The sequence below is a fragment of the Synechococcus sp. CCAP 1479/9 genome (genome assembly GCF_019038535.1).
Lineage (GTDB): Bacteria > Cyanobacteriota > Cyanobacteriia > PCC-6307 > Cyanobiaceae > Cyanobium.
The window spans coordinates 1-55,533 of record NZ_JAFKRK010000021.1 but is presented as its reverse complement, the minus strand read 5'-3'; the positions used below and the strand labels follow the sequence as shown (position 1 = coordinate 55,533).

The 55,533-nt window shown below is 68.2% G+C and carries 55 protein-coding genes; 23 read left to right on the top strand and 32 right to left on the bottom strand.

Annotated features, from left to right (window positions below):
- Window positions 1-36: 36 nt before the first annotated feature.
- Both KUG38_RS07745 and hisB read right to left on the bottom strand, forming a co-directional pair.
- Window positions 37-195, bottom strand: coding sequence for a hypothetical protein (locus KUG38_RS07745; protein WP_216920416.1), 159 nt, complete (start codon window positions 193-195; stop codon window positions 37-39).
- A 42-nt stretch (window positions 196-237) separates the two neighbouring features.
- Window positions 238-897 (bottom strand): imidazoleglycerol-phosphate dehydratase HisB, encoded by a 660-nt coding sequence (gene hisB, locus KUG38_RS07740; protein WP_216920414.1) that lies wholly within the window; start codon window positions 895-897, stop codon window positions 238-240.
- A gap of 111 nt (window positions 898-1,008) precedes the next feature.
- Between hisB and KUG38_RS07735 the strand changes: the two genes are divergently transcribed.
- On the top strand, window positions 1,009-1,611 hold the full coding sequence (locus KUG38_RS07735; RefSeq protein ID WP_216920412.1) for a carbonic anhydrase: 603 nt from the start codon (window positions 1,009-1,011) through the stop codon (window positions 1,609-1,611).
- Here KUG38_RS07735 and KUG38_RS07730 read toward each other — a convergent pair.
- The 3 genes from KUG38_RS07730 to fabI are packed head-to-tail and all read right to left on the bottom strand — an operon-like array spanning window position 1,602 to window position 4,553.
- A complete protein-coding gene (locus KUG38_RS07730; RefSeq protein WP_216920410.1) occupies window positions 1,602-2,759 on the bottom strand; it encodes a glycosyltransferase in 1,158 nt (385 codons plus the stop codon). The two genes, KUG38_RS07735 and KUG38_RS07730, sit on opposite strands and share 10 nt — an antisense overlap.
- A complete protein-coding gene (locus tag KUG38_RS07725; protein WP_216920408.1) occupies window positions 2,756-3,721 on the bottom strand; it encodes an O-fucosyltransferase family protein in 966 nt (321 codons plus the stop codon). Before KUG38_RS07725 ends, KUG38_RS07730 begins: the two co-directional genes overlap by 4 nt.
- Before the next feature lie 49 nt (window positions 3,722-3,770).
- On the bottom strand, window positions 3,771-4,553 hold the full coding sequence (gene fabI / locus KUG38_RS07720; protein ID WP_216920405.1) for an enoyl-ACP reductase FabI: 783 nt from the start codon (window positions 4,551-4,553) through the stop codon (window positions 3,771-3,773).
- Window positions 4,554-4,680: 127 nt separating this feature from the next.
- Here fabI and KUG38_RS07715 point away from each other — a divergent pair, with 127 nt between their 5' ends.
- The gene (locus KUG38_RS07715) at window positions 4,681-5,331 is read left to right on the top strand and encodes a 4'-phosphopantetheinyl transferase family protein (protein ID WP_216920404.1); all 651 of its coding nucleotides are present in this window, start codon (window positions 4,681-4,683) and stop codon (window positions 5,329-5,331) included.
- Between the two features lie 19 nt (window positions 5,332-5,350).
- On the opposite strand, the gene KUG38_RS07710 is transcribed toward KUG38_RS07715, so the two are convergent.
- Window positions 5,351-5,917, bottom strand: coding sequence for a hypothetical protein (locus tag KUG38_RS07710; RefSeq protein WP_216920402.1), 567 nt, complete (start codon window positions 5,915-5,917; stop codon window positions 5,351-5,353).
- Window positions 5,918-5,996: 79 nt separating this feature from the next.
- Here KUG38_RS07710 and KUG38_RS07705 point away from each other — a divergent pair, with 79 nt between their 5' ends.
- Window positions 5,997-6,581, top strand: a complete 585-nt coding sequence (locus KUG38_RS07705; protein ID WP_216920400.1) for a thioredoxin family protein — start codon at window positions 5,997-5,999, stop codon at window positions 6,579-6,581.
- A gap of 54 nt (window positions 6,582-6,635) precedes the next feature.
- A complete protein-coding gene (locus tag KUG38_RS07700; RefSeq protein ID WP_216920398.1) occupies window positions 6,636-7,838 on the top strand; it encodes a DegT/DnrJ/EryC1/StrS family aminotransferase in 1,203 nt (400 codons plus the stop codon).
- 41 nt (window positions 7,839-7,879) lie between these two features.
- On the opposite strand, the gene KUG38_RS07695 is transcribed toward KUG38_RS07700, so the two are convergent.
- Genes KUG38_RS07695 through KUG38_RS07680 form a run of 4 tightly spaced genes read right to left on the bottom strand, consistent with a single transcriptional unit; the run spans window position 7,880 to window position 10,965 of the window.
- Entirely contained in the window at window positions 7,880-9,382 is a 1,503-nt protein-coding gene (locus KUG38_RS07695) for an FAD-binding domain-containing protein (RefSeq protein WP_216920396.1), read from the bottom strand.
- Window positions 9,382-9,942: an NUDIX hydrolase gene (locus KUG38_RS07690; protein ID WP_094584374.1), complete on the bottom strand. Its 561-nt coding sequence runs from the start codon at window positions 9,940-9,942 to the stop codon at window positions 9,382-9,384. Before KUG38_RS07690 ends, KUG38_RS07695 begins: the two co-directional genes overlap by 1 nt.
- A gap of 53 nt (window positions 9,943-9,995) precedes the next feature.
- A complete protein-coding gene (gene folK, locus KUG38_RS07685; protein ID WP_216920394.1) occupies window positions 9,996-10,613 on the bottom strand; it encodes a 2-amino-4-hydroxy-6-hydroxymethyldihydropteridine diphosphokinase in 618 nt (205 codons plus the stop codon).
- Between the two features lie 4 nt (window positions 10,614-10,617).
- Window positions 10,618-10,965 carry a DOPA 4,5-dioxygenase family protein gene (locus KUG38_RS07680; protein ID WP_216920391.1) on the bottom strand — a complete coding sequence of 116 codons (348 nt, stop codon included), beginning with the start codon at window positions 10,963-10,965 and terminating at the stop codon, window positions 10,618-10,620.
- Between the two features lie 106 nt (window positions 10,966-11,071).
- Between KUG38_RS07680 and bchD the strand changes: the two genes are divergently transcribed.
- Window positions 11,072-13,183: a magnesium chelatase ATPase subunit D gene (gene bchD / locus KUG38_RS07675; protein WP_216920389.1), complete on the top strand. Its 2,112-nt coding sequence runs from the start codon at window positions 11,072-11,074 to the stop codon at window positions 13,181-13,183.
- Here bchD and KUG38_RS07670 read toward each other — a convergent pair.
- Both KUG38_RS07670 and KUG38_RS07665 read right to left on the bottom strand, forming a co-directional pair.
- Window positions 13,170-14,192: an MlaD family protein gene (locus tag KUG38_RS07670; protein ID WP_216920387.1), complete on the bottom strand. Its 1,023-nt coding sequence runs from the start codon at window positions 14,190-14,192 to the stop codon at window positions 13,170-13,172. The genes bchD and KUG38_RS07670 overlap by 14 nt on opposite strands.
- 4 nt (window positions 14,193-14,196) lie before the next feature.
- Complete coding sequence (locus KUG38_RS07665; protein WP_216920384.1) at window positions 14,197-14,955, bottom strand: ABC transporter ATP-binding protein; 759 nt, start codon at window positions 14,953-14,955, stop codon at window positions 14,197-14,199.
- Between the two features lie 272 nt (window positions 14,956-15,227).
- Between KUG38_RS07665 and KUG38_RS07660 the strand changes: the two genes are divergently transcribed.
- The 3 genes from KUG38_RS07660 to KUG38_RS07650 all read left to right on the top strand — a co-directional run bounded on the left by KUG38_RS07660 (window position 15,228) and on the right by KUG38_RS07650 (window position 19,002).
- Window positions 15,228-16,544 (top strand): gluconeogenesis factor YvcK family protein, encoded by a 1,317-nt coding sequence (locus KUG38_RS07660; RefSeq protein WP_094584469.1) that lies wholly within the window; start codon window positions 15,228-15,230, stop codon window positions 16,542-16,544.
- A 416-nt stretch (window positions 16,545-16,960) separates the two neighbouring features.
- Window positions 16,961-17,644: an FkbM family methyltransferase gene (locus KUG38_RS07655; RefSeq protein WP_216920382.1), complete on the top strand. Its 684-nt coding sequence runs from the start codon at window positions 16,961-16,963 to the stop codon at window positions 17,642-17,644.
- A gap of 494 nt (window positions 17,645-18,138) precedes the next feature.
- Entirely contained in the window at window positions 18,139-19,002 is an 864-nt protein-coding gene (locus KUG38_RS07650; protein ID WP_216920380.1) for an FkbM family methyltransferase, read from the top strand.
- Between the two features lie 282 nt (window positions 19,003-19,284).
- On the opposite strand, the gene KUG38_RS07645 is transcribed toward KUG38_RS07650, so the two are convergent.
- Window positions 19,285-20,106, bottom strand: coding sequence for a glycosyltransferase (locus KUG38_RS07645; RefSeq protein ID WP_216920378.1), 822 nt, complete (start codon window positions 20,104-20,106; stop codon window positions 19,285-19,287).
- A gap of 190 nt (window positions 20,107-20,296) precedes the next feature.
- On the opposite strand from KUG38_RS07645, the gene KUG38_RS07640 reads away from it, so the two are divergent.
- Complete coding sequence (locus tag KUG38_RS07640; protein ID WP_216920377.1) at window positions 20,297-21,433, top strand: glycosyltransferase WbsX family protein; 1,137 nt, start codon at window positions 20,297-20,299, stop codon at window positions 21,431-21,433.
- Between the two features lie 18 nt (window positions 21,434-21,451).
- On the opposite strand, the gene KUG38_RS07635 is transcribed toward KUG38_RS07640, so the two are convergent.
- From KUG38_RS07635 to ndhC, 3 genes are read right to left on the bottom strand one after another with little or no spacing between them, the layout of a single operon-like run.
- A complete protein-coding gene (locus tag KUG38_RS07635) occupies window positions 21,452-22,057 on the bottom strand; it encodes an NAD(P)H-quinone oxidoreductase subunit J (RefSeq protein ID WP_216920375.1) in 606 nt (201 codons plus the stop codon).
- Window positions 22,050-22,805, bottom strand: coding sequence for an NADH-quinone oxidoreductase subunit NuoB (nuoB, locus tag KUG38_RS07630; protein WP_190611187.1), 756 nt, complete (start codon window positions 22,803-22,805; stop codon window positions 22,050-22,052). Before nuoB ends, KUG38_RS07635 begins: the two co-directional genes overlap by 8 nt.
- Before the next feature lie 13 nt (window positions 22,806-22,818).
- Window positions 22,819-23,181 carry a photosynthetic/respiratory NAD(P)H-quinone oxidoreductase subunit C gene (gene ndhC / locus KUG38_RS07625; protein WP_015109697.1) on the bottom strand — a complete coding sequence of 121 codons (363 nt, stop codon included), beginning with the start codon at window positions 23,179-23,181 and terminating at the stop codon, window positions 22,819-22,821.
- A gap of 143 nt (window positions 23,182-23,324) precedes the next feature.
- Here ndhC and KUG38_RS07620 point away from each other — a divergent pair, with 143 nt between their 5' ends.
- From KUG38_RS07620 to KUG38_RS07590, 7 genes are all read left to right on the top strand, one after another.
- Window positions 23,325-23,735 carry a rubredoxin gene (locus KUG38_RS07620; RefSeq protein ID WP_094584363.1) on the top strand — a complete coding sequence of 137 codons (411 nt, stop codon included), beginning with the start codon at window positions 23,325-23,327 and terminating at the stop codon, window positions 23,733-23,735.
- Entirely contained in the window at window positions 23,735-24,775 is a 1,041-nt protein-coding gene (locus KUG38_RS07615) for a photosynthesis system II assembly factor Ycf48 (protein WP_216920373.1), read from the top strand. The genes KUG38_RS07620 and KUG38_RS07615 overlap by 1 nt, the downstream gene beginning before the upstream one ends.
- 113 nt (window positions 24,776-24,888) lie before the next feature.
- A complete protein-coding gene (psbE, locus tag KUG38_RS07610; protein WP_015109700.1) occupies window positions 24,889-25,143 on the top strand; it encodes a cytochrome b559 subunit alpha in 255 nt (84 codons plus the stop codon).
- Entirely contained in the window at window positions 25,140-25,277 is a 138-nt protein-coding gene (gene psbF / locus KUG38_RS07605; RefSeq protein WP_015109701.1) for a cytochrome b559 subunit beta, read from the top strand. Before psbE ends, psbF begins: the two co-directional genes overlap by 4 nt.
- Before the next feature lie 7 nt (window positions 25,278-25,284).
- Window positions 25,285-25,404 carry a photosystem II reaction center protein PsbL gene (gene psbL / locus KUG38_RS07600; protein ID WP_015109702.1) on the top strand — a complete coding sequence of 40 codons (120 nt, stop codon included), beginning with the start codon at window positions 25,285-25,287 and terminating at the stop codon, window positions 25,402-25,404.
- 18 nt (window positions 25,405-25,422) lie between these two features.
- On the top strand, window positions 25,423-25,623 hold the full coding sequence (locus KUG38_RS07595) for a photosystem II reaction center protein J (protein ID WP_015109703.1): 201 nt from the start codon (window positions 25,423-25,425) through the stop codon (window positions 25,621-25,623).
- Window positions 25,624-25,795: 172 nt separating this feature from the next.
- Window positions 25,796-26,722, top strand: a complete 927-nt coding sequence (locus KUG38_RS07590) for a DUF6473 family protein (protein WP_216920371.1) — start codon at window positions 25,796-25,798, stop codon at window positions 26,720-26,722.
- 17 nt (window positions 26,723-26,739) lie between these two features.
- Here KUG38_RS07590 and KUG38_RS07585 read toward each other — a convergent pair whose 3' ends face one another.
- From KUG38_RS07585 to KUG38_RS07565, 5 genes are all read right to left on the bottom strand, one after another.
- Entirely contained in the window at window positions 26,740-27,681 is a 942-nt protein-coding gene (locus tag KUG38_RS07585; RefSeq protein WP_216920369.1) for a hypothetical protein, read from the bottom strand.
- Window positions 27,682-27,751: 70 nt separating this feature from the next.
- A complete protein-coding gene (hisS, locus tag KUG38_RS07580) occupies window positions 27,752-29,053 on the bottom strand; it encodes a histidine--tRNA ligase (RefSeq protein WP_216920368.1) in 1,302 nt (433 codons plus the stop codon).
- A 45-nt stretch (window positions 29,054-29,098) separates the two neighbouring features.
- On the bottom strand, window positions 29,099-30,127 hold the full coding sequence (locus KUG38_RS07575; protein WP_216920366.1) for an NAD-dependent epimerase/dehydratase family protein: 1,029 nt from the start codon (window positions 30,125-30,127) through the stop codon (window positions 29,099-29,101).
- Window positions 30,124-31,065 (bottom strand): UDP-glucuronic acid decarboxylase family protein, encoded by a 942-nt coding sequence (locus KUG38_RS07570; RefSeq protein ID WP_094584359.1) that lies wholly within the window; start codon window positions 31,063-31,065, stop codon window positions 30,124-30,126. The genes KUG38_RS07575 and KUG38_RS07570 overlap by 4 nt, the downstream gene beginning before the upstream one ends.
- Window positions 31,066-32,478: a nucleotide sugar dehydrogenase gene (locus tag KUG38_RS07565; RefSeq protein WP_216920364.1), complete on the bottom strand. Its 1,413-nt coding sequence runs from the start codon at window positions 32,476-32,478 to the stop codon at window positions 31,066-31,068.
- Between the two features lie 141 nt (window positions 32,479-32,619).
- Here KUG38_RS07565 and galE point away from each other — a divergent pair, with 141 nt between their 5' ends.
- Entirely contained in the window at window positions 32,620-33,762 is a 1,143-nt protein-coding gene (galE, locus tag KUG38_RS07560) for a UDP-glucose 4-epimerase GalE (RefSeq protein WP_216920362.1), read from the top strand.
- Here the strand turns inward: galE and KUG38_RS07555 are convergent.
- Window positions 33,737-35,701, bottom strand: coding sequence for a hypothetical protein (locus KUG38_RS07555; protein ID WP_094584356.1), 1,965 nt, complete (start codon window positions 35,699-35,701; stop codon window positions 33,737-33,739). The genes galE and KUG38_RS07555 overlap by 26 nt on opposite strands.
- A 69-nt stretch (window positions 35,702-35,770) precedes the next feature.
- Entirely contained in the window at window positions 35,771-37,048 is a 1,278-nt protein-coding gene (locus KUG38_RS07550) for a tRNA nucleotidyltransferase/poly(A) polymerase family protein (RefSeq protein ID WP_216920360.1), read from the bottom strand.
- A 223-nt stretch (window positions 37,049-37,271) separates the two neighbouring features.
- Here KUG38_RS07550 and KUG38_RS07545 point away from each other — a divergent pair, with 223 nt between their 5' ends.
- Both KUG38_RS07545 and KUG38_RS07540 read left to right on the top strand, forming a co-directional pair.
- The gene (locus tag KUG38_RS07545; RefSeq protein WP_216920358.1) at window positions 37,272-38,534 is read left to right on the top strand and encodes a hypothetical protein; all 1,263 of its coding nucleotides are present in this window, start codon (window positions 37,272-37,274) and stop codon (window positions 38,532-38,534) included.
- Window positions 38,531-39,481 carry a glycosyltransferase gene (locus KUG38_RS07540; protein WP_216920356.1) on the top strand — a complete coding sequence of 317 codons (951 nt, stop codon included), beginning with the start codon at window positions 38,531-38,533 and terminating at the stop codon, window positions 39,479-39,481. Before KUG38_RS07545 ends, KUG38_RS07540 begins: the two co-directional genes overlap by 4 nt.
- On the opposite strand, the gene KUG38_RS07535 is transcribed toward KUG38_RS07540, so the two are convergent.
- The 6 genes from KUG38_RS07535 to KUG38_RS07510 all read right to left on the bottom strand — a co-directional run bounded on the left by KUG38_RS07535 (window position 39,465) and on the right by KUG38_RS07510 (window position 47,087).
- Window positions 39,465-40,328 (bottom strand): glycosyltransferase family 2 protein, encoded by an 864-nt coding sequence (locus tag KUG38_RS07535; protein ID WP_216920355.1) that lies wholly within the window; start codon window positions 40,326-40,328, stop codon window positions 39,465-39,467. The two genes, KUG38_RS07540 and KUG38_RS07535, sit on opposite strands and share 17 nt — an antisense overlap.
- Window positions 40,325-42,718 (bottom strand): UvrD-helicase domain-containing protein, encoded by a 2,394-nt coding sequence (locus KUG38_RS07530; protein WP_216920677.1) that lies wholly within the window; start codon window positions 42,716-42,718, stop codon window positions 40,325-40,327. The genes KUG38_RS07535 and KUG38_RS07530 overlap by 4 nt, the downstream gene beginning before the upstream one ends.
- Window positions 42,719-42,873: 155 nt before the next feature.
- Window positions 42,874-44,631 (bottom strand): ABC transporter ATP-binding protein, encoded by a 1,758-nt coding sequence (locus tag KUG38_RS07525; protein ID WP_353617747.1) that lies wholly within the window; start codon window positions 44,629-44,631, stop codon window positions 42,874-42,876.
- A gap of 141 nt (window positions 44,632-44,772) precedes the next feature.
- Complete coding sequence (locus KUG38_RS07520) at window positions 44,773-45,804, bottom strand: glycosyltransferase (RefSeq protein WP_216920351.1); 1,032 nt, start codon at window positions 45,802-45,804, stop codon at window positions 44,773-44,775.
- Window positions 45,805-45,844: 40 nt separating this feature from the next.
- Window positions 45,845-46,558 (bottom strand): biliverdin-producing heme oxygenase, encoded by a 714-nt coding sequence (locus KUG38_RS07515; protein ID WP_216920349.1) that lies wholly within the window; start codon window positions 46,556-46,558, stop codon window positions 45,845-45,847.
- 76 nt (window positions 46,559-46,634) lie between these two features.
- A complete protein-coding gene (locus tag KUG38_RS07510; RefSeq protein WP_216920347.1) occupies window positions 46,635-47,087 on the bottom strand; it encodes a Tery_1686 family protein in 453 nt (150 codons plus the stop codon).
- 70 nt (window positions 47,088-47,157) lie between these two features.
- On the opposite strand from KUG38_RS07510, the gene KUG38_RS07505 reads away from it, so the two are divergent.
- The 3 genes from KUG38_RS07505 (at window position 47,158) to KUG38_RS07495 (ending at window position 50,967) form a co-directional block, all read left to right on the top strand.
- Entirely contained in the window at window positions 47,158-48,588 is a 1,431-nt protein-coding gene (locus tag KUG38_RS07505; RefSeq protein WP_216920345.1) for an NADP-dependent isocitrate dehydrogenase, read from the top strand.
- A 62-nt stretch (window positions 48,589-48,650) separates the two neighbouring features.
- On the top strand, window positions 48,651-49,547 hold the full coding sequence (locus tag KUG38_RS07500) for an ATP-grasp fold amidoligase family protein (RefSeq protein WP_216920343.1): 897 nt from the start codon (window positions 48,651-48,653) through the stop codon (window positions 49,545-49,547).
- A 46-nt stretch (window positions 49,548-49,593) separates the two neighbouring features.
- Entirely contained in the window at window positions 49,594-50,967 is a 1,374-nt protein-coding gene (locus KUG38_RS07495; protein WP_216920341.1) for a (Fe-S)-binding protein, read from the top strand.
- On the opposite strand, the gene KUG38_RS07490 is transcribed toward KUG38_RS07495, so the two are convergent.
- Window positions 50,949-52,337, bottom strand: coding sequence for a four-carbon acid sugar kinase family protein (locus KUG38_RS07490; protein WP_216920339.1), 1,389 nt, complete (start codon window positions 52,335-52,337; stop codon window positions 50,949-50,951). The two genes, KUG38_RS07495 and KUG38_RS07490, sit on opposite strands and share 19 nt — an antisense overlap.
- A gap of 17 nt (window positions 52,338-52,354) precedes the next feature.
- On the opposite strand from KUG38_RS07490, the gene KUG38_RS07485 reads away from it, so the two are divergent.
- A complete protein-coding gene (locus tag KUG38_RS07485; RefSeq protein ID WP_216920337.1) occupies window positions 52,355-53,548 on the top strand; it encodes an FAD-binding oxidoreductase in 1,194 nt (397 codons plus the stop codon).
- Here KUG38_RS07485 and KUG38_RS07480 read toward each other — a convergent pair.
- Window positions 53,527-54,390, bottom strand: a complete 864-nt coding sequence (locus tag KUG38_RS07480) for an aldose epimerase family protein (protein WP_216920335.1) — start codon at window positions 54,388-54,390, stop codon at window positions 53,527-53,529. The two genes, KUG38_RS07485 and KUG38_RS07480, sit on opposite strands and share 22 nt — an antisense overlap.
- Window positions 54,387-55,533, bottom strand: a 1,147-nt coding sequence (locus KUG38_RS07475; protein WP_286195776.1) for an SGNH hydrolase domain-containing protein, incomplete at its 5' end; no start/stop codon positions are given. The genes KUG38_RS07475 and KUG38_RS07480, both read right to left, overlap by 4 nt.

Genomic DNA, 55,533 nt, shown 5'->3' with positions numbered 1-55,533 from the left:
TAACGGAGTGTGAAGGCGTGGGCGGCCGTCCCGGCCTCAGGCCTCGCAGGGGAGCTCCACCACCGGGCAGGGGGGCTGGGACACGGCACAGGGGGCCTCCTGGGCCTGGCTCGGCAGGCAGTCAGCGGCACGGGCCGGGGCAGCCACGGCAAGGGCGGCCGTGAAACCGGCAACCAGCAGAAGGAGGGGACGCATGGCGCGTACGCAGATCACCTGATGCTACTGGCGACGCACCGTTCAGGCAGCGACCTGACCGGCGCGCTCCAGCACCCCCTTGCTGCTGGGCACGGCTCCACCGCGGCGGGGATCGATCTCCACCGCCTGGTCCAGGGCGCGGGCGAACGCCTTGAAACCGGCCTCGACGATGTGGTGGGAGTTCACCCCCGCCAGCTGGCGGATGTGCAGGGTGAGGCCGGCGTTGTTGGCCACCGCCACGAAGAATTCCCGCACCAGTTCGGTGTCGTATGTGCCGATGCGCTGGGCGGGGATGGCCAGGTCATAGCTGAGGTGGGGCCGGCCGGAGCAGTCGAGGGCCACCTGCACCAGGGCCTCATCGAGGGGGGCCAGGAAGTGGCCGAAGCGGCGGATGCCCCGGCGATCGCCGAGGGCCTGGGCCAGGGCCTGGCCCAGGGCGATGCCCACGTCCTCGTTGGTGTGGTGGTCGTCGATGTGGGTGTCGCCCCTGGCGGTGATCTCCAGATCCAGCAGGCCGTGGCTGGCGAGCTGGTGGAGCATGTGGTCGAGGAACGGCACGCCGGTCGCCACCTGACAGCGGCCGGTGCCGTCGAGATCGAGGGCCACATGCACGTCGGTTTCACCGGTGACGCGATGGACTTCGCCGGTGCGCTGGGGGCTGGTGGACACGCGAGCGAAGGCAACGGGCCGGACCTGAATCATGCCAAAGCCCCCGGGCCCGCGCTCCGGCGGTCCGGTGCGCCCATGGCGATAAGGGGCCCATGGTGTGAAGCGCTACGGCGCCGGGCCGCCAGGGGTGGTGGGGTGAGTCCCATGCATGAACGTCCGGGTGCCGTCCTCGATCAGCTGCGCGCCGGGCACCAGCGCTTTCTCGACGGCCATGTGCTCCACCCCCACAGCGATCGCCTGCGGATGCTGGAGGTGGAAGCGGGCCAGACTCCCGTGGCGGCGGTCCTGGGCTGCGCCGACTCGCGGGTGCCGGTGGAGCTGCTGTTCGACACGGGCTTCGGCGATCTGTTCGTGGTGCGCAATGCCGGCACGATGAGCACCGTGGCCGCCATCGCCTCGCTCGAGTACGCCGTGAGCCACCTGGAGGTGCCGGTGATCGTGGTGCTTGGCCACGCCGCCTGCGGGGCGGTGGCGGCCGCCTTCGACCGGGAGCTCAACCTGACGCCGAGCCTGTCCCAGGTGGTGGGCCAGCTGCGCATGGAGCTGTTCAGCCTCGGCGGCGAACACAACCTGGAGGAGGCCTGCCGGCGTCACACCCTCAACGCCGCCCGCAACCTCGTCGATTCCAGCGTGATGCTCACCGACAGGCTCCGATCGGGCCGTCTGCAGGTGGAGGCGGCGTACTACAACCTGCACACCACCAGCATCGAGTGGATGGGGACCCTGATGCCGATGCCTCAGGGCTGAGCCGGCAGGGCCGCCAGGATCCGTTCCACCCGACTTTCCCAGGTCTGGGCCCAGGCGAAGGCCACCCGCGCACGGAACTTCTCCGGACTGTCGGAGGCCAGTTCCTCATCGATGGCCTTCAGGAAGCCGGCGGGATCCTTTTCGATCCGGATCAGATCCTCGGCCAGCTCCAGCCCTTCCACGGCGGAGGAGACCACCGGCTTGCCACTGGCGATGTACTGAAACAGTTTCAGCGGACTCATCGACCGCGAGAAGGGCGTATCGAGATGGGGAATCAGGCAGAGATTCATCCGCTTCAGCTGCATCGGCACCTGATCATTGGGAAGGCTCCCGAGCCACTCCACATTGCCGAGGCGGAGCAGGCCGGAGTCCGACAGGCGCCGGTTGAGTTCGGGCCCCACCAGCAGAAGCCGGCAGTGGGGCCGCTCCAGGGCGATCCTGCGCAGCAGATCGATGTCCGTGCGATCCCAGAACGTGCCGACATAGCCCAGAACTGGCTGGGGGCCGGCGGGCCTGAAATCGGAGGCCTCCGCCAGAAAGGCCGAACTCACGGCCTGATCGATCCGGACACAGGGAGCCTGGGGCGAAAACTTATCCTCATTCGCCTTCGAGGTGACGGCGATGAGGTCGGCCATGGCTCCGATTCGCGGATACTGATCCACCGCAAAGGGGTAGTACCAGTCGGTCTTGTCGACCAGGGTGAAATCATCCACGATCTGGATGATCCGGGCCGCAGCAGGCACCTGGCGCACCAGCTCATCGAGGACGGGATGGGGCGGAAACAACCACAGCAGGGTGTTTGCTTTTCGGAACCCGAGGGATCGGATGCGTCGCCTCAGGCCGATGCGCTCCCATTCGAGCTTCAGCCGTGAAGCGAGGCTTCGCAGCCGGAAGGGGCTGGCATCACCGGGCCTCCAGTAAAGGCGCGCGACAGCAAGCCTCTCGGAGATGACCTGAAAGGACGTGGCCAGCGTCTCCCCTTTGGATGAGGGCAGAACCACAAGCACCTGCTCGATATGGTCGCAGCGGCTCAGCGTCGTGGCGATCTGCTCATAGGTGCGGCCATAGATCCCCCAGTCGTCGCCGAACCAGAAGAGCAGAACATGGGACAGGTGCCGGGGACTGGAATGACCACCGGGGAGAATCATTCGAGAATCCACCCCCTGTGCCGTCCCCAACGGATCTTATAGCTAAGATAGCAACGAAACAGGAAACTGGCGACGGCGACATTGGCCCAGCAGAGCAGGTTCAATCGCTTGCCGGAAAGAGCAGATTCAAACCAGGAAACAATTCTGCCACGATAAATGAATTCGCTGAAAGTCGATCGCTGACAGGTACCCCAGAATTGACGTGCCGAACCGGCGATCATGAGGTCGACAATGGCTGAACGGTTGACGTCCTGCTTGGTCAATCCATGCTGGCCAAGCTGTGCCTCTCTGAGATGGTGGACCCCATGCCGGCTACCACGCTTGACCGCAGGGATGACGGACGGGCAGATGATTCCATAGGAAACGCACAAGTCGGCAACGTCCATGCTGTCCGTGATCACGACTTTCTTTCGGGCGCTTGAATAGTGAGCAATGGCCTTCAGAATGTCGAGAGGGCATCCACCCGAGGCATCCGTGTGACGAATATGCCAACAGTCATAGCTGCCCGGCGACAGGCCCAGGTCACCCATCCGATCGTCGACCGCCTTTCTGACATCTTGATGCAACCGAAGCAGGCGGAATAGCCGATTGGAGTAGCGAGCAAGATAGCGACATACAACCAGAGTGTCCCAGGGACCGTCCAGAGATGGCCCATGGTCAGTCAGAAACAACCCATCCTTCAGGGCATCACATTTCAAGGGGTCTTGCGTGATGCGGCTCGCATAGCGGGGTGGAATCACAAGACCAAAATCACCATCGGGCCGCCGAAAGGCCGGTTCCGAAGGGCATGCCAGCGAAAAATAGCTCTCGAAATGATCATTCCATGAGTTATGGGTCCAGTCAACACACAGAACAGCGTTGAATCGTCTGGAGAGATCACAGCAATGGCCCAGGACCTGAAGGCGATTGCCAAGCCCCGCAACTCCCTTGTCGACAATTGTTCGCTGCATGGGGTCGCTCAAGGACTCTCCAGTGCCGAGCACCCTTTGGCCGACGGAAGACAGGGCTGGCTCACATCCCCGTGATGCAATACCCGGCATCCACGTAGATCACCTGGCCGGTGATGCCGCTGGCCAGGGGGCTGGCCAGGAAGGCGGCGGTGGCGCCCACCTCGTCCTGGGTGACGGTGCGGCGCAGGGGAGCCTTCTCCTCGACGTTGTGGATCATGTCAAGGATGCCGCCGATGGCCGAGCTGGCCAGGGTGCGGATCGGGCCGGCGCTGATGGCGTTCACCCGCACCTGCTGCCCGGGGCCCAGCTCCGCCGCCAGGTAGCGGACCGAGGCCTCCAGGGCCGCCTTGGCCACCCCCATCACGTTGTAGTTGGGGATCGCCCGCTCGGCGCCCAGGTAGCTCAGGGTGATCACGCTGGCCCCCGGGCTGAACAGGGGCTTGGCATGCCGGCAGAGGGGCGCCAGGGAATAGGCGCTCACTTCCAGCGCCCGGGCGAAGCCCTCCGGGCTGATGGCGCTGAAGTCCCCCACCAGCTCGTCCTTGCCGGCGAAAGCCAGGCAGTGGATCAGCACATCCAGCGTTCCCCACTGCTCGGCGATGCGTTGGAACAGGGCCTCGATCTGGGCCGGGTTCTGCACATCGAGGGGCTCGAACAGGGTGGGATTCAGGGGGGCGGTGAGTTCGCGCACCTTGCCCTCGAAGCGCCCCCGGTCGTCCGGCAGGTAGGTGATGCCCAGTTCGCAGCCCGCCGCCGCCAGCTGCTGGGCGATGCCCCAGGCGATCGAGCGGTTGTTGGCGATGCCGGTGACGAGAGCCTTCTTGCCGCGCAGATCAAGGAGCATGGGAAACGGAGCGCCGGAGGGCGAAGGAATGCAGTCCGGCGATTCTCCCCCACCCGCGGGGGGCCCCTGGCTGCTCCGGCCTCAGCGCTGGCCGCCCCGGACGGACCCGGCCCTGGCTCCGCCACCCTTGCCCCCCGCCGGGTCCGACGGGCCTCCCCTGCTGCTGCTGCTGCTCGATCGCCGCGATCCGGACGTCCGGGCGCTGGTCACTCCCCTGGGGGATCTGCTGAATGAAGGCGAGCGCCAACGGCTGGAACGGCTGCGGGGCGAGGGGGATGGCGAGCGCTTCCTGCTGGGTCGCGGCGCCCTGCGGCTGATTCTGGGGAGCTGGCTGGGGTGCGACCCCGCCGGCCTCGTGCTGGGGGCGGGGCCCCATGGCAAGCCGGAACTGCTGCCGCTGTCTGGCCCGGGGACCCCGTGGCCGGAGGGGGGGGAGCTGCCTCCCCACTTCAACGTCTCCCATTCGGGGGACCTGATCCTGCTGGGCTTTCACCCCCGTCGGCCGGTGGGGGTGGATGTGGAGCGGTGTCGGCCGGTGCCGGAGTGGGAGAGCATCGCCCGCCGCTGTCTGCCGCCGGGGGAATGGGACGCCATCCGCAGCCTGCCGCAGGAGCAGCGCGAGCAGGCCTTCCTGGCCGCCTGGTGCCGGCTGGAGGCGGGCCTCAAGGCCAGGGGGATGGGTCTGTTCGGCCCGCCGCCGGCCCCGGGGGATCCGGAGCCGGAGGTCTGGCCCCTCGTGCTGCCGCAGGGGTACGTGGGCGCCGCGGCCCTGGCCTGAGCCGCTGAGGCGATGGCCCTCACCAACCCCCGTGGTCCATCGCCCCGGGCTCCTCGAGGTCCTCGGGGGCGAGGGGCAGACCCAGCAACTGCTTTTCAGCCCGCCGGATCGCCCGCGGGTCGCTGAGCAGATCGGGTTCCTCCAGCAGGGGCAGGACCGGCGGCCGGTGCTCGGCCGCGGTCCGCGGGGGCGGCTCCCACAGGAAGCTGCTGCCGGGGGCCCGCTGGCGGCAGAGCGCCTCCATCTGGCGGCGCAGGGCCAGACGCACCGTCCCCCGGTCCAGGGCCTGGAAGAACTCCTCCCGCGGGGCCAGCCCGAAGCTGGTGGGCTGGGGGCCGTTGCCGTCCCGCAGCCGGGCGGCGTCCGGAAGCCAGCGCGGCCGGCAGACACCGGGACGGGCGGTGTCGGTCTCGATCCAGATGTGCAGGCCTTCGCCACCGGGCCGACTCACCACGGCGAGGCCGTCGTTGGGCTGGTGTCTCGGCAGGGGATACACCCGGCCGCTGGGGCGCTGATCGGCGGGCACACAGCCGGCGAGTGCGGCCGCCAGAAGCGGCAGCACCAGCAGACGGCACGGTGGCGACACGGCGGGGATGGCTCGGTGGCGGCGATGATCCTTGCCCGCTCTCCCCCATCCGCTCTGCAGCAAGGGCGGCAGCACAGCCATGGTTCTCACGAGCTCCACCATGCTGCCCCTCGGCACGCCGCTGCCGCTGGACGCCATGCGGGCCGGCCTGCGGCCCGTCACGGGTGGCCCGCTCGAGGCCGCCGCCCCTGTCGGGAGCCCCGTGCTGGTGCTGTTCCTGTGCCCCCACTGCCCGTTCGTGAAGCATGTGGAGGCGGAACTCACCCGGCTGCAGGGCGACCTGGAGGGACGGGCGGGCCTGATCGGCCTCTGCAGCAACAGCACCGCCAGCCATCCCCAGGACGGGCCGGCGGGGATGGCGGCCCAGGCCGCGGCCTGCGGCTGGACCTTCCCCTACCTGCAGGACCCCGACCAGAGCGTGGCCCAGGCCTTCCGGGCCGCCTGCACCCCGGACGTCTTTCTCTTCGATCGGACCCACCGGCTCGCCTACCGGGGCCAGCTGGATGGCAGCCGTCCCGGCGGCGAGCCCTGCGATGGCCGGGATCTGCGGGCGGCCCTGGCGGCCCTGCTGGAGGGGCGGCCGGTGCCGGAACCGCAGCGGCCGGCGATCGGCTGCAACATCAAGTGGCGGGCCGGCGCCGAGCCCCCCTGGTTCAGCGGCTGACGCTTCCTGGGTGGTGGCGGCGGCGGTCGGATCCGCAGGCTTAATGTTGCCGCCATGCATGTGCCCCCCTTCAGTCTCAGCGAGCAACTGCACCAGCTCGGAGACGCCCTCGACCAGGCCGTCCTGGACGTCCTGCGCAGTGGCCAGTACATCGGGGGGAGCACCATCAACGGCTTTGAGGCCGCCTTCGCCGAGGCCTGCGGCGTGCCCCATGCCATCGGCTGCAACAGCGGCACCGATGCCCTGGTCCTGGCGCTGCGGGCCCTGGGGATCGGCGCCGGCGACGAGGTGATCACCAGCTCGTTCAGCTTCTTCGCCACCGCCGAAGCGATCAGCGCCGTGGGGGCCACGCCGGTGTTCGTGGACGTGGACCCGGACACCTACCTGATCGATCCGGAGGGGATCGAGGCCGCCATCACCCCCTCCACCCGGGCCCTGATGCCCGTGCACCTGTTCGGCCGGCCGGTGGACATGGAGCGGATCATGGCCATCGCCTCCGCCCACGGCCTGCGGGTGATCGAGGACTGCGCCCAGGCCAGCGGCGCCAGCTGGGCCGGCCGGCCGGTGGGCGGCTGGGGCGACGCCGGCTGCTTCAGCTTCTTTCCCACCAAGAACCTGGGCGCCGCGGGCGACGGCGGCATGGTGGTCTGCGGTGACGCCGAGCTGGCCCAGCGGATCCGGGAGCTGGCCGTGCACGGCATGCCCCGCCGCTACCTGCACACCGATCTGGGCTACAACAGCCGCCTCGATGCCATGCAGGCCGCCGTCCTGATGGTGAAGCTGCCCCACCTGGCCGGCTGGGTGGAGCGGCGTCGGGCCATCGCCGAGCGCTACCAGCGGGAACTGGCGGGCCTGCCGGGCCTGGTGCCCGCGGCCCCCGGACCGGAGGGCCACAGCTGGAACCAGTTCGTGGTGCGGGTGCCCCGCTGCCCTGCCGCCACCAGCGCCTGCGGGGGACGCTGCACCCCGGCGGCCGACAGCGCCAGCTACGGACTGCCCGAGGCCTGCTGCCGCGACTGGCTCAAGCAGCAGCTCCAGGAGGCGGGAGTGACGACGATCATCTACTACCCGATCCCCATCCACCGGCAGCCGGCTTACGCCTCCCTCGGCTACGCCCCCGGCAGCCTGCCGATCACCGAACGGCTCTGTGCCGAAGTGCTCAGCCTGCCGATCTTCCCGGAACTCACTGCCGAGCAGCAGGACAGCGTCATCGCCGCCGTGCGCAGCCTGGTGGGGGCCGAAGCCGTCGTCGCCTGAGGCCCCAGAAGCCAGGCCCAGGGGCACCCAACCCCGCCCGCCTAGCCCCGGGGCAGGGCTGCGTACAGGGCCTTGAAGCGGGCCTGCTGGACCTTATGGCTGACGATCGGCGCCGGGTAGCCGCGCCGTTCCAGGGGTGCGATGTCGCCGCTGATCAGGTCGGCGGTGGCCACATGGGCCAGCTCCGGCAGCCAGCGGCGGATGTAGGTGGCCTCCGGATCGAACTTGGCCGCCTGGGTGGAGGGATTGAAGATGCGCAAGGGCCGGGGATCCATGCCGCTGCTGGCGCTCCACTGCCAGCCGCCGTTGTTGGCGGCCAGATCGCCGTCCACCAGGCGGACCATGAAGGCCTTTTCGCCATGGCGCCAGTCGATGATCAGGTCCTTGACGAGGTAGGACGCCACGACCATGCGGCAGCGGTTGTGCATCCAGCCGCTCTCGTTCAGCTGGCGCATGGCGGCATCGATGATCGGCAGGCCGGTGAGCCCCTCCTCCCAGGCCCGCAGCCGCTCGGGGTCGTTCTCCCACGGGAAGTGGCGCCACTGGGGGCGGTAGGGGCCGTCGGCCAGCTCGGGGAAATGGAACAGGGCCTGCTGGTAGAACTCGCGCCAGGCCAGTTCCTGCTCCCAGACGCCGATGGAGGTGAGGGCCTCGGTGCTGCGGGCGAGGGCGCGGGCCTCCCGGGCGGCGGCCCAGGCCTGGCGGGGGCTGAGGGTGCCGGCGCTCAGGGCGGCGGACAGCCCGGAGGTGCCGGCCTCACCCGGCAGGTTGCGACCCGGCTCGTAGGCCGCCAGGGGACCGCCGTTGACGCCGCCGTCGGCGAAGGCCTGCAGCTGGGCCAGGGCGGCCGCCTCCCCGGGGCGGCAGGGGCAGAGGTCGGCGCCGCTGAAGTGGAAACCCAGCGCCTCGGCGGTGGGCACGGTGTCCAGCCGGGGCAGGGCCTCCCACTGGGTGGCGCGCTCCGCCGGCAGGGAGCCGGGATCGAGATCCCGCAGGCCGCTCGGCGCCGCCACCGGCTCCAGGCCGCCGACCGATCCGGGACCGAGCCCGGCCCGACCCTCCACCTGGCCGCGCCAGTTGCGCAGGAAGGGGCCATAGACCCGGTAGGGCTCGCCGGCGCCGGTGCGGATCGCCTCCGGCGCCACCAGCAGCTGGTCCCAGTCCACCAGCACCCGGGTGCCCTGGCCCTGCAGCGCCGCCGCCACCTGCCGGTCGCGCTCGCGGCCGTAGGGCTCCACCTCCCGGTTCCAGGTCACCACGGCCGCCCCTGCCGCCCGGGCCGCCAGGGGCACCAGGGCGGTCGGGTCACCCCGCAGGATCAGCAGCCGGCTGCCGGCCGCCCGCCAGCGGGCCGCCAGCTCCCGCAGGCTCTCGCAGAGGAACCAGGCCCGGGCCGGCGCCATCAGCGGGTCCGAGAGGATCGCCGGATCCAGCACGTAGAGGCCGGTGACGGCCGGGGTGGCGGCGGCGGCCGCCGCCAGGCCCAGGTTGTCGGCCAGGCGCAGGTCGCGGCGATGCCAGAACAGCCAGCGCTCCGGGGCCATCAGAGTCCGAGCAGCTGACGGGCGCGGTACCAGGCCGTGACCGTTTTGCCGTCCAGGGCCTCGTCGCCGCTGGCCAGGAGCGCATCCAGCTGCGCCGGCTCCAGCAGCAGCACCTCCATGTCCTCGTCGTCATCGCCGGGGGGGCGGTCCTGCAGGAGGGTGAGATCGCGGGCCAGGAAGAGGTGGATCACCTCGTCGGAGTAGCCGGGGCAGGGGTACATGGCGCCCAGGGGATCCCAGCGGCTGGCGCTGTAGCCGGTCTCCTCCTCCAGCTCCCGCCGCATCGAGCCCAGGGGCTCCTCCCCCTCCTCCAGGGTTCCGGCCGGGAACTCCAGCAGCCGCCCGGCCACGGCGAAGCGGTACTGGCGCAGGATCACCACCCGGCCGTCCTCGAGCACCGGCACCGCCAGGGAGGCGCCGGGATGGCGGATCACGCCGTAGGTGCCCTCGATGCCGATCGGCAGCACCACCCGGTTGAGCTCAAAACGCACCTTGCGGGCCTGCAGGGCGGCGGTGGTCTCCAGATGGGTGCTGGGCTCGGGGGGCGGCAGGGGAGCCATGGGGCGGGCCATTGGGGCCCCCAGTGTGACGGGCGGGGGCCGGTGGGCGCGGTTCAGGACCCTTCCGGCCAGCCCGGCTCCCCCGCCAGGGTCAGGGGCGGCGGCTCCAGGGCCGCCCTTGGCAGGGCCGCCAGGCCGGCGGAGGCCGTGCGGGGGGTACCGGCGGGCGCCAGGGGAAGGGGAAGGTCCGGATCGATCGCCGCCAGCGGGGCCAGCACGAAGGCCCGCTCCCCCAGGCGCGGGTGGGGCAGCACCAGTTCCGGGCCTGGGCAGGCCATGGCCCCGCACCAGAGCAGGTCGAGGTCGAGACGGCGGGGTCCCCAGCGCTCGCGGCGCTCCCGGCCGAACGCCGCCTCCAGCTGCAGAAGCCGCGCCAGCAGCCGGGTGGGATCAGGCCAGGGCGCCGCCGGCACCGGCGCCGCCGCGAGCCGCGCCAGCAGGACCGCGTTGAGGTAGGGCGGCTGTCCCGGCGCCCCCCCCACCGGCTGGGTGCGGAACCGGGGCGACCAGCTCAGCTGCAGGGGGGCCGCCGCCCAGGCCCGCAGCTCGACCTCCAGCCGCGGTCGCACGGCCATGAAGGTGGCGACGGGGTCACCGAGGTTGGCGCCGATGGCGATGGCCAGGCTGGACGCAGAGGGGCGAGGCGGTGCGGCCGCCGGGGTGGGAGGCATCGGCTCAGCCGCCGAAGACCGCCAGGTTGAGGAGAACGGGCTCCCCCAGCCAGGCGGCATGGTCGGTATGGTCGGCATGATCATGGCCGGTGATGCCATGCACCAGCACCGTGAGGCCGCCGCGGTGGGTCTCGAGCCAGGGGATCAGGGCCTCGAAGTCCGCCTGGCCGAAGCTGATCTGGCAGCTGCCGACCGGATGGGGTCCCACCGGCTCGAGGTGGAGACGGCCCACCGGCAAGCCGAAACGGGCTCCGGCGGCCCCACAGAGGGCGCCGGCCTGCGCCGCTTCGGCGGCGCCGAAATAGACGTGGGCGTGGTAGCGCTCGTGAACGTTGGAGGGACGGCGGGTCATCGGCGGCCGACCGGGGCCTGACACCCAGGCAGGGTATCGGGGTCAGCGGGCCGCCCCCGCCGCCACCCGGTCGGCGAGACTGGCCAACCCACCCAGCCACTGCCCCATGGTCGTCAGCGGGTCCCCTGCCGCGCCCGCCGGTGCCGCGCCCACCGGCAGCTTTCCGCTGGCCGCCATCACCGGCCACGGCACCCTGAAGCTGGCCCTGCTGCTGGCGGCGGTGGACCCTGGCCTGGGCGGCGTGGTGATCGCCGGTGGTCGCGGCACCGGCAAGTCGGTGCTGGCCCGGGGGCTCCATGCCCTGCTGCCGCCGATCGATGTCATCGATCTGGCCGATGGTCCGGGGCTGCGGCAGGCCGATCCCTCCCGGCCCGACGAGTGGGATGGGGCCACCCGGCGCCGCATCACCGAACTGGGCGGTGATGCCAGCGGCACCGATCCAGGCGCCCTGCTGCCCACCCGGGTGATTCCAGCCCCCTTCATCCAGGTGCCCCTGGGCGTCACCGAAGACCGGTTGATCGGTTCGGTGGACGTGGCCGCCTCCCTGACGGCCGGGGCGCCGGTGTTCCAGCCCGGGCTGCTGGCGGAGGCCCACCGGGGCGTGCTCTACGTCGACGAGCTCAACCTGCTGGATGACGGCATCACCAACCTGCTGCTGGCGGCGGTGGGCTCCGGCGAAAACCGCATCGAACGGGAGGGGCTGAGCCTGTCGCACCCCTGCCGCTGCCTGCTGATCGCCACCTACAACCCGGAAGAGGGGGCGGTGCGCGACCACCTGCTCGACCGCTTCGCCATCGCCCTGTCGGCCAACCAACTGCTCGACACCGACCAGCGGGTGGCGATCACCCGCTCGGCCCTCGACCACGGCGCCTCCAGCAGCGCCTTCGGCGCTCGCTTCCAGGAGGAGACCGAAGCCCTGGCCACCCAGCTGCTGCTGGCCCGCCAATGGCTGCCGGACGTGGTCATCGACCGCGAGCAGATCCGCTACCTGGTCACCGAAGCCATCCGCGGCGGCGTCGAGGGGCACCGGGCCGAGCTCTACGCCGTGCGGGTGGCCCGGGCCCATGCGGCCCTCTCCGGCCGGGACCGGGTGGACGCGGACGATCTGCAGGTGGCGGTGCGCCTGGTGATCGCCCCGCGGGCCCTGCAGCTGCCGCCCCCGGATCCCGACCAGCCCATGGAGCCGCCGCCGCCGCCACCGCCCCAGGGGGAGCAGCCCCCCGAGGAACCGGAGCCGCCGGAGCAGGAGCCCGAGAGTGAGGAGCCTGAGGATCAGGACGAGGACGACCAGGACGACAGCCCCCAGGACCAGGCCCCGCCCCAGATCCCGGAGGAATTCCTGCTCGATCCGGAGGCCACCGCCATCGACCCGGACCTGCTGGTGTTCGCCTCGGCGAAGGCCAAGAGCGGCGGCAGCGGCAGCCGGGCGGTGGTGTTCAGCGACAGCCGCGGCCGCTACGTGAAGCCGATGCTGCCCCGGGGTCCCGTGCGCCGCATCGCCATCGACGCCACCCTGCGGGCCGCCGCGCCCTACCAGAAGGCCCGCCGCGCCCGGGAGCCGCACCGCAAGGTGATCGTGGAGGAGGGGGACCTGCGGGCCAAGCAGCTGCAGCGCAAGGCCGGCGCCCTGGTGATCTTCCTGGTGGATGCCAGCGGCTCGATGGCCCTGAACCGCATGCAGAGCGCCAAGGGGGCCGTGATCCGCCTGCTCACCGAGGCCTACGAGAACCGGGATGAGGTGGCCCTGATCACCTTCCGCGGCGAGCAGGCCGAGGTGCTGCTGCCGCCCACCCGCTCGATCACCGCCGCCCGCCGGCGGCTGGAGTCGATGCCCTGCGGCGGTGGCTCACCCCTGGCCCACGGCCTCGCCCAGGCGGCCCGGGTGGGGGCGAACGCCCTGGCCACCGGCGATCTGGGCCAGGTGGTGGTGGTGGCCATCACCGACGGCCGCGGCAATGTGCCCCTGAGCCGTTCCCTCGGCCAGCCGGTGCTGGAGGGGGAGGAACCGGTGGACCTCAAGGAGGAGCTGCGGCAGGTGGCGAGCCGCTACCAGAGCCTCGGCCTGCGGCTGCTGGTGATCGACACCGAGCGGAAGTTCATTGGCAGCGGCATGGGCAAGGAGCTGGCCGAGGCGGCCGGCGGCCGCTACGTGCAGCTGCCCAAGGCGAGCGACCAGGCCATCGCCGCCATCGCCCTGGAAGCGATCAACGGTTTCTGACGGTGGGGGCGAGCCGGTCCTGGGCGGCCTCGCGGGCGGCCCTGGCCTCCTGCTGGCTTGCATCCTGGCGGGCCTTGCGGTCACGGGCCGCATCCACCTCGGCGGGGTAGAGCTCCTCGAAGAACCGGCCCAGACCGATCGAGACGCTGCGAATGCCGTCGAGGAACTTGGGATCACCCGTGAGCTTGCTCACGTCGCCGCCGACAGCCGACCAGCGGTCGGTCAACTGCTTGGCGTTGGTGAGGGTGGCCTGCAGGTCGGCCACGGTCTTGGGGTTGTCCAGTGCCGCCGCCAGGTTGCCGACGTGCTTGGTGGCGCGGGCCGCATCGGCGCTGGCGAGGTTGAGGTTGCTCAGGATCGGGTCCACCTTGCCCGCCGAGCGGTTCAGCTGGGTGACCAGCACCTGGGCGTCGCGCAGGAACACCTGGCCGCTCTTGGTGAGCAGCTCGGTCTCCCTGGCGGTCTTGGAGAAGGCGGCCGTGGCCGCCACCATCTGCTGAACGAGCTGTTCCTTTTCCGCCTGGTCGAGCAGGCCCTGGACGGTCTCGGTGACGGTGTCGAGGCTGGCCGCGGCGACACCGGTCACCTTGCCGCCGTTGCAGACCATGCGCGTGTTGTCGCAGCCCCGCTCCCGAGGGCCCGGCAGGCTGGCCGGCAGGGGGGGACCGCCGGCCAGCAGGGACACCTGGGCATCTCCTCCCAGCAGGGAGGCATTGCCGACCCGGGCCACCAGGGGCCGGGCCAGACGCAGGCGTGGGTCGGTGATCTCCAGGTCGGCCACCACGGCCGCGTCGGTGACGGTGACCCGGCGCACGCTGCCGACCAGCACCCCGCGGAAGGTCACCGGAGAACGGTCGGCCAGGCCGGCGGCGTCGGCGAAGCTGGCGCGGATCGTCCAGGTGTTCCCTCCTAGGGAGATCCCCCGCAGCCAGAACCACAGACCCAGCCCGCTGGCGATCGCCGCCAGCAGAGAGAATCCAACCAGGGCTTCACGGACACTCCGGCGCATGGGCTCAGTTCTCGGCCGGCTGCATCGGTCCGTGCAGACTACCGCTCCGAAACTGCACCACATAGGGATTGGTGCTCACGCGGAAGTCCTCGACCGAGCCGATCCAGCGGAAGCGGCCGTCGTAGAGGAGGGCCACCCGCTCGGCGCAGCGGTCGATCGTGCTCATCACGTGGCTGACCACCAGGGTGGAGGCGTGGACGATGCGGGAGGTGCGCACGATCAGGTCCTCGATGCGGGTGCAGGCCACCGGGTCCAGACCGGCCGTCGGTTCGTCGAAGAGCAGCAGGGGGGTGCGGGCCGAGGCCAGGGTGGGGTCGTCGATCAGGGCACGGGCGAAGCTCACCCGCTTCTGCATGCCGCCGCTGAGCTCGCCCGGCATGCGATCGGCGATGCCCGCCAGCCCCACGGCCTGCAGGGCCTGGTCCACCCGTTCGGCGATCTCCCGCTCCCCCAGGCCGCTGAAGCGGTAGAGCAGGAAGCCGACGTTCTCGCGCACCGAGAGCGAGGCCAGCAGGGCGGGGTTCTGGAACACCAGGCGCACGTCCGGAGGGTGGCGCTGGTCCAGGCGCAGGTAGGTCTGGGGTTCGCCGTGGATGCGCAGCAGCCCATCGGTGGGCAGTTGCAGCCCGGCCAGCAGCCGCAGCAGGGTGGATTTGCCCGAGCCCGAGGGGCCCACCACCACCAGCCGCTCGCCCGGGGTGAGGCTGAGGTCGACCCGATCGAGAACAAGGGTTTCGCCCCAGCGCATGCTGAGGTTCTCCATCTGGGCCACCGGTGGGATGGCCGGGGGAGCGTTCAGCGCGAGTTGACTGAGGGCCAAGGAACCACGGCGAGGGGGCCCCGGAGGCCCGGCTCCCATCCTGCCGGTTCAGGACGGGCTTTTCATCCGTACAGTTCGGGTGGTCTGTGCCGCGTCGCCACGCCCTGCCCTTGACGGTTCGAGGCTCCGCTGCGAACGCCCGTCGGCGCCGGGGCGGCTCCCGCCCGGGGCGCCCCCGCTGGGTGGGCCGCGGCGACCTGCGTCAGCAGGACCTGATGAGCCGCTCGCGGCGGGCGGCCCGCTGGCTGCAGCCGGGCCTGGTGGTGAAGCGCTGGATGATCACCTCGGGCCTGGGCCTGGTGATCGCCCTGCTGGGGGCGGCGGTATGGGCCGACCTGCAGCCGATCTACTGGACCCTCGAGACGATCCGCTGGGGCCTGAATCGCCTCACCCAGGTGATGCCCCGGGGGATCACCGGCCCGCTGGTGCTGCTGATCGGCGCCGCCATGGTCTGGCTCGGCCAGAGCCGCAGCTTCGGCGCCATCCAGCAGGCCCTGGCCCCGGAGAAGGACACCCTGCTGGTGGATGCCCTGCTGGCCCAGCGGCGCCTGAACCGGGGCCCCACGATCGTGGCCATCGGCGGCGGCACGGGGCTGGCCACCCTGCTGAGCGGCCTGAAGCGTTACAGCAGCAACCTCACCGCGATCGTCACGGTGGCCGATGACGGCGGCAGCAGCGGCGTGCTGCGGCGGGAGCTGGGGGTGCAGCCCCCCGGCGACATCCGCAACTGCCTGGCGGCCCTGGCACGGGAGGAACCCCTGCTCACCCGCCTGTTCCAATACCGCTTCAAGGCCGGCAGCGGCCTGGAGGGCCACAGCTTCGGCAACCTGTTCCTGAGTGCCCTGACGGCGATCACGGGCAGCCTGGAATCGGCGATCATCGCCAGCAGCCGGGTGCTGGCGGTGCAGGGCCAGGTGGTGCCGGCCACCAACGCCGATGTGCGCCTCTGGGCGGAGCTGGAGAACGGCGAGCGGATCGAGGGGGAATCCCAGATCGGCCATGCCCCCTGTCCGATCGTGCGCCTGGGCTGCACCCCGGAGCGGCCGCCGGCCCTGCCGCGGGCCCTGGAGGCGATCGCCAACGCTGAACTGATCGTGCTGGGGCCGGGGAGCCTGTACACCTCCCTGCTGCCCAACCTGCTGGTGCCGGAGCTGGTGAGTGCCATCAGCGCCAGCAAGGCGCCGCGGCTCTACATCTGCAACCTGATGACCCAGCCCGGCGAGACCGACGGCCTGGACGTCGGCGGGCACCTGCGGGCGATCGAAGCCCAGCTGGCGAGCCTGGGGGTGGAGCAGCGCCTGTTCACGGCCGTTCTGGCCCAGGAGGAACTGGACGACTCCAGCCTGCTGGACGTCTACCGTCTGCGGGGCGCCGAACCGGTGACCTGCGAAGCCTCCGTCCTCAGGGATCAGGGCTATGAGGTGATCCTGGCGCCCCTGCAGGGAGCCCGCCCCAGCGCCACCCTGCGCCATGAACCGCGCAGCGTGGCCAAGGAGGTGATCCGGTTCTACCGGAAGCACAAAAGGGATTGAGAGTTGAACGTCGATGAGTGCTGCAGCCGCTGATCTCTGGGTCCATGTCCCCAAAGGGTTGTCGACCAGCAGCGTGCTGGCCGAAAACGCACTGAGGATTGGGACGCAGGAGAATCGCAGGCCCATGACCTGCAGGGCAGCCACACAAAACGAGGATTCTGTGGGGAGTTCAGATTTCGGCCAACCCATGGCGCGCCTGCCAGCAAAATATGAATGGAGCTCCAGCAGCGATTCAACCCCTGAAGGCCAGATCGAACGCATTCGCCTCAGACATCAGGCATTGCGGGCAATAGACTACACAGCAATGTTACGGCGTCCTGACGTGACAAGGGAACGGCCCCTTCAACGCCCTTACAGGGCCTCAGAGCCGATAAAGTCAAGAGCAGCGCTGGTGAAGTTACTGAGAGAAGTCAATGATGATCAAAGCTCTTCGATCAATCCTGAGCTCACTTCGAAAAAAGCCATCAGGCCTAGACGACTTCCTAAAGGAAGTTTCAGGCATCATCCATATCGGTGCAAATACCGGGCAAGAGCGCAATCTCTACGCCAAGTACGACCTGAAAGTTGCCTGGGTTGAGCCGATCCCCGAAATCTTCAGACAACTTCAAAAGAATACAGAAGAGTTCACAAAGCAGAAAGCCATCAACGCCTTGGTCACAGATGTTGATGGCAAGGAGTATGAGTTTCATATTTCCAACAACAGCGGGGAGTCCTCCTCCATTCTCGAGCTACATCTTCATAGGGACATTTGGCCTGAAGTCAACTACTCAACCACGATTCGCCTGAAGAGCACAACCCTGCCATCCCTGCTCAAGGCGCATGAACTGAATGAAACAGATTACCAAGCACTGATCATGGACACCCAGGGATCAGAGCTGCTTGTCCTCAAGGGATCCATTCCAGTACTGAAAGCCATTCTATTCATCAAGACAGAAGTCCCAGATTTTGAGGCCTACGCTGGCTGCTGCCAACTAAAGGACATGAACTCCTTCATGTCGCAGCATGGATACAAAGAATACCGTCGCTCACGGTTCGCGCGACGCGCACAAGGAGGAAACTACTACAACATTGTTTACAAGGCACGCAGGTTTACCCGCTGACACGATCGCAGCAGACAAACGTCCAGGGACAAACAAGTACGATCGGGTCAACTTCACTGCAGGCCAAAAGACGCCTATGGCGAGATTGGCCATGCAGGATGAGGGCCCGCCAGCCAACCAGATCCTGCGTCGGCCAAGCCAGAAGGTACAAGCTGACACTGCCGATGCTCAAGGACATTATCCACCCGGGTTTCCATGGGCAACACTTATGGACAGCGGGAGCGAGAAGTTCAGGGATCTACCTGTTAGGATCTTCTCAATTTGACTGAGGTCTTGAGGTGCCAGTCGCCAAGCTTATTTCAGGGGGCATGTCCTAAACAATGCCTTCATCGTGGACTAAAGAAGAGCAAGAGCTCGCGAAGAGGATCAGAGACATCCTGATCATGAAGCCCAGGCGATGCCCATACCCCCTGATCAGAATCGGAGGTAATGAAGATGGTGCCTATCTGATTCCTGATGATCTTCAAGGAATCAGAGCCTGCTTCTCTCCAGGAGTGAACAATACAAAGAGCTTCGAAGATGAATTGGCAATCACTTACGGGATTGCCTGCCATCTCTGCGATTACACCAGCGACCTGGAAGCTCTGGAGACGCCGCTCATTGAGGTCATGCAGACATTCAGAAAGAAATGGCTGGACATAGACCACGGCAAGGACAGCATCACCCTTGACGAATGGGTTGAAGAAGAATGTCCAGACCCCGAAGGCGATCTGCTCCTTCAAATGGACATTGAAGGCGCAGAGTACAGGAATCTTCTTGCCTGCAAGCAAAGCACACTGAACCGATTCAGGATCATTGCGATTGAGCTGCATAGACTTGATTCAGCCAATGATCCAGAAGAGTTTGAGAACGAGCTTGGCCCATTGCTCAGAAGGCTCGACAACAGTCACATCTGCGTCCATGCCCATCCCAACAACTGCTGCGGTGAAGTCACCATTGAAGGCTCAGGTCTTGTCATCCCGCGAGTCATCGAACTCACCTTTCTCAGGCGCGATCGATTGAACCTGGGGCCGCCAGGCGCCTCCTACCACCCACTACTGCCGCAGCCCTTGGACCTCGACAGAAACGTCAAAGAGTTACCGCCTCTGCTGTTGGAGGGAGATTGGGTTGACGATAAGAGCTTTGAAGCTGAAACTCCCGCTGGAATCAGCACCTGGAAGAAAGTTGCTTTGCTTTCTCAAAAGCTGGATCACGCCCTTCGACAGCTCAATGAGGCCAACAAGCTATTCGAATACAAGCAAGAGTCCGCAAAGCGCAGGATTGAATACCTGGAGAGACGCCTCGGCGAACTTGAGCGTCCCATCAAGATCTATCTTGGCATCAAAAGGATACTCAAGCCTAGAAGAAGTCGTGAATAAGGAAATTGGACCGGCCCAGTCTCCTTCTGCAGGTTAGGTGCACCGCAGGCCGGCCCTTCGGGCTTGCCGGATCAACAACCGATCACTTTGGGGCGGCTGTGTCCAATCGCCTCCCTTTTCAGCACCTGCCCGAGCCCATGGCTTCTGCGAAGCTGAACGGAGCAAATGGAAGGGCATGGACCGATTCAACCCAAGCGGCAAGCCACGCTTGAACCCATCCACCACGTACCGCCACAGCAGGATCTCCAGGCTTCCTTAGAAGCACTGACGTTCCCGCTCGCGTTAGCTCCTGGAAGCAGATTCACGCGTGGATTCCGAAAAGAAGGCAGCAATTTTGCAGTATGCAAGTGTAAGCAAGGCAAGGATCATGGGGCGCTTCCGCTTCCAATAGCCCCACGTCAAGGCCAAGGCGCCATAAAAGCCGTCTGCTTTCATGGAGGATGAAGTCCCCCCTCCCAAAAAGACAGAGATCGTCAATGGGATGTAGCCGTACCCCCCACCCGTCCAGGCTCGTATGTTGTAGTCCCAATCGGCGGTCACCTGGAAATCCGGGTTATAGAGCGGTCGCCCACCGCGTGCATGGCGGCCTCGGTAGAAGATGGCTTGATGACAGATATTGCGCCTCAGCAGCTTCGCCAGATTGAATTCACCATCGTAGATAGCCCCAGCTTTTGCCCAACCTGCATCACCGTCAATCAAGACATTCCCATAGTATGCCCGTCTCCAAAAGCAAAGCCTGGAGGCATGGATATGCTGCCTGACGATCCTCAGCACAGATGGATCGGCCAGCCGATCATCATGGCCAAGGAACAAGACCCAAGCCCCCGTAGATTGAGCCAAAGCCATATTCATGGCTGGATAGATACCACCGGCCTCGAGATCCTGCAAGTAACGAACACGGGCAGACTCTCCGACAAGCCGTTTGACATCGTCGCTGCGGGCCGAGAGTGAATCAAGGATAATGATTTCCCAGTCTGAGAAGCTCTGCCCATAGACACTCTCCAAGCACGTCGCGAAGCGATCAAGATGGGGATTAAATGTAGGGATAATAATGCTGAAGAAAGGTGCACGCATCATGTCCATGGACGAAGGAACCAGCGCCACAGACAGCCTCAGCCGGGGAACTCAATCGTACACGGTGAGGAATAGTCTGTGCCAATGAATGCCACGCCATCGGCATGGCCTTGCCCACGGGATCAGATCTTTACCATCGGCCTAATCACGATTTCAGGTAAGAGTCCATTCACAAGCCTGCGGGCATCAGAACTGCATGGGATCAACCAACTAACGGCCTATGGGAGTTTCCAAGACTAGGATCCGTCCATCGGACTCGCGTGCAGCAGTGCCCTTACCCAAGGCCATCGCCTTCTATCTTCCCCAGTACCACCCGATTCCTGAAAACGATGCCTGGTGGGGGAAAGGCTTCACAGAATGGCGCAACGTAGCCAAGGCACGTTCCCTGTTCCGCCATCACTACCAACCCCATCTGCCGGCGGATCTTGGCTTCTACGACCTTCGCCTGCCGGAAGCGCGCCAGGCCCAGGCGGAACTGGCCCAGGCGTTCGGAATCCATGGCTTCTGCTACTACCACTACTGGTTCAATGGCCGGCGCGTGCTGCAGCGGCCCTTTGAAGACGTGCTGGCTTCAGGGGAGCCTGACTTTCCCTTCTGCCTCTGCTGGGCCAATGAAAACTGGACCCGGCGCTGGGACGGGTCCGATGATGAGATTCTGCTTGCGCAGATCTACAGCGAACAGGACGATCGCGACCACCTGATGTCCTTGTTGACGGCCTTCAGGGATCCCCGCTACATCAGGATCGAAGGTAAACCGCTGTTTCTGGTCTACCGCACCAGCGCCCTGCCCCAGCCGGCCAGGACGGCCGAAATCTGGCGTTCGATCGCCCATGACCAAGGCCTTGGAGACCTCTATCTCGTTTCCGTTGAATCGAAGGAGGAGGAGATCAACAACCCCCACAGCTTCGGCTTTGATGCCGCCGTGGAGTTTCAGCCCTGCTGGCCGATGCTGGGCACCCTTCCCTCCCAGGCTCCCAGCCTTCGTGAAACGATCAAGGGGATCATCAAGAATGAGTCTCCAGGCAAGAAGATCCACCGGGTCATCGACTACGGGAAGGTCTGCCAAGCCGCCCTTGCCAGGCCAGCTCCCCCCTATCCCCGCTTTCCCTGTGTCACCCCTTCATGGGACAACACGGCTCGCCGCCGCTGGGGGGGCATCATCCTCCAGGATGCAACGCCGGAGCGCTACGGCCAGTGGCTCAGGCAGACGGTGGAACGCCTCCCTGACTACGCTCTTCCTGAGCCGGTCGTGTTCATCAACGCCTGGAACGAGTGGGCCGAAGGCAACCACCTGGAACCCGATCAGCGCTGGGGAACCCGCTACCTCAAAGAAACGCTCGCTGCGCTCAGCGGCTGAGGCGTTGCACCAAGACGTTCAATAGGCATCCTGCATCTCATAGAAATCAGGCTGCACATAGTCCTTGCGGAGCGGATAGCCCTTCCAGTCCTCGGGCATCAGCAGCCGCTTGGGATGGGGATGGCCCTCATAGGAGATGCCGTACATGTCGAAGGTCTCACGCTCCTGCCAGTCCGCACCGCGGAACAGGCCATAGAGGGTGGGGATCGAGAGGGCACCGTCCCGGGGCAGGAACACCTTGAGACGCACTTCCTCCGGACGCGCATCGGCCGGCAGGGGGCCGGTGGCTTCGGCCATGGCCGCAAACTGGTCGACCATGGAGGCCAACTTGACCAGGTGGTAGAAGCTCACCAGCCGGCCCCCCGGCCCCTCGTCGTAGCCACCCTGGCACTGGAGGTAGTCGTAGCCGGCCGCCTTCAGGGCGGTGGCCACCAACGGCAGGGCCGCGGGCTCTACCCCGAGCAGTTCGACACCTGAGTGGTCCGGGCCCAGGGCGACGGCATCGAAACCCTGGCCGCTCAGCCAGGTGGCCACAGGGCCAGGGGCGGCGGCCTGGAGGGCACCGGCATCCGCGGATTCCTTGGCGTCCGAGGCGCCGGGGGTGACGGGGGACTCCTCAGGCATCAGTGGTGGTAGCGGTGGTGGCAGGGACGGTGGCGGTGTCAGCGGCGGCGCCCATCGGCAGACCGGCGGCGGCGGCCAGGGCGGCCTGCTGGGTTTCGGCCCGCAGGTAGGCCCCGGTGACGATCGGCTCGATCCGCTTCATCTGGTGGGGGATCGTGCAGTAGCGGTGCGTGGGTCGCAGGTTGCCACGTTCGGCCAGGGCTTCGTTGCCGACCTTCTTGCGCAGCTTGATCACCGCATCAAAGATCGCCTCCGGACGGGGCGGGCAGCCGGGAAGGTAGAGGTCGACGGGGATCAGCTTGTCGACCCCGCGCACCGCCGTGGTGGAGTCGGCGGAGAACATGCCACCGGTGATGGTGCAGGCCCCCATGGCGATCACGTACTTGGGCTCGGGCATCTGCTCGTAGAGCCGCACCAGCGCCGGCCCCATCTTCATCGTCACGGTGCCCGCCACGATCAGCAGGTCGGCCTGACGGGGGCTGGAGCGGGGCACCAGACCGAAGCGGTCGAAGTCGAAGCGGGAGCCGATCAGGGCCGCGAACTCGATGAAGCAGCAGGCCGTGCCGTAGAGCAGCGGCCAGAGGCTGCTGAGCCGGGCCCAGTTGTGGAGGTCGTCGAGGCTGGTGAGAATGATGTTCTCGGACAGGTCGGCGGTGACGCCGGGGGCGCCCACGGGGCCGCAGCTGGCCTCACGCAGGTCGCGCAGGGCATCGACGGAGAGGGAGCCGGCAGGAGGTGTGAGGGTCATGGTGGGGAGGTGCTCAGCTCCACTCGAGGGCGCCCTTGCGCCAGGCGTACGCCAGGGCCAGCACCAGGATGGAGATGAAGATCAGAGCCTCGATGAAGGCCAGCAACCCGAGACGGTGGAAGGCCACCGCCCAGGGATAGAGGAACACGGTCTCGACATCGAAGATGACGAAGACCAGGGCGAACATGTAGTAGCGGATATTGAACTGGATCCAGGCCCCGCCGATCGGTTCCATGCCCGATTCGTAGGTGAGCTGACGCTCCCCCTGGCGGCTCTTGGGCGCCAGCAGCTTGTTGGCCACCAGCGCCAGCACCGGAACCGCCGCCGAGATCAGCAGGAAGCCCAGAAAGGCGTCGTAGCCGGAGAGCACAAACATCGGCAGACCCAACCTGGCGCGCATTCTGCCACCTGCTTCCGGGGGCGGGGGTCGCCGCGACGACCGGCGCGGCCGGATGGCCGGAGCAGCCGCGAGCCCCGGGGTCGCCGTCGATAGAGTTCCCATGTATGGCCAGGCACGGGATGAGCACGGAACCGCCGACGGAGACACCCACCGAAGAGGTCCCCACCGGGCCCGCCGGGGCCGTCAGCGAGGCGGCCGAAACCGTCGCCGAGGATCCCTCCAGCCACCGGTTCGAGTGCCGCAGCTGCGGCTTCGTCTATGACCCGGCCGAGGGGGTGAAGAAGCTGGGGATCCCCTCCGGCACCTCCTTTCTCGACCTCGACCCGGTCGGTTTCCGCTGCCCGGTCTGCCGCAGCCGGGTGGGGGCCTTCAAGGACATCGGCCCGCGCAACAAGCCCAGCGGCTTCGAGGAGAACCTCAACTTCGGCCTGGGGGTGAACCGCCTCACCCCCGGTCAGAAGAACGTCCTGATCTTCGGGGGGTTCGCCCTCGCCTTCGCTTTCTTCCTCTCCCTCTATTCCCTGCGTTGATGCCTGCGCCCCTTCCCGCCCTGCCGGCCTTGCTCCGCCCGCTGCGGCCCCTGCTCAGCCTGGCGATCGCGCTCGTGCTCGCCCTCGGCCTCACGGGCTGCGTCACCACCGGATTGCCCACCGCCGTCGCCAGCCCCTGGCAGGCGGTCCCCCTGGACACCCGCTCCAATCCCCTCGACGTGGCCTTCAGCAGCGCCGACCACGGGTTCCTGGTGGGCAGCAACCGGCTGATCATGGAAACCGACGACGCTGGCGCCAGCTGGCAGGAGCGGGCCCTCGACCTGCCGGAGGAGGAGAACTTCCGGCTGATCAGCATCGACTTCAGCGGCCCTGAGGGCTGGATCGTGGGCCAGCCCGGCCTGCTGCTGCACAGCGACGATGCCGGCAGCAGCTGGAGCCGGCTGCTGCTCGACACCAAGCTGCCCGGCGAGCCCTACCTGGTGACGGCCCTGGGGCCGAAGACCGCCGAACTGGCCACCAACGTCGGTGCCGTCTACCGCACCACCGATGCCGGCTCCAGCTGGCAGGCCCTGGTGGGGGATGCCGCCGGCGCCATCCGCGACCTGCGCCGCAGCGCCGAGGGGGACTACGTCAGCGTCAGCAGCCTGGGGAACTTCTTCGCCACCTGGGAACCGGGCCTGCCCGCCTGGCAGGTGCACCAGCGGGTCAGCAGCCAGCGGCTGCAGTCGATGGGCTTCCAGCCCGACGGCCACCTCTGGATGGTGGCCCGGGGCGCCCAGCTGCGCTTCGACGGCGACCCGAGCACCGCCGAGAGCACCGAGAGCGGCGACTGGAGCAAGCCCGTGATCCCGATCACCAACGGCTATGGCTACCTCGACATGGCCTGGGACCCCCGGGGCGCCGTGTGGACCGGCGGCGGCAACGGCACCCTGCTGGTGAGCAACGATGCGGGCGCCAGCTGGCAGCGGGATCCGGTGGGCACTGAGCAGCCCACCAACTTCTCCCGGATCGTCTTCGCCCCCGATGGCAAGGGCTTCGTCCTGGGGGAGCGGGGCGTGCTGCTGCGCTGGGTGGGCTGAGGGCTGAGGGCGGAGTGCGGTGGGCAACTGCATCCCTCTGTAACCAACCCCCCGCCCGGCTGGCGGAGCCCCCCGATCGACCCCTAGGATCTCCTGGCTGAACGCTTGTTGCTATGGCTGCCGGCTCCACAGGGGAACGCCCGTTCTTCGAGATCATCACAAGCATCCGCTACTGGGTCATCCATGCGGTGACCCTGCCGGCCATCTTCCTGGCGGGCTTTCTGTTCGTGTCGACCGGCCTGGCCTACGACGCCTTCGGCACGCCCCGTCCGGATGCCTACTTCCAGGCCCAGGAAACCAAGGCTCCCGTTGTGAGTCAGCGTTACGAGGGCAAGAGCAGCCTTGATCTGCGCCTCCAGGAACCATGACCCAGTCCACCGCCCCCACCACGCCGCGCAACTATCCGATCTTCACGGTGCGCTGGCTTTCCGTCCACGCCCTCGGCATTCCCACGGTCTTCTTCCTGGGTGCCCTGGCGGCCATGCAGTTCGTCCGTCGCTGAGACATCCATGCAGCGCAATCCCAACCCCAACAACCTGCCGGTCGAACTGAACCGCACCAGCCTCTACCTGGGCCTGCTGTTCGTGTTCGTCATCGGCATCCTCTTCTCCAGCTACTTCTTCAACTGATCGGGAGGCACCCCATCCATGAGCGGCAAGAAATCCTCACTTCCTGACGGCCGGATCCCCGACCGCCTTCCCGACGGCCGCCCGGCCGTGGCTTGGAAGAGCCGGTGGACCGAAGGGGTCCTGCCGCTCTGGATGGTCGCCACCGCCGGTGGCATGGCCGTGATCTTTGTGGTCGGTCTGTTCTTCTACGGCTCCTACGTGGGTGTCGGTTCGGCCTGAATCAGCCAGCTCCGTCGTCCCACATGGCAAAGACGCCTTCAGCGGATCCCAACGGATCCGCTTTTTTTTGGCAACACGCCACAGCGACCATCGAACCTGGGAACCGGTTCACCGTGCGGTACCTGGCTCCCTACCTAAACTTCATCCAGAACCCGCGGCGTTCCGTGATGGCATGAGCAAGTTATACCAAGACCGAGATAGGGAATTCATCGATTATCAGCTCTATGAGCTGGATGGGCTCACCCTACGAGGCCCCCAGTCCAGCAGCCCCAACGGCATCGCCTACCTGGGGGCTGCCCAGACGTTCGGCACCTACTGCGAAGACCCTTTCCCCACCATCATCGGCAGAACACTGGGGATCGGCACCATGAACCTCGGCAGAGGCGGAGCAGGACCTGACTTCTTTCTCACCTCCCGGGATTCAGAGACGCTGCTGGGCATCGCCAACCGGGCACGATTGGTCGTTGTCCAGGTCATGTCGGGGAGAAGCATCAACAATTCAGCCTTCTTCTCAGGTCTCGGCATCTCCAGAGGCCATCGGCTTCCCGATGGCTTGCCGATGAGATCTGAGCAGGTCTGGCTCGATCTTTTCTTTGGGACGGATAAACGCGGCAATGACCCGGAGTTCCTACGGAAGCTCATCGAAGAGAACTCCAGGGCGTATGTCGAGAAAATGGTTCAACTCCTGAACAAGATCTCAGTCCCAAAGATCCTCTTCTGGTTTTCCGAGCGAGCTCCGGATGACTATCGGTTTCCAAGCCAGCAGCGGCTGGAAGAGCTGAAATTTTCTCGCACGATGCGGGGCCGGTTCTCTGCCAAGGTCCTCTACAAGCTAGGGATGTGGGACCGCAGCCCAAAGCCGTCGCTGCTCGGCCAGTTTCCCCATCTCGTCACGGAACAAATGCTCGAGATGATTCGACCCTTCGCCGATGCCTTCGTGGAGTGCAGCACCCCTGCAGGCATGCCACAGCCATTACGGAACTCCCAAGGCGTCACGGTCAACTACAACCGATACTATCCGTCGCCTGAAATGCATCGACAGGCGGCAGAAAAGCTGCTTCCCATCTGCAAGGCGATGCTGGAGTCGAGCTCAGGTTGATGGTGGCATCGCCATCATTACCATGGAACGAAGCGGTCGCCAAACAGTTCGATGATCTGTTGGTGGTTTTCCACGAATTCGGAGATATCCTCGGAATGAACCTTTTGAAAGTCAGCACCTTCAGCAACGACTCTGCGAAGATCGGACTCGGGGACGTCGAGCCGAATCAACCGACAGATGCGCGCCAGGGTCTCATGGTTACTCTCTAAGAAGTCCTCATAGCAAATGGGATAGACCTCCAGTCCCGCCCCCAGGAGCTGCTGCATCAATTCTCGTTTTCGCGCAATAAAGGCTTCGCAGCTGGCAACGATCGCCTGGAAACGCTCAGGGTCAACATGGATCTTGCCAATCTCGCTTTTCTGAAGTTCGCCTCTCGCCAGCTTGAACTGCAGGTGACCAGGCTGGCCCGTTCCATCACCGTGATACTTGGAGAGCCCCCATCGAAAAACATCCTGTCGAACAGCCAGGAAGACAACGGTGTCATTCCTCTTGAGAATATTGATCATCAACCTCCTGTGGTTCCCGACGTTGATTCTCTCGGAAAGGTCTTGAATCGCTCTGCTGAGCCGCGGCTGGACCTTACGCAAGACACGATGCAGTCGTGGCAGGCGATCGGGATACCACGGCAGTGTCAAGACCCTGAATCGCATCTTGAGGCCCGTCACTCCCTGGTGGCTGATCCCGATCAGCCGGCCCTTGGCCGTTCGGCCATAGCGTGTCTGGATGGCATCAGGATTGACAGGTCGCGGGCCCAGCAGGCCATGCAGACAGAAGCTCAGATCGGCATTGGCCATCCGTCCACAGCAGTGGACGTCAAAGGGTTCTGCGCTCGTGCGTCCATCGCCTCTGTCCATCCTCAGGATGGTGATCCCGGGGAGCTTGTCGAGCAGCGACATCAAGGCCGTGGTGCCCTCTTTCTCATCAAAGAAGATCACGAAATTGGCCGGTCCCTTACGCATTGATGGCCTTGGCTCGCTGAGCCATTCCTACGGCGGTCTCAGCCTGTCATGGCAGCCGATGGCCAGCGGTTCACCCCTGGCGCCGCAGCTCCTCCGGCGGCAGGGCCAGAAACGCCTCCCGGCTCAGAATTCGATCCCCTGACCCAGCCTCGGTGGTCAGGGGCATCAGCCGCACCTGGCCGGCCCTGGCTTCCTCATCGCCCAGCAGCAGGGCCCAGCGGGCGCCGCTCCTGCGGGCGCGCTTGAGCTGCTTGTCGAAACCGGCGCCGCTGAGATCCAGCTGCACCGCCAGCGGAGCCCCGGAGCGCTGGCGGCAGCACCGGGCGAGCTCCAGGGCGCAGGCCTCTCCCAGGTTGCCCCGGTTCACCACGTAGACGTCGGGTTGGGCGGCCGTCACTGGAGCCTGGGTGCCCGCCTCCATGGCCTGGCTGAGCAGCAGCACCAGCCTCTCCATGCCCAGGGCCCAGCCGATGGCCGGCGTGGGGGGGCCGCCCAGCTGTTCCACCAGGCCGTCGTAGCGTCCGCCGCCGCACACCGTCGCCTGCGCCCCGAGCTGGCTGCTGGTGATCTCAAAGGCGGTGTGGCCGTAGTAATCAAGCCCCCGCACCAGCCGTGGGTTGAGCTCGAACGGGATGGCGAGGGCCTCCAAGCCCTGCCGCACCCGCAGAAAGCGTTCATGGCTCTCGCCGCTGAGGGCATCGGCCAGGGTGGGGGCTCCAGCCAGCAGCGCCTGGGTGTCGGGGTTCTTGGAATCGAGCACCCGCAGGGGGTTGGTGCTGATCCGCTGCTGCGAATCGGGATCCAGACGCTCCCGATGGGCCTCCAGCCAGGCCACCAGTTCGGCCCGATAGCGCTGCCGGTCCTCCGGACTGCCGAGGGAATTGAGCTCGAGGGAGAGGCCGCCCACCCCCAGATCCATCAGCAGATCCCAGGCGATGGCGATGGCCTCGACGTCGCTGCGGGGATCGCCGTGGCCCAGAAACTCCAGGCCGATCTGGTGGAACTGCCGCTGCCGGCCGGCCTGGGGCCTCTCGTAGCGGAACATCGGCCCGCCGTACCAGAGCCGCTGGGGTCCCTGGGCCACCAGGCCATGCTGGATCGCGGCTCTCACCACCGAGGCGGTGCCCTCGGGCCGCAGGGTGCAGCTGCGGGCGCCGCGGTCCTCGAAGCTGTACATCTCCTTGCCCACCACGTCGGTGGCCTCGCCGATGCCCCGGGCGAACAGCTCGGTCACCTCGAGCAGGGGCGTGCGGATCTCCTCGACGGCGGCCCGACGGAAGTGCTCCCTGGCCGTGGCTTCGATCCGCTGCCAGAAGGGGGTCTGACCGGGCAGCAGGTCGACCATGCCCCGCAGACTCTGGAGCGGTTTCAAGACGGTGTGGATCGACAGCGACCCATTGTGCCCGAAGGGGTTGGCTCAGACGCCGTGGAAGGCGCGGTACCAGGCGGCGAACTGCCCGATCCCGGTTTCGATCGCCGTGGAGGGACGGAACCCCACCCAGGACTCCAGGGCGGTGGTGTCGGCGGCGGTGGCCGGCACGTCCCCGGGCTGCATGGGCTGCAGATCCCGGATCGCCGGACGGCCGAGAGCCTGCTCGAGCAGGTCGATGAACCGCAGCAGGGGCACGGGCCGGGCATTGCCGATGTTGAAGACCCGGTGGGGGGCGGCGGCCGTGGCGGGGTCGGGGTGCAGCGGATCGAAGGCCGGATCCGCCGTAGCGGGCTTGTCGAGGCAGCGGATCACCCCTTCGACGATGTCGTCGATGTAGGTGAAATCCCGCTCCATGCGGCCGTGGTTGAACACCCGGATCGGATCGCCGGCCAGGATCGCGCGGGCGAACAGCATCGGAGCCATGTCGGGCCGGCCCCAGGGGCCATAGACGGTGAAGAAGCGCAGGCCGGTGGCCGGCAGACCGTAGAGATGGCTGTAGGTGTGGGCCATCAGTTCATTGGCCTTCTTGGTGGCCGCATACAGGCTCACCGGATGGTTCACCGGGTCCTGCTCGCGGAAGGGCATGTGGCGGTTGCCCCCGTAGATCGAGCTGCTGGAGGCATACACCAGATGCTCGACACCCGCGTGGCGACAGCCTTCGAGCACGGTGCCGAACCCCACCAGATTGCTCTGGATGTAGAGCGCCGGGTTATCGATCGAGTGCCGCACCCCGGCCTGGGCGGCCAGATGCAGCACCCGGGCGGGGCGCTCGGCGGCGAACAGGGCCGCCACCGCTTCGGCGTCCACCAGATCGAGGGGATGGAAGGCATAGGCCCCGGCCGGAGCCAGGGCCTCCAGCCGTTCCAGCCGGGCCCGCTTCAGGGCCGGGTCGTAGTAAACGTTGAGATTGTCGAGCCCCACCACCCGCTCGCCCCGGGCCAGCAACCGCTCGGCCGCCGCCGCTCCGATGAAGCCGGCGACCCCGGTGACGAGGATCGGCCCTTTCGCCGTCAACGGCCCGCCCGCACCCGTTCCCGGAAGTAGGCGATGGTGGGCTCCAGCCCCTCGTCCAGGCTCACCTTCGGCTCCCAGCCGAGCAGTTCGCGGGCGAGGTCGATCACGGGCTGGCGCTGCAGGGGATCGTCCTGGGGGAGGGGCTGGGTGGTCAGCTCCAGAGAGGGCTGAATCCGCTCCCGGACCTTCTCGGCCAGCTGGCGGATGGTGAACTCACCGGGGTTGCCGATGTTGATCGGGCCGGTGTGTTCGCCGTTCATCAGCCGGATCATGCCCTCGATCAGGTCATCCACGTAGCAGAAGGAGCGGGTCTGGCTGCCGTCGCCATAGAGGGTGAGAGGCAGACCCTGCAGGGCCTGGACAATGAAGTTGCTCACCACCCGGCCGTCGTCGGGGAGCATGCGGGGCCCGTAGGTGTTGAAGATCCGCATCACACGGATCTCGGTGCCGTGCATGCGCTGGTAATCGAAGCAGAGCGTCTCGGCGATCCGCTTGCCTTCGTCGTAGCAGGAGCGGATGCCGATGGTGTTGACGCAGCCCCGGTAGCTCTCAGGCTGGGGATGGACTTCGGGATCGCCGTAGACCTCGCTGGTGCTGGCCAGCAGCAGCCTGGCGCCGACCCGACGCGCCAGGCCGAGCATGTTGTAGGTGCCGAGGAAGCTGGTCTTGGCCGTCTTGATCGGGTTCGACTGGTAATGCACGGGCGACGCCGGGCAGGCGAGATGCCAGATGCGGTCGATCTCCAGGCGGATCGGCTCGGTGACGTCGTGGCGGATCAGCTCGAACTGGGGGTGACCCAACCAGTGGCGGATGTTGTCCTTGCGCCCGGTGTAGAAGTTGTCGAGGCAGATCACCTCCTCGCCAGCCTCCATCAGCCGGTCGACCAGATGGGAACCGAGGAAGCCGGCCCCGCCCGTGATCAGATTGCGCCGCGTCACTCAGCCCTCACCCACCCGCCAGACGTTAAGACCCGCCGCCCGGGCGGCCGCGGCATCGGCGATGGCCCTGGCGTCGAACAGCCAGGCCGGGCGACGCATCTGGGCCGCGATCGCCCCCCAGTCGAGCCGGGCGTAGTCGCGCCATTCGGTGAGGATCACCACGGCATCGGCGCCGGCGGCGGCCTCCAGGGGCGATCCCGCCGTCTGCCAGCCGCCGTCGGCCGGCGAGGGGGGCTGGCCGAGGTCCTCGGCGATCTGGGCGGCTGACACCTTGGGATCCACGATCACCAGGCGAGCCCCCTCCTCGATCAGGTCCTGGCAGATGCGGATGGCCGGCGCCTCCCGGGTGTCGTTGGTGTCCGCCTTGAAGGCGAAGCCCAGCACCGCCAGCCGCTTGCCGGTGACGGTGCCGAACAGGCGCTGGACCACCAGCCGGGCGATGCGGTCCTGCTGCCAGGTGTTGAGGGTCACCACCTGCTCCCAGTAGCCCGCCACCTCCTCCAGCCCGTAGTGGCGACAGAGGTACACCAGGTTGAGGATGTCCTTCTGGAAGCAGCTGCCGCCGAAGCCCGGTCCGGCCTGAAGGAACCTGGCGCCGATCCTGGAATCGGTGCCGATGGCACGGCCCACCTCGCGCACGTCGGCCCCGGTGGCTTCGCAGAGGGCGGCAATGCTGTTGATCGAGGAGATCCTCTGGGCCAGATAGGCGTTGGCGGTGAGCTTGGAAAGCTCGCTGCTCCAGAGATTGGTGCGCAGGATCCGCTCCTGGGGCACCCAGGTGCCGTAGATCCCGGCCAGGGATTCAATCGCTGCGGGGTCTTCGCCGCCGATCAGCACCCGGTCGGGGGCCTCAAGGTCGGCGACCGCCGTGCCCTCGGCCAGGAATTCGGGATTGGAGAGGACGGCGAAGGTCTTGGCTTGCCTGCGATCGCCCTCCGGGCGGTTCTGCTGGGCGGCCCCAAGGATCGCCTTCACCGTCTCGGCGGTGCGCACCGGCAGGGTGCTCTTCTCCACCACGATCGTGTGGCCCCGGGCGGCGGCGGCCACCTGGCGGGCCGAGGCCTCGATCCAGCGCAGGTCACTGGCCTGGCCGGCCCCCACGCCCTTGGTCTTGGTGGGGGTGTTCACCGAGAGAAACACCATGTCGGCGGCGGCAATGGCCGCATCCACCTCGGTGGTGAAGTGGAGGTTGCGCCCCCTGGCCCTGCCCACCACGGCATCGAGGCCGGGTTCGTACACCGGCAGCCGGCCCAGATCCGGATCATTCCAGGCGGCGATCCGCTCGGCATTGAGGTCGACCACCGTGACCTGAATGCCGGGGCAACGATCGGCGATCACGGCCATCGTCGGTCCCCCCACATAACCCGCTCCGATGCAACAGATGGTGCGAATCGGCGGATGGGCCGGGTCCATGGGGGATGGCAGTGCTGCGGGGACATTACCGCCATTGCCTGGCTTTGGCCGTGGCCGGGCGATGGCGGGGAGCGGCTCCGGAACGGTGACGATGGTTAAGCACAGGTAAGTTGAGATCGAGAGCCTGACGGGGGTCGGTCCTTGACCACGGTGCTGCTCACGGGAGGGGCCGGATTCATCGGCAGTCACACCTGTCTGGTGCTGCTGGAGGCCGGCCACCGGGTGGTGGTGATCGACGACTTCAGCAACGGCAGTCCCGAAGCCCTGCGCCGCGTCAGCGAGCTGGCCGGGCTGGGTAGCTGGCGGCAGCTGGCGCCGGAGCGATGGGCCGCGGGAGATGGGCTGCCGGCCCGGCTCACCCTGCTGCAAGGGGATGTGCGCTCCCCCCGGGATCTCGACCGGGCCTTCGAAGACCGGGAAGCGATGGGCGACGGCGGCATCGGCGCCGTGCTCCACTTCGCCGGCCTCAAGGCGGTGGGGGAGTCGATGGGGCAGCCCCTCCGCTACTGGGACGTGAATGTCGTCGGTGCGGTCCGGCTGCTGGAAGCCATGGGCCGCCACGGCTGCCAGACGCTCGTCTTCAGCAGCAGCGCCACCCTCTATGGGATCACCGACCGGGTGCCGATCCCGGAGACGGCGCCGCTCCAGCCGATCAATCCCTACGGCTACACCAAGGGCGCGGTCGAAAGGATGCTGGCCGATGTGGCCGCCAGCACCCCGGGCTGGCGCATCGCCCTGCTGCGTTACTTCAATCCGGTGGGCGCCCACCCCAGCGGACGCATCGGCGAGGACCCCAACGGCCGCCCCAACAATCTGTTTCCGTTCCTCTGCCAGGTGGCGGCAGGGCGCCGCCAGCGGCTGGAGGTGTTCGGCGGCGACTGGCCCACCCCCGACGGCACGGGCGTCCGCGACTACCTGCACGTGATGGATCTGGCGGAGGGCCACGGCCGGGCCCTCGAGGTGCTCCAGGCGGAGCCTCCCCAGCTGCTCACCCTCAATCTCGGCAGCGGCCGCGGCCATTCGGTGCTCGATCTGGTGCGCAGCTTCGAGGCCACCAACGGCCTCACCCTCCCCTACGCGGTGGTGGATCGCCGGCCGGGGGATTCCGCCATCAGCGTTGCCGATCACCGCGAGGCGGAGCGGCGCATGGGCTGGCGGACCAAGCGCTCCCTGGCGGACATCTGCCGCGATGGCTGGGCCTGGCAGAGCGCCAATCCCGAGGGCTACCGCGGCAGCGATCGGCAGCCCGGGCGGTCCCTCATCCAGGTGCAGCCTGTGTCCTGAGGTACACCCTGATCCCGTGCTCGTGCCGCACCAGCTGGAATCCCACCCGGGCGAGCTGGGCCGTGGACAGACGGTTGAGGGAGAGATCGCCATAGCGACTCAGCAGATCCGGCTGCCAGTGGGTGCTGGCCCGGGCGATCCGGCTCTCGTAGGGCACGTAGGCATCGCGGAGCACCACCACATCCACCCGGCGCTCGTCGAGCCAGGCCCGCAGGGTGACGGGTGAGCCCAAGGCGCTCTGCAGCCCCGGGTACTGGCCCGTTTCCACCGTGGGCGCCGCCAGCTTGGTGATGTCCCTGGCGGCCAGCGGAGCCAGGCACTGGCGGGTGCCCAGCACCGCGCCGACGTAGGGATCGCTGAGCAGGGTCCGGCCCTGCAGCCGCGGCTCCCGCCCGCACAACTCCCGCAGGGGCCCGAGGATCGGTTCGATGGTGGCGCCATCTGCCGGCCGCACCTCCTCCAGGGGGGTGAGCAGGTGGGGCACCTTGGAGGCGAACACATTGGGTCGCCCCTGCAGCCCGATCGGAACCGTCAGCACGGCGATCAGGGCGGCCAGCATCGCGATCAGGAGGCTTCGCCGCAGGGACCATCCCCTGGAGCCGTCCGGCTGCACGCCGGGATCGAGCGCCTGGGCCATCGCCGGGATGCTGATCCAGAACAGGCTCGTCCACACCAGCCGGTAGGCGCTGTCCGGTTCGATCAGCTTGAAGACCAGATCGCTGACGAAGGGGGCCCACCACTCCAGCAGCACCAGCGGTGCCAGCAGCGCCAGGGCCAGCACCCCGCCGGGGGGGCGGCACCGGCCCCTCCAGGCCACGGCACAGGCCAGCGACAGCCCGAGCGCCGCCAGAAAGGCCGGCTCCCAGGTCGCCACCGGCAGGCTGGGCCAGAAATAGAAGAAGCGGTGGCCCAGAACCCGGTAGTCGTGGACGAAGCGCATGGTCTCCGGCCAGTCGTAGAAGGATTCGAGCCTGGGGTGCCAGGGCAGGCGGTGGAGGGCCATGAGCAGCAGTCCGGCGCCGGCGACGCTGGCCAGCAGCCGCCGCCGTGAGGGCCAGACCACCAGGCAGGCGGCCGTGGTGACGGCCAGCAGGTTGACCGTGAGGAAGGCGGTCACCCCATGGGCGTGATAGGCGAGATAGGCGGACCCCAGCAGCAGCGCCGTCGCCGCGGCCAGGGGGCGGGCACCGGGCCAGCGTGGCCGCTGCAGCAGCCCCAGCAGCGGCGTGGCGGCAGCCAGCACCAGGGCCAGCCCGGGCAGGGTGCCGTTCAGGGCGATCTGGTGGAAGAAGCTGAAGTTCTGGTGCCCCATGCCCAGCAGGAACAGCAGGGCCGTGAGCCAGCAGAGGGCCACCCGGCCGCTGAGTCGCAGGCTGAGCTGGCAGCTGGCGACGAGCACCAGGAAGGTGTTCAGCCCCGCCAGCAGGCTGGCCCGCCAGGGGGCGAGGGCGTCGGGGAAGCCGAACAGGAAGCTGGCCGCGGTGAAGAACCAGTTGGCCGGCGAGCGGTAGTGCAACGGGTCGAGGCGCACCGTGTCGAGCAGATCGCTGCCGAAGTAGGTCGTGTAGTAGACGAAGCCATCGGAGGGAAACTCAAAGACCACCCCGCGCCTCGCCAGGGCGAGCGCACACACCAGGGCGGGAGCCAGCACCGCCAGCAACGGCCGCCCCAGGGCAGGGTCCGCCAGCCGCTGGCGCCAGCGGAGCGGACGGATGCCCAGGGCCGCCGCCACCACGAGCAGGTCAAGCACGACCAGCACGCCATAGGACTGGCGCAGCGTGGGCCCCGCCGGCAGCAGCGACAGCCAGCCGATGGCGGCCCAGGGGCCCACGCCCAGCAGCAGCATCTGCCAGCTGGGCCGGCGCCAGCGCCATCCCCACAACAGCGGTGCCGCGACGGCCAGCAGCAGCGGAAGGAAGGGTTGGGTCAGCGCAGCCATTCGGCGCAGGGGAAGCCGCTGCCCCGAAACCCTAGGGGACCTGCCGGGACTGACCGTTGGGGCGGCGGCTCAGAGCCGCTCATCCCGCAGCCGCTCCCCCCGCAGCTCCCGCAGCCGCTCCCCTAGGGCCGGTCCCGGCCGCAGGCCGGCGGCGATCAGATCGGCCGCCGACACCGGCGAGGGGAGGTGGCGCCAGCGGCACCACCAGCGCAGCAGGGGGCGCCGCGGCAGGGCCCCGCTCACCAGCGCCAGGGCGACGGCTTCGGCGGACCAGCCCGGCCGCTCCAGGAAGCCGGTCCAGGCCAGGGCCGTGGCCGGCGCCGCCTCCAGGGCCTGCCAGCTCTGCCGCAGCAGGGCCAGCTGGGCCAGCAGCCGCTGCTGGCCGTGGGGGAGCTGCAGCCGCGTCGCCACGGCGGACGCCGCGTCGCTGGGGGCCAGCAGGGCGGCCAGGGACGGCAAGCCGCAGCGCCGGGCCCAGCGAAGGCGGCGACACCAGCCGGAGTCGTTCTGCAGCGCCGGGTCCACCAGCACCAGGGCGCCCCACGCCTGCAGGCAGCCCAGGGCCACCTCCCAGGGTTCCCGCTCGAGCAGCAGTTCCAGCTCCATCCGCAGCCGCGTGCCCAGGGCCGGCGGCACCCGTCCGTCACCGGTGCCACCACAGCGGCTCTCCTCCCCCCAGGGCCAGCGGGCCAGGGTGGTGCGCAACTGCTCCAGGCTGGCGGGGGCCAGGCTGAACCCCAGCCGGGCGGCATAGCGGGCGGCGCGCACGATCCGGGTGGGGTCGTCTTCCAGACTTCTGGGGTGCAGCAGGCGCAGCTGCCGGTGGGCCAGGTCGTCCCAGCCTCCATGGGGATCGATCAGACGCAGGCCGGGGCCGGAGCTGGCGAACACCAGGGCCATCGCATTGATGCTGAAGTCGCGGCGGGCCAGGTCCTCCTCCAGGGAGCCGTCGGTCACCACGGGGTTCTCCCCGGGGGCCGGGTAGGTCTCGCGACGGGCGCTGGCCAGGTCGAGCAGGATCCCGTCGAGCTCCAGTTCGACGGTGCCGAAGGCCGGGTGGAACTGGCAGAAGCCCACCGCCGCGGCCGGGGTGTCCGCCAGCAGGGTCTCGGCGAGACGATGGGCCGCCGGGCGCGGATCGGCCGGATCGGCGCCCGGGGCCAGCTCCACCACCAGGTCGAGGTCCGGCAGGCCCCGGAGGGGATCGCGATGCACCCGATGCAGCAGCAGATCCCGCACGGCGCCGCCCACGATGGCCAGCACGCCGCAGTCCGCCGAGCGACGGAAGGCGGCCAGCAGACGGGGCGGCAAGGAGAGATCCCCGGGATCGATCGCGGAGACCGTCATCAAGGCAGGCCCATGGAGCACTGTCCAGAAGGCGCACGGTACACTCGGGCGATCGACATCGTGCGACGTCCCGATACAGAAACTTCGGGAAGGTGTCCGCCGGCAAACGCCCTTGGCCGTCGCCTCCGCCAGCCGCCCGCCCATCGCCAGGCCATGAACCGATGAGGCGATTCAGCGCCAGCGAACACAAGCGACGAAATCCCACAAGCCACACCCTAACGGCATGACTGACAGCGCCAAGAAATTCATCAAAGCGCCGCTTGGAATCTACAAAAGGATCAAGATCAAGGCCTTCATTCTGGCCGATTACCTTGCGTCCCTGGGCGAGTACTGGCTCGGTCCCAACGGGTCACGCAGCAGCCCGTCGAAGCGACTGATTCCCATTGGGAAGCCGCCTGCCGATGGCACGACGCCATCCCGGATTGCTGTCTTTGTTGCCTATTCGAAGCGGCTGACACGATCCAACAAAGCCTATCTCGAAGCGCTGAACAAGGCCGGCTTTGCGGTGCTCTACATCAACAACGAGACCACGGAGGAGGGGGACCTGAACGGCATCAGCAACCTCAGCTGGCGCGCCTTCGACAGACGCAACATCGGCCGGGACTTTGGCGGCTTCAAAGATGGCATCCTGCTGCTTCTGGAGGAGGGGCATCTGCAACGCTGCCAACTGCTCTGCATCGTGAACGACTCGATGCAGTTCATCCCGGGAAGGAATGCCGATGCCCTCGTCAGGTCGATAGAGGAGTTCGCCACCTCCGACCGGAAAGCCCTCTTCAGCCATATCAGCCATCAGATTCAGACCCACTATCAATCCTATTTTCAGATTCTCAAACCCGACGTCTTTCTCTCCAGGCCCTTCATCCGTTTCTGGAAGAAATACCTACCCTTGTCCCATCGGGGGCACTGCATCTACAACGGAGAAATTGAGCTTTCTCAGCAGGTGTACCGACGCTTCAACCCCGTCGAGACCCTTTACACCAGCGACAAGCTCCTGGAGGCCATTGAGCGGTCCAGCCCGGAAAAAACGGGAGTTCTCGCCGAGGAAGTCCTTCGGCTGATGCCCTCTCCTGCGAGGACTGCGCAGATGAAGAAGATCGGCTACTCCCTGAATCAGCTGATGGCCAAAAGCGACAAACAAGAGGCCCTCTCACGGGTTGAGCTCTACAGCGTTCCCGACCTGATTGAAAATGGCAATCCCAGCCATATCGCGGCTTTTTTGTACCCTTTCTATCTCCACTGTCCGTTTGTCAAGCACGACCTTGGAACCGCAGGCAGCTATACGATGGCTCAGGCCATCAGCCTGTTCAAGGAAGCCCTGTTGGATTCCATGGGAGAAGAACACCAGGAAGAAGTCAAGGCTCTCGCCGATGATTTTCGCGATCTCATCTACGCGCGCGGAGTGCCCCTGAGCTACAACAACAGGCTGCGCGAAGCGGCCCTGAAAGGCATCACAGGCGCCTTCGTCTACCCCTCCACCTATCAATGACCGACGGGCGGGCGCTGCAGCCGATCCATTTCATCACGATTAACTATCACTGCAGTGATTTCATCATCGGTCTGATCGAGGACACCATCGCCTCGGAAGAACCTGATCTTCACTTCATCGTCGTCAACAACTCACCCCAGGACATCGGTGTCCAGGACTGGCTGTCCTCCACACCCCATCGCCAGCGGGTGACCCTGATCGAAGCCGGTGGCAATCTCGGCTTCGGCAGCGGCTGCAATCTGGGGCTCCGCCACGTGTGGCAGACCGACAGGCGGGCGGTGGCCTGGCTGATCAACCCCGATGCCCGCCTCGATGCAGGGGCGATCGCCTACGTCAGGCAGTGCCTGTCCGACGACGATCAGATCGCCATGCTCGGCACCCGGATCCGGGACCCCCGGGGGGACGTCTGGTTCAGCCACGGCAGCTTCAACCCCTGGACCGGCCAGCTCGGCCATCGCTTCCCCGGCGACGACTGCCGCCCGCTGCCGGTCCGCACCTGGCCCACCCGCTGGATCTCCGGCTGCAGCATGCTCTTCCAGCTGGGGGTGCTGCGGGACTGCCCCCAGTTCGACCCCCGCTACTTCCTCGACTACGAGGACGCCGACATCTCCGAGCGCCACCATCGGCTGGGCTACCGGCTGCGGGTCACCCAGGCGGTGCTGGTGGAGCACCAGGTGTCAGCCATCACCCAGCGGGCCCCCCGGGCCAAGTACCAGCACGCCACCTTCAGCAAGCTCTACTTCCTGCATCGCCACGCCACGCCGCTGGCCCTGCTGCTGAACCTGCTGTATTACGCCGTCCGCCCCCTCAGCTTCTGCCTGGCCGATCCGGAACGGGCCCGGGGCCGCTGGTGGGGACTGGGGGATTACCAGCGCTGGTGCTGGTGTCGGCTCCTGCACCGACCGGAGCCGCCCCACCCGCGCACATCCTTCACCGTTTCATCCTGAGGAAGCGGCCCGCCAGGGCCCGCAGGGTGGGCCAGCGCTGGGCCGGCGGACAGTGGCGCCAGAGGATGGCGGCCACCGCCGGCAGGTAGAGGTGGGACTTGGGGTGGAAGAAGACGAACAGCAGTCCCCGCAGGCTGCCCAGGGGCAGACGTTTCTGCTCGTCGCCGAAGTCGTTGAGCACCACGACCCCCGGGGTCACGCGGGCATCGATGCCGCAGCGGACCGCCCGCATCACCCACTCGGAATCGGCGTGGTAGTGGGGCAGCCAGCGGGCGTCATAGAGGCCGACCCGGCGGAAGACCTCCTGGCGGATCAGCACGCCGTTGCCCGGCATCGCCTCGGCCTCGAGCACCTCGGCGGCCGCCAGCGCCGGATCCAGCTGGCTGGCCAGCTCGTCGTGGTGGGACAGGCGCAGGAAGCGCTCCGTCCCCCAGTCGGTGCGGGTGCCCAGGGCCCAGATCCGCCCGGGCTCGGCCAGCAGGTCGATGCGGCTGCCCAGGATGCCGCAGCCATGGCGCTGGGCCAGGGCCACCATCCGCTCCACGTAATCGGCGGGGACGACGGCATCGTCATTGATGGTGAGCACGAAGTCGGTACCGGCCGCCAGGGCCCGCCTGACGCCCCGGTTGGTGGCGCCGGCCCAGAAATCCCGGTCGCCGGCCGTCACCACCGTCACCTTGGGATGCTGCTGGCGGATCGCCGCCACGGTGCCGTCGCTGGAGTTGGCATCCACCACCACGACCCGCAGGGCGCCGTGGGTCTGGCCGGCCATGGCGGCCAGGAAGCGCAGGGTGGTCTCGCGGCGGTTGCGGGTGGGCACCACGGCGGTGACCAGCGGCATGGTCATGCCGGCTCGATCGGAGCCAGGCGCGGATCGAGGATCTTCGGCCCCATGCCTTCGAACTTCACGGCGATGGAGGTCTTCTCGCCGCTGCCGAACAGGTGCGTGACCTGGCCCTCGCCGAAGCTGCTGTGGCGCACCCGATCCCCCACGGCCCAGGCGCGGGCCGGGCTGCGGCGGCGCACCGCATTGGCGGGATCAGCAGCCGCGCCGCCGGCCGCGACCCGCTGGCTGTCGTCACGGTCCACCCGGGTGAGCCGCTCCAGCCGCTGCTCCCGCCGCAGGGCCGCACCGCCGCTGCGGGGGATGTCGCCCTGGAGCAGGGCCTCGGGCAGCTCGGAGAGGAATACCGACGGCACCGCCGGCTCCCGCATCCCGCCCCAGAGCCGCCGCTCGCTGGCATGGGAGAGGAACAGCCGCTCCTTGGCGCGGGTGATGCCCACATAGCAGAGGCGGCGCTCCTCCTCGAGGGCGGCGGGGTCCTCCAGGGAGCGGTAGCTGGGGAACAGGCCCTGCTCGAGCCCCACCAGGAAGACCACCGGAAACTCCAGCCCCTTGCTGGCATGCAGGGTCATCAGGGTGACCCGGTCGGCTTCGGTGTCCTTGCTGTCGGCGTCGCTGGCCAGGGCGGCGGAGGCCAGGAAGCCCTCGAGGGAACCCTCCTCGTTCTCCTCCTGGTACTGCAGGGCCGCATTCACCAGCTCCTGCAGGTTGCGGCGCCGCTCCTCCGATTCATCGGTGGCTTCGGCCAGCAGCTCGGCCAGGTAGCCGCTCTGCTCCATCACCCGCTGCACCAGCTCGGAGGGGGGAGCGTCCTGCAGACGGCGGCTCAGGTCGGAGATCAGCTCCTGGAACTGCAGCACCCCCCGGGCGGAGCGGCCGGCGAGGGAGCGCACCGCCTCCGGATCGCTGACCACCTCCCACAGGGGCAGCCCCAGCTGGTTGGCCGCATCGGTGAGCCGCTCGATGGTGGTCTTGCCGATGCCGCGCCTGGGCACGTTCAGCACCCGCAGCAGGCTGACGGTGTCGGCCGGGTTGACCAGCAGGCGCAGGTAGGCGAGCACATCCTTGATCTCGCGCCGGTCGTAGAAGCGCAGGCCCCCCACCACGATGTAGGGAAGGCCCCAGCGCACCAGCGACTCCTCCATGGCGCGGGACTGGGCGTTGGTGCGGTACAGCACGGCCATGTCGCCCCAGCGCAGGTCGGGATGGGCCGCCTCCAGCATCCGCATCCGGTGCACCACCGCCTCGGCCTCGGCGATCTCGTCGTCGCAACGGGTGAGGCTGATGGGCTCCCCCTCGCCGCGGGTGGGCCGCAGCACCTTGTCGATGCGCTCGCTGTTGTTGGCGATCAGGGCGTTGGCCGCCTCCAGGATCGTGGCGGTGGAGCGGTAGTTCTCCTCCAGCTTCACCATCGTGCCGGTGTCCCCGTCGAGGGAGCCGTCGCCGAACTCCTTCTGGAACCCCATCAGGATCGTGAAGTCGGCGGCCCGGAAGCTGTAGATGCTCTGGTCGGCGTCGCCCACCACGAACACGGAGCGGCCCTCCCAGTCGTCGAAGCGCTCGGGGGGATGGCCGTTGGCCACCAGCAGCTTGATCAGGTCGTACTGGGTGCGGTTGGTGTCCTGGTATTCGTCCACCAGCACGTGGCGGAAGCGGCGGTGCCAGTAGTGGCGGATCTGCTCGTTCTGCTGCAGCAGCTGCACCGGCATCAGCAGCAGGTCGTCGAAATCGAGGGCGTTGTTGGCGGCCAGGGCGCGCCGGTAGCGGCGGTAGGCCTCGGCCTCGTGCTTGCCGCGGGGGCCGGGGTGCTCCTCCTCGAGCCGCTCGGGCAGCCAGCCCTGGTTCTTGGCGCTGCTGATCGCCCAGCGCACCTTCTTCGGCTCGAAGCGCTTGGGATCGAGCTGCATCTCCTGGGTGACGATCTCCTTGACCAGGCTCTGGGCATCGCTCTCGTCATAGATGGAGAACTGGCGCGTCCAGGTGAGTCCTTCGGGGTCGCGGAACTTGTCGATGTCGAAGCGGAGCAGCCGGGCGAACAGGGCGTGGAAGGTGCCGATCCAGAGGTCCTTGATCACTTCCCGGTAGATGCGGCTGCGCAGCTGCTTCTGCTCCCGGGCCGGCAGGGTGCTCCAGGGCTGGCCGAACTGGCTCTGGGCCAGCCGCTGGGCCAGCAGCACCTCCAGGCGCTCCTTCATCTCCCGGGCGGCCTTGTTGGTGAAGGTGACCGCCAGCACCTGGGCCGGATCCACGCCGTGGTGGCCGATCAGGTGGGCGATGCGATGGGTCAGGGCCCGGGTCTTGCCGCTGCCGGCCCCGGCCACCACCAGCAACGGGCCGGTGTGGTGATCGACCGCCCGCCGCTGGGCCTCGTTCAGACCGGCCAGAAAACTCACAGGCTCCGGCATGGAACGTTGAAATTTGACCCTAGCAGCCCCTTCCCGACAGGCGCGGCGATCCCAACAGATGTGGGTCGCTCAGGGAAAGGAAACGGGGCAAGTCTGCCGATCGAAGCCATCACCATCAACCTGGAAAAACCAGGACAGCGCCATCAACCAAGGGGGCTGGAAAGGCGACGCTCGAAGGAGGCCAGGTCGTTGAAGGTTTCGGAGCGCTGCCTGAGTTGGTCGAAGGTTCCAGAGGCCTTGATGCGTCCCGCTTCGAATTCGAAGATGCAATCGGAACGCATGACGGTGGAGAGGCGATGGGCGATCACCACAAGGGTGCAGCGGCGTCCGATCACTTCAATGGCATCCATCACTTCGGATTCGGTGCGGTTGTCGAGGGCGCTGGTGGCCTCATCAAGCACCAGGAACTTGGCGTTGCGGTAGAAGGCGCGTGCCAGGGCGAGCCGTTGGCGCTGGCCACCGGACAGGCGGATGCCGTTGTCGCCGATCGGTGTGAACAGACCAAGGGGGAGCTCGGCGACGATGTCGGCCAGCTGGGCCGCCTGGAGGGCCTCCCAGACCCGCATCTGGTCGACCTCATCGACTTCCTCGGCAAAGGCGATGTTCTCGATGATGTTGCTGTTGAGCAGGTTGATCGCCTGGGGGACATAGGCGCAGTTGGCCTGCCAGGCCGGCACATCCGCGTCATCCACATCGATGCCATCGAGCTGCAGGGTGCCGGTGGTGGGACGCAGCAGACAGAGCAGCTGGTTGGCCGTTGTGGTTTTGCCGCTGCCGGTGGCACCGACAAAGGCCACACGGGAGCCCACCGGGATCGACATGGAGACGTCGCGGAGAACATCGGCATCCGTTCCTGGATAGCGATAGGAAATGCTGTTGAGACGGATCACCCGCTTGGGCATCACACCGTCGGGGGAGGGCACACCCTCGGAGCGAATCGTGAGCCGGGCCTCGGGCAGTTCGATCAGCTTGAGTGTCTCCTCCAGGTCGGGCAGACCAGCCCTCAGGGACGTGATGGCCCGGAAACTGTCCTGCAGGGGAGGGGTGAGCTTGAGGGAGGTGACCGCCACCGTGGCCAGGAACGGAATGATCTTCAGCAGCGCCCCAGGATCGGGGTTCGAAAGAAGGGGCAGCATCCCGGCCGCGAAGATCATCGTGATCCCGAGCGGTTCAATCAGCGCCCGTGGTGTTTCCGGCAGGACATCGGCCTTCCAGATGAAGGGAATGGTCTCGCGACCGGCCTGTTGATAATGACGCTCAAAGTAGGGCTCTGATCCAGTGAGCTGCACATCGAGAATCGTGCGCATGGATTCGGAAAGAATCGTATTGGTGCGCACCTCCAGCAGGATCCGCTGCCGGGCAGCAAAGCGCAGGAAGGGTGTGATGGCGGTGGAGATCAGCAGATAGCCGACAAGCAGACCCAGGATCAGAACAACGGCCAGCATTTTGCCGACGATCAGCATGCCGGCGGAGAGCAGGGCGATCACGAACACGCCACTGGCCAGCTGCAGAAGGGGCAGCACAACGATGTCGGCGACGCGCGACACGTTGATCAGCACCATGGAGGAGATATCTGACTTCGATTCACCCAGAAAATAGACATAGGGCTGCGCAATCAGCTTGCGCTGCGCCATATCGGAAAGATCACGCCAGATCGAGGCCTTCAGCCGCAGCTGGAAAGCCCGCAACATCAGCTTGGAGATCGAGGAGAACCAGGCGGCCGTCACGAAGGCCACCACCAGCACCACCACCTTGACCCGCGGATCGTCCGGAACCAGGCCTTCCCAGGGGATGGATGGGCGATTCTCACCGCCGACGACGACGGTGAACAGGCGGGCCACCAGGGCCACCACCACCAGATCGGCGACGCCGGCGAGGATCGCCAGAGGAATCAGGCGCATCAGCGCCCGCTTGCGGCGACGCGGCAATTGGGCCAGAAGTCGCACCAAACTCTTGAAGGTTTGGCTTTTGCGAAACATCTGGTCAGACTTTTGCGGGAATCGTACCCGTGCGGCCCGAGGGGCCGCCGCTGCGCCAGCCAGTCAGTTCAGTGATCGCCACATGGCCGAAAATCGGCGCCGCCACTGGTCGATCCGCACGGCCAGCACGGGGGGCGAGCGCAACGGCGACGCCCCCTCCAGCAGGTGGGTCCAGTGGGCGTCGATGGCCTCCAGGGCCGAATGCCAGCGTTCCTGCAGCATCGGCTCGCTGCAGGCCTCCAGCAGGCTGGCGAGCCGGGCCGGCGGCGGCAGCCAGGCCAGAGGGTCGGCCACCGCCGCCTGGATCCTCTCCAGGTCGTGCTCCAGGCTGCCGCAGCCGATCTGGTGACCCACCACCCCCGGATCAAGGCTGTCGGCCAGGGCATGGTTGAGGCTGCTGAACACCACACAACCGCAGGCCATCGCCTCCAGGGGCGGCAGGCCGAAACCCTCGCTCACCCCCCGACCGCGCCAGTAGTCGGCGGAGTCGTAGAGGACGACGGCCGCACTGTTGAACAGATCCACCAGATCATCCACCCAGCCGCTCTGCACCTCCACCCGCAACCCGCGCCGGCGCAGGGCCGGCACCAGCTGTGCCAGGACGTAATGGCTGCTCTTGCGCTGCTGCACGAGGACGTCGATGGGCCGGCCGCAGCCCACGGGCGCCGCCCGGTTGCCCCGCTCCAGCCACTGGGGCTGCAGCGCGTTCGGCACCAGGAACAGGGGATTGCGGGGGGCCCGGTCGCCCCAGTAGCCGAGGGTGTTGCGGCTGACCGCCAGCAGCGGCACCCCGGGCGGCAGGGAAAACCCGTAGCCGCTGCTGTGGGCGTGGTATGCCACGGGCCTGCCCCGCAGTCGCCGCAGCAGGCGGGGCACATCGAACCCCCAGCTGACGATCCAGAGGGCGTCCCCGGGCGCCTGCTCCCGGGCCAGCAGATCATCCAGGAACGGGTGATCGGCTTCCCGGTTCCGGTAGGTGACCACCTCGGTGGGGGTCAGCTGGGACGTCAGCCGAGCGGTCTGCAGTTCGACCAGCAGGCCGCCGCCGCGGAGGCGGCCGGTGGTGCCGGGGAGCAGGAAGCGGATCGGGCGCACGCGGTTCGGAGGGGCGGCGGCCGCCGCTGGCCTGGGAAACCTAGGCGGGCACGGCCTCGGTGCTGCCGGCGCGGGTGCGGCGGGTGAGGAAGCCGAACAGCACCTTGCCGATCGCCGCCACCAGATTGCCTTCCAGCTCCTGGAACATCTTCATGTTGCAGTGGAAGGCTTCGTTGGCCTCGGCCACGATCCGATCGGCCATGGCCTGGTCGATGGGCAGGCTGTCGAGGGTGGCGCGGTAGTTGGCCTTGAAGGCCTTCTCGTCGTCGATGGCGTCGAATTCGTAGAAGCGCAGGCCATCGTGCTCACCCAGGTTCATCGCCTTCTGGGCAATGTTCTTGAGGATCTGGCCGCCGGAGAGGTCGCCGATGTAGCGGGTGTAGTGGTGGCCGACCAGCAGCTCAGGGCACTCCCGGGCCACCTGGTGCAGGCGGGCCACATACTCCTGGGCGCCGGGGGTGGCGCGGATCTGCTGGCGCCAGTCGCCGCCGAAATAGAAGGTCAGATCGGCCTCGAGGGTTTCGCGGCGGTTGAGCGCGGGTGAGGCGACCGGACCGACCACCGGATGGTCAGCCAGCTTGCCGATCTCCTCCTCCATGGCGCTGTAGACGAACCACAGGTCGGCCACGAGGGTGCGATAGCTGGCCTTGTCGACGACCCCCTTGAGGAAACAGCTCACGAAGCCGGTGTTCTCGGCCATGGTGTGGGCTTTCTTCGTTCCCTCACGGAGTTGGGAAGCAAGGGCGACGGGCATGGGATCGGGGAGCTGCGCGGGCAGACGTACAAACGTAGGTGGGGCCTGCGGGGCGGCGCGGCAAGGTTGCGAAGGATTACGCGGCCCGGGTGCCGTCGGCCGACACATCGCCGAAGAGATCAAACAGCTCCCGGCACACCTGCTGCAGCACGCTGACCACCTCCTCGGAGGGGAGATGGGACCCCGAGGGCTGCCAGTCCCCCACCGTGGCCAGGCGCCAGCGCTCCGATTCGTACGTCAGGCCGCGGATCAGCACGCCCAGCAGCCGGGGCCGTTCGCCGGATCCGACCGGCGCCCTCTCCAGGCGCAGCTGGACCAGCAGCGAGCGGCACTGCAGGCGGGGGCTCCAACCGGGGAAGTGGAAGGAGAGATCCAGCGTCTCGCGCTCGTCGAAGGCCCGGGTGAGGGGATCGTCGCGCCAGGGGGTGAGGTTGGCCCGGGCGGCGGGGAAATGCAGGCGGAAGTGCCCCACCACCGCGGCGATCGCGGCGGCCAGTTCCACCGATCGGGCCTGGTCGGCCGCATTCATGCCGTTTCCCCTGAGCAGAAAGCCAATGTGTCCGAAACCTAGGCTCATCGGCGTGTTCCGTGCCGACTCAATGGCCACATACGAGAAGCTCACCGTCCCGTCCAGCGGCACGGCGATCCGATTCGAGGGCGGCCAGCCGATCGTTCCCAACGACCCGATCATTCCCTTCATCCGCGGCGACGGCACCGGCGTGGACATCTGGCCCGCCACCCAGCGGGTGCTGGACGCCGCCGTGGCCAAGGCCTACGGCGGCGAGCGCCGCATCGAGTGGTTCAAGGTCTATGCCGGCGACGAGGCCTGCGAGCTCTACGGCACCTACCAGTACCTGCCCCAGGACACCCTCACGGCGATCGAGGAGTTCGGCGTGGCGATCAAGGGCCCCCTCACCACCCCGATCGGCGGCGGCATCCGCTCGCTGAACGTGGCCCTGCGCCAGATCTTCGACCTCTACTGCTGCGTGCGGCCCTGCCGCTACTACGACGGCACCCCCAGCCCCCACAAGCGGCCCCAGGACCTGGATGTGGTGGTCTACCGGGAGAACACCGAAGACATCTACATGGGGATCGAGTGGGAGGCCACTGATCCGGTGTGCGTGGAGCTGATCGCCCACCTCAACGACACCGTGATCCCCGCCAACGGCAAGCTGGGCAAGCGCCGCATCCCCGAGGGGGCCGGCATCGGCATCAAGCCGGTGAGCAAGGCGGGCACCCAGCGCCACGTGCGCAAGGCCATCCGCCACGCCCTGGGGCTGGAGGGCGCCAAGCGCCACGTGACCCTGGTGCACAAGGGCAACATCATGAAGTTCACCGAGGGGGCCTTCCGCGACTGGGGCTACGAGCTGGCCACCACCGAGTTCCGTGACCAGTGCGTCACCGAGCGGGAGAGCTGGATTCTGGGGAACCTGGAAGAGAAGCCTGGCCTGAGCATCGAGGACAACGCCCGCCTGATCGAACCCGGCTACGACAGCCTCACCCCCGAGAAGAAGGCCGCCGTCGACGCGGAGGTGAAGGCCGTTCTCGACGCCATCGGCACCAGCCACGGCGGCGGCAAGTGGAAGTCGATGGTGATGGTCGACGACCGGATCGCCGACAGCATCTTCCAGCAGATCCAGACCCGGCCCCAGGAGTATTCGGTGCTCTGCACCCTCAACCTCAACGGCGACTACATCTCCGACGCGGCGGCGGCGGTGGTGGGGGGCCTGGGCATGGCGCCCGGCGCCAACATCGGCGACAACGCGGCGATCTTCGAGGCCACCCACGGCACCGCCCCCAAGCACGCCGGGCTCGACCGCATCAACCCGGGATCGGTGATCCTCTCCGGCGTGATGATGCTGGAGTACATGGGCTGGCAGGAAGCGGCCGACCTGATCACCCAGGGGATCAGCGCCGCGATCGCCAACAAGGAGGTCACCTACGACCTGGCCCGGCTGATGGAACCCCGCGCCGAGGCCGTGAGCTGCTCCGGCTTCGCCGAGGCCGTGGTGCGCCACTTCGGAGGCTGAAGGCCGGGGTCCCCGGATCACCGCCGCCCTAGCCTCCGCCCCAGCCGGTGATGGCAGGGTTCATGTCCGCAGTGAGCTGGAAATCCCAGGCGGCTCGGCGGCTGGTCGGGCTGCTGCCGCAACGGCAGCAGCTCATTATTCTCTACAGGCAGGTCAATGGAGCGGCTCCCGATCTGCGTCGGCCCCGGCTGCTGAGCGAGCGGATCCTGCATCGGATGCTCACGGACCGCGACCCCCTGCTGCACACCTTCTGCGACAAGATCGCCGCCAAGGAATGGATCGCGGCCCGCATCGGAGCGGACCGCACCCCCCGCACCCTGGGGGTCGGCGACAGCCTTGAGGCGCTCACGGCCCTCCCCCTGCCGGAGCGCTGGATGCTCAAGGCCAGCCACGGGAGCGGCTGGTTTCAGCTGGTGGCCGCCCCCACCCACCCCCTCGATGCGGCGGTGCTGGAGGAGGCCCGCCGCTGGCTGACCTGCGACTACGCCGACGCGTTTCAGGAATGGGGCTACAGGGGGGTGCCGCCCCGGCTGATGGCCGAGGAATTTCTCAGTTTCGCCGGCGGGCAGTGCGTCGAAATGAGCGCGTTCTGCTTCCGTGGCCGGGTCCGGGGGCTGCGGCTGTACAGGCCGGAATCCGCCCTTGTCGCCCACCGCAGCAGCCAGAAGCATCGGCCCCGCACCAAGGAGCTGTTCCTCGATGGGGACCTCCAGCCGCTGCCGCTGGTGCGGCCCCAGTTCGACCACTGGCCGGCGCTCGCCGCCACCGATCGGCAGCCGCTGGAGGACTTCCTCGCCCTGGCGGGGGAGCTCTCCGCGGCGACGAGTTTTCTGCGGGTGGACGGCTTCCTCTCCGACAGGGGTGTGCTGGTGGGGGAACTGACGCCCTACCCGGGGGCGGGAATCTGGCTGCAGATGCCACGGCCCTGGGATGCCTGGTTCGGTGCCTTCTGTGACTGAACGGCCTTTGGCGTGGGAGCCCGCGCGAGCGATCACAATGGGCCGCATGAGCCTTCCGTCCATCGCGACCAGCGGGTCCCCGGCTGCCGGGGCACCCGGGGCCGGCTTCATCGCCGCCGACCCGTGCGTCCACTGCGGCTTCTGCCTGCCCACCTGCGCCAGCTACCGGGTGCTGGGGACCGAGATGGACTCGCCCCGGGGGCGCATCCATGCCCTCAAGGCCATCGACGCCGGTGAGCTGACCCTGGATGCCACGGTCGCGAAGCACTTCGACACCTGTCTGGGCTGCTTCGCCTGCGTCACCGCCTGTCCGGCCGGCGTGCGCTACGACGAGCTGATCGAGACCATGCGGCCGCAGCTGAATGCGCCCGAGCTGCGCAGCCCCGGCCAGCGCACCTTCCGGCGGCTGCTGTTCGCCCTGCTCCCCTACCCCGGGCGGCTGCGGGCCCTGCTGGCCCCCCTGCGGGCCTACGCCGGCACGCCCCTGCAGGCCCTGGCGCGCCGCAGCGGCCTCACCCGGCTGTTCGGGCCCCAGGTCGCGGCGATGGAGACCCTGCTGCCGCCCCTGCCCGCGCAGTCCTTCCGTGACGACTGGCCCGTGCTGGTGCCGGCCGTGGGGCCCCGCCGCCACCGGGTCGGGCTGGTGCTCGGCTGCGTGCAGCGGGTCTTCGAACCGGGGGTCAACGCCGCCGCCATCCGGGTGCTGGCCGCCAACGGCATCGAGGTGGTGATCCCCCCCGACCAGGGCTGCTGTGGCGCCATGACCCACCACCAGGGGGAACTGGACCAGACCCGGGAGCTGGCGTCGGCCCTGGTGGCCAGCTTCGAGGCGGTGATCGGCCCGGGGCGGGCGGCGGGGCCCGAACCCCTCGATGCTGTGCTGGTGGCCGCCTCCGGCTGCGGCCACACCCTCAAGGCCTACGACCAGATCCTCGGCACCGTTCACCCCGTGCTGGGAAGGGTGGCCGACCTGCAGGAATTCCTCGACACGGTCGGGCTCAGCGACGGCTTCCAGGCGGGTCTGCGGCCCCTCCTCCATGACGACGGCACCCCCGCCAGTGCCGAGCGCCCCGTGCAGCTGGCGTACCACGATGCCTGCCACCAGCTCCATGGCCAGGGCCTGGCGGCCCAGCCCCGGCGCCTGCTGGGCCGGATCCCCCACGTGCGGATCCGCGAAGCCACCGAAGCCGGCGTCTGCTGCGGAAGCGCCGGCATCTACAACCTGGTGCAGCCGGAGGAGGCCGCCGAACTGGGCCGCCTCAAGGCGACCGATCTGTCCGGCACCGGCGCCGAGCTGGCCGTGAGCGCCAACATCGGCTGCACGCTCCAGATCCGCCAGGCGATGGAGGGGCAGGGGCGGCCGTTGCCGGTGCTCCATCCGATCGAGCTGCTGGATCGCAGCTACGCCGGCCCGGCCTGAGCCTCCATCCGCCGCCAGGCCTCCCACAGGGTGCCCTCGTCGCCGAGATTGCCCGGAAAGGTGAGCACGGGCAGGGGCCCCTGATGGACCCCCTGGGCGGCCAGCACCAGCGACAGGCCCGGCAGCAACTGGCCCTGGAGCTCCACCTGCTCCAGATCCAGCCCGTCGGCCAGCAGGGTGTGGGTGGTGATGCCCCCCTTGCTGATCAGGTAGCCCAGGGCGGGGGCCAGAGCGGCCGCCAGCCGCGCCATCGCCCCCGCCAGGGCCAGGCCCAGCGCCCGGCGCTCAGCGGCATGGCGGCAGCGGGCCTCACCGCGGCTGGTGTAGAGCACCGGCGTGTGGCCCACCGCCAGCACCTCCGCCAGGCGCCGAGCCCAGGCCTGCTCCAGGGAGGCCAGCAGCAGAGCCGGTTCCGGGCCCTCCAGCAGCCGCTGGACCTTGCTGACCTCCAGCTCCACCCCGACGCAGTCCGGCTCCGCCAGCAGCCGCTCCAGCTGCCGGTCGGCCAGGGGCACGTGGGAGCCCACCAGCACCAGCCCCGGCAGGGGGCCGGCGCCGCCGCGGCGGCGCAGGGACGCCAGGGCCGCCGGCGACAGCGGCTGGGGCGGCAATGAAGCCAGGGCCTGGATCAGGCTGGCGGCGCACTGGAACAGGAAGCGGCGGGGACGCCCAGCGCCGGGGGCGATCAGGGAGCGCACCGCGGCGGCCAGGGCCGCCAGCTGCTGGGTGGAGGCCCCATCCACCGCCACGCAGACATTGCGCTCCAGGCGGGCCAGGTGGCCCATGAGGGCGGGGCCGCCGGCGTCCAGCTCCCGCCAGCCGATGTGGTCCACGGCGGTGGCGGGGATGCGGCCGCCGCTCTTCTCCTCCACCCAGTCGGGCAGATGGCTGGTTCCGTAGGCGAACAGTCCGTCCCGGGCGAACGGGCTCTCGTGCACGGGCTGGCCATGGAGCCGATGCACCCCATCGACGGTGGTGCGCCCCCCCTCCAGGAACGCTGGCACCAGCAGGGTGGCGTCGAAGGGACCGAGCTCCGCGGCAATCACCTCCACCTCCAGGGGGAAGTGGCCCCGCAGGGTGGAATCGCCGCGGCTCGCCACGATCCAGCCGCCGATGCGGCCGGAGGCCGTGGCCTGGGCGAGAGCGGGCCGCAGGGCCCGGCAGATCTCCCGCACCCGGTCGGCCGCCTCGGCCGGCGCCAGGGCGCGGGTGTTGGCCAGCAGGAACAGCAGCGGCGACGGGTGGGCCAGGCCGGCGGCGAGCGTCTCAGCGTCCCAGCGCAGCAGCAACGGACAGCCGTGCACGGTCTGGGAGCCGGTGGGATCGTCGTCGATCACCACGATCTTGATCGCCTGGGCTGCCTGCGCCATGGCACCATCGTGCCGTGATGCGACCTGAGCCCAGCGAGCTGCAGGAGCTGGTGCGGGACCTGCACCGGCAGGGTTCGGCCTGGCTGCCCGCCGGCCTGGGCACCCGCCTCGACTGGGGCCCGCCCGTCGAGGAGACCTGTCCAGTGATCAGCTGCGCCGCCCTGCGGGGGGTGCGGGAGTTCAACCCCGGCGACTTCACCATCACCGTGGCCGCTGGCACACCACTGGTGGAGGTCCAGGAGATCCTTGGACACCAGGGACAGTGGTTGTCCGTGGATGCTCCCTGGGGGGACCGACAGGGCGCCGCCGCCGGCAGCATCGGCGGCCTGGTGGCCCGGGGCCTGGCGGGCGGCTACCGCCAGCGCTACCTGGGGGTGCGGGACCAGCTGATCGGCCTGGCGCTGATGCGCGCCGACGGGGTGACGGCCAGGGCCGGCGGCAAGGTGGTCAAGAACGTGGCCGGCTACGACCTGATGCGGCTGTTCACCGGCAGCTGGGGCTCCCTGGGGCTGATCACCGAGCTGACCCTGCGCACCCTGCCCCAGCCGCCCCTGCGCCGCAGTGTCTGCTTCCAGGGGGGGGCGGAGGACCTGGCCGGCCTCAGCCGCTGGCTGCTGGGCTCCAGCCTCAGCCCGGAGCGGATCGACTGGTGGAACGGCAGCCTCGCCGCCGCCGCCGGGCTGGACCCGGAGCCCCTGCTGCTGATCGGCCTGGCCAGCGTCGATGCCGCCACCCTCCAGGAGCAGGTGCGCTGCCTGCAGGAGCGCAGCACCCTCCCCGCCCGGGTGCTGGATGCCGCCACCACCGGCGCCTGGCTCGCCCACGCCCGGGGTGCCACCGCCACCGCGCCCGCCTGGCTGCTGCGCCTCGGCGTCAGCCCCGATCGGCTCGGCACCCTGATGCAGGCCCCGGCCCTGGCGGGACTGGCCGTGGACATGGCGGCCGGCAGTGGCCTCGGCCTGGCCTGGTCAGACCCGACGGAGCTCCGGCCGGCCCTGACCTCCGGCCAGGTGAGCGCCCTGCGCAGCCTCTGCAGCGAACTCGGCGGCCATCTCACCGTGCTGCGCCAGCCCCCCGGCGCCGGCCTGCCGGCCTGGCTGGATGCCCCCTCCCGCCCCCTGATCGAGGCGATCAAGCACCGTTTCGATCCCGCCGGCCAGCTGGCCCCGGGCCGGCTCCCCGGCGTCGCTCAGAGGCTCTCGACGGTGTAGCGGCAACCCAGTTCCAGGGAGTTCCCGGGGGGCACCAGCAGGCGCCGCTCCCCGGAGCTCAGGGCCCCCCGCGGGCCGCTCCAGGGCTCCAGACAGAGCATCGGCCGGGGCGGATCGCTCCACACCACCACCAGATCCATCGGCGAAGCGGGATGCAGCGTCACCGCCCGGCCGCCCGCCGGATCCACCAGCCGCACCGGGCCCTGGCCGCTGCAGAGGAAATCGACGCCCTGCTCCAGCCGGGAGAGCTGATCGGCGGTGACGGCGGGAGCCATGGTGAGGTGGTCGAAGCAGTCCGCCGGCAGGCCTTCGAGCCGGACGCGGGAGAGATCGGCGACGGCGATGTAGGGGTGCAGGCCCAGGCTGAAGGGCAGGGGATCGGTGCCGGCCTCGCCCCGGTGGCTGACCCGGGCCGTGATCGCCAGGGCCCCGGGCTGCAGCCGCAGCTCCAGCTCCAGGGCGAAGGCGAAGGGGAAATGGGGGCGGCTTTGCGGGCCGTCCTCAAGGCGCAGGGCCACGCCGCTGCCGTCGGCCAGCGGGGCGATGGACCAGGGCAGATCCCGGGCGAACCCGTGCTGGGCCAGCGGAAAGCGCCCCTGGCTCAGCACGAGCGCGTCGCCGGGCAGGTTGCCGCAGATGGGGAAGAGGACCGGGATCCCGCCCCGCACCGATTTGGCGGGGTCGGCGAAGCGCTCGGCATCGAAGTAGAGAACGTCGCTGCCGCCGCAGCACCAGCCGGTGACCAGCCCGCCGCGCTCGGGGACGAGCGTGAGCACATCGCCGCTGGCCGGATCGGTGAAGCGCCAGTGGGGGGAGTCCCCGGTGGGGGGTTGCAGGGTCATGGCGTCGAGGGGGAAAGGGTGGGCCGGGGGCTGGTGAGGCCCTGCTGCTGGAGGAAACGCTCGAACGGGGCTGCCAGGGACCGGCTGCCCGACACGCTCAGGTGGTGGGAATCGGCATAGAGCGGCGTGCCGTCGGGCCGGCGGTAGACCACCCGGCCGTCGGGGCCGACCAGGTAGGGGGTGGGGTCGAACACGTGCACGTTGGGCAGGCCGGCGGCCACCTCGGCGAGCAGCCCGCCCAGGGTCGCCCGCATCCGGGCGGTGGTGGCGGCATCGCCGGCGCAGCTGCTGCCGGCGGGGTCCTGACAGGCCACCGGCTCCCTGGCCAGGGACGGGTTGTCGACCACCAGAACCAGCTGGATCCCCCGGGACGCCAGCCGCTCGGCGTAGGCCCGCATGCCCCCCACCCAGGCCCGCCGCACCTCGGCGATGCGCAGGCGGCGCTCGCCCAGGTAGGTGGGGGCGCCGTAGCCCCGGCCCTCAAGGTCGTTGCTGGCCAGGTAGTTGTGCAGGAAGCCGGACACCAGGACGATGTCCCCAGGCTGGAGGCGCTGGAGGGAGCGCTCCATCTCGCCGGCCGAGAACTGGCGACAGGATTCGTAGCGGCCCTGCTGCCAGGTGACCGTGAGCTGCGGATCGATCAGGCAGGCGCCCATGGCGGCGAAGGTGAGGCGCTGGCCGGTGCGGGCGGTCACCGCATCCAGCATCGGCAGCAGGTGCTGGGCATGGGAGTCGCCCAGCAGGAAGATTTCCCGGGCGCCGGGGGTGCCGGGCCGGTTGCACTTGTCGAAATTCGGCCGGGTGGTGGCGTTGTAGGGCTTGCCACTGGCCACCGTGCAATCGCTGGTGATGCCGGTGCCCGGGATCAGGGGATTGAGGGCATGGACGCGCTCGCTGATCGGCACCGGATCGGCGTCCTTGCCGAGAAACAACTTGCCGCGGAACTGGTGGTGCAGGGCATCGATGCCGATCCACAGGCCCGCCACCGCCAGCACCGCCAGCAGCGTCTCCCACCACCACTTCAGCGGATAACGCCGCACCGGCTGCTCCACCAGCCCGTACGCCGCCACCGCCAGCACCACGCTCCCCGCCACCGCCACCACGTACTGCCACCACGTCTCCATCCCCCACGTCCAGCGCAGC

Bases quoted from the DNA above. Each gene is read 5' to 3' on its own strand.
- KUG38_RS07590 (WP_216920371.1), top strand. From the start codon at position 25,796: ATGAGCAAGTTATACCAAGACCGAGATAGGGAATTCATCGATTATCAG.
- KUG38_RS07705 (WP_216920400.1), top strand. From the start codon at position 5,997: ATGGTTCTCACGAGCTCCACCATGCTGCCCCTCGGCACGCCGCTGCCG.
- KUG38_RS07730 (WP_216920410.1), bottom strand. From the start codon at position 2,759: ATGATTCTCCCCGGTGGTCATTCCAGTCCCCGGCACCTGTCCCATGTT.
- psbE (WP_015109700.1), top strand. From the start codon at position 24,889: ATGGCTGCCGGCTCCACAGGGGAACGCCCGTTCTTCGAGATCATCACA.
- KUG38_RS07745 (WP_216920416.1), bottom strand. From the start codon at position 195: ATGCGTCCCCTCCTTCTGCTGGTTGCCGGTTTCACGGCCGCCCTTGCC.
- KUG38_RS07640 (WP_216920377.1), top strand. From the start codon at position 20,297: ATGGGAGTTTCCAAGACTAGGATCCGTCCATCGGACTCGCGTGCAGCA.
- KUG38_RS07680 (WP_216920391.1), bottom strand. From the start codon at position 10,965: ATGACCCGCCGTCCCTCCAACGTTCACGAGCGCTACCACGCCCACGTC.
- KUG38_RS07615 (WP_216920373.1), top strand. From the start codon at position 23,735: ATGCCTGCGCCCCTTCCCGCCCTGCCGGCCTTGCTCCGCCCGCTGCGG.
- KUG38_RS07490 (WP_216920339.1), bottom strand. From the start codon at position 52,337: ATGGCGCAGGCAGCCCAGGCGATCAAGATCGTGGTGATCGACGACGAT.
- KUG38_RS07635 (WP_216920375.1), bottom strand. From the start codon at position 22,057: ATGCCTGAGGAGTCCCCCGTCACCCCCGGCGCCTCGGACGCCAAGGAA.
- KUG38_RS07485 (WP_216920337.1), top strand. From the start codon at position 52,355: ATGCGACCTGAGCCCAGCGAGCTGCAGGAGCTGGTGCGGGACCTGCAC.
- KUG38_RS07540 (WP_216920356.1), top strand. From the start codon at position 38,531: ATGACCGACGGGCGGGCGCTGCAGCCGATCCATTTCATCACGATTAAC.
- ndhC (WP_015109697.1), bottom strand. From the start codon at position 23,181: ATGTTTGTGCTCTCCGGCTACGACGCCTTTCTGGGCTTCCTGCTGATC.
- KUG38_RS07505 (WP_216920345.1), top strand. From the start codon at position 47,158: ATGGCCACATACGAGAAGCTCACCGTCCCGTCCAGCGGCACGGCGATC.
- KUG38_RS07525 (WP_353617747.1), bottom strand. From the start codon at position 44,631: ATGCGCCTGATTCCTCTGGCGATCCTCGCCGGCGTCGCCGATCTGGTG.
- KUG38_RS07565 (WP_216920364.1), bottom strand. From the start codon at position 32,478: ATGGACCCGGCCCATCCGCCGATTCGCACCATCTGTTGCATCGGAGCG.
- KUG38_RS07695 (WP_216920396.1), bottom strand. From the start codon at position 9,382: ATGGCCCCGGAGCGCTGGCTGTTCTGGCATCGCCGCGACCTGCGCCTG.
- KUG38_RS07515 (WP_216920349.1), bottom strand. From the start codon at position 46,558: ATGCCCGTCGCCCTTGCTTCCCAACTCCGTGAGGGAACGAAGAAAGCC.
- fabI (WP_216920405.1), bottom strand. From the start codon at position 4,553: ATGCTCCTTGATCTGCGCGGCAAGAAGGCTCTCGTCACCGGCATCGCC.
- KUG38_RS07585 (WP_216920369.1), bottom strand. From the start codon at position 27,681: ATGCGTAAGGGACCGGCCAATTTCGTGATCTTCTTTGATGAGAAAGAG.
- KUG38_RS07535 (WP_216920355.1), bottom strand. From the start codon at position 40,328: ATGACCATGCCGCTGGTCACCGCCGTGGTGCCCACCCGCAACCGCCGC.
- KUG38_RS07620 (WP_094584363.1), top strand. From the start codon at position 23,325: ATGAGCACGGAACCGCCGACGGAGACACCCACCGAAGAGGTCCCCACC.
- KUG38_RS07500 (WP_216920343.1), top strand. From the start codon at position 48,651: ATGTCCGCAGTGAGCTGGAAATCCCAGGCGGCTCGGCGGCTGGTCGGG.
- nuoB (WP_190611187.1), bottom strand. From the start codon at position 22,805: ATGACCCTCACACCTCCTGCCGGCTCCCTCTCCGTCGATGCCCTGCGC.
- KUG38_RS07495 (WP_216920341.1), top strand. From the start codon at position 49,594: ATGAGCCTTCCGTCCATCGCGACCAGCGGGTCCCCGGCTGCCGGGGCA.
- KUG38_RS07510 (WP_216920347.1), bottom strand. From the start codon at position 47,087: ATGAATGCGGCCGACCAGGCCCGATCGGTGGAACTGGCCGCCGCGATC.
- KUG38_RS07595 (WP_015109703.1), top strand. From the start codon at position 25,423: ATGAGCGGCAAGAAATCCTCACTTCCTGACGGCCGGATCCCCGACCGC.
- KUG38_RS07655 (WP_216920382.1), top strand. From the start codon at position 16,961: ATGATCAAAGCTCTTCGATCAATCCTGAGCTCACTTCGAAAAAAGCCA.
- psbL (WP_015109702.1), top strand. From the start codon at position 25,285: ATGCAGCGCAATCCCAACCCCAACAACCTGCCGGTCGAACTGAACCGC.
- bchD (WP_216920389.1), top strand. From the start codon at position 11,072: ATGGTCGTCAGCGGGTCCCCTGCCGCGCCCGCCGGTGCCGCGCCCACC.
- KUG38_RS07665 (WP_216920384.1), bottom strand. From the start codon at position 14,955: ATGGAGAACCTCAGCATGCGCTGGGGCGAAACCCTTGTTCTCGATCGG.
- KUG38_RS07670 (WP_216920387.1), bottom strand. From the start codon at position 14,192: ATGCGCCGGAGTGTCCGTGAAGCCCTGGTTGGATTCTCTCTGCTGGCG.
- psbF (WP_015109701.1), top strand. From the start codon at position 25,140: ATGACCCAGTCCACCGCCCCCACCACGCCGCGCAACTATCCGATCTTC.
- KUG38_RS07545 (WP_216920358.1), top strand. From the start codon at position 37,272: ATGACTGACAGCGCCAAGAAATTCATCAAAGCGCCGCTTGGAATCTAC.
- folK (WP_216920394.1), bottom strand. From the start codon at position 10,613: ATGCCTCCCACCCCGGCGGCCGCACCGCCTCGCCCCTCTGCGTCCAGC.
- KUG38_RS07700 (WP_216920398.1), top strand. From the start codon at position 6,636: ATGCATGTGCCCCCCTTCAGTCTCAGCGAGCAACTGCACCAGCTCGGA.
- KUG38_RS07550 (WP_216920360.1), bottom strand. From the start codon at position 37,048: ATGACGGTCTCCGCGATCGATCCCGGGGATCTCTCCTTGCCGCCCCGT.
- KUG38_RS07555 (WP_094584356.1), bottom strand. From the start codon at position 35,701: ATGGCTGCGCTGACCCAACCCTTCCTTCCGCTGCTGCTGGCCGTCGCG.
- KUG38_RS07660 (WP_094584469.1), top strand. From the start codon at position 15,228: ATGAGCCGCTCGCGGCGGGCGGCCCGCTGGCTGCAGCCGGGCCTGGTG.
- KUG38_RS07480 (WP_216920335.1), bottom strand. From the start codon at position 54,390: ATGACCCTGCAACCCCCCACCGGGGACTCCCCCCACTGGCGCTTCACC.
- KUG38_RS07690 (WP_094584374.1), bottom strand. From the start codon at position 9,942: ATGGCTCCCCTGCCGCCCCCCGAGCCCAGCACCCATCTGGAGACCACC.
- KUG38_RS07735 (WP_216920412.1), top strand. From the start codon at position 1,009: ATGCATGAACGTCCGGGTGCCGTCCTCGATCAGCTGCGCGCCGGGCAC.
- hisB (WP_216920414.1), bottom strand. From the start codon at position 897: ATGATTCAGGTCCGGCCCGTTGCCTTCGCTCGCGTGTCCACCAGCCCC.